Source organism: Nocardioides sp. Z35_8, from assembly GCF_059621125.1.
Genome location: NZ_JCAQIE010000001.1, coordinates 1524048 through 1581386, shown reverse-complemented (window position 1 = coordinate 1581386; position 57339 = coordinate 1524048). Strand labels below are relative to the sequence as shown.

Below are 57339 nucleotides of genomic sequence, written 5' to 3'. Positions count from 1 at the left end.
GCGTGGAGCGCCCGGTGCTGCGACCGCGACCGCGCACGAGGGCGATCGCGCCGATCAGGGCGGCCACGATCCCCCAGAACCCGTCGTACCACGGCGTGCCGGCCGGGCGGAACGCCTCGATGAGCGACAGCGTGAGCAGGCCCGAGGCGAGGCCGACGACGGCGCGCATGGCCACGGCGTCGCTCCTGACCAGCGTGGTGCCGAAGATCGCCGAGGCGATGAGCAGGCAGGCCAGGCCGACGAAGTGGAGGGTGCCCAGGAACGGGTCGTCGCCGCCACCGAGCACCGCGCGCACGACCCAGAGCGTGCCGCCCAGGAGGGCGAGCGAGGCGGAGATCTTGGCGGGAGGCACCGGACGAGTGTGCCACGGCCCACCGGGCTGCCGTCGGTCACGGCGACCCGGTGGGCCGGTGGGGTGTGGTGCGGTGTGGTGCGGAGCGCCGGTCAGCGCCCGCGGACCGCGCGGATCCTCACCCGCTCGCGGGTTCCGTCGCCGTGCGTGATCCGCAGGGTCGCGACCCGGCCCGGCCGGACGCCCGGCGGCACCCGGACGCGCGTGGTCCAGTGGCCCACGCCGTCCGCGCGACCGGCGAAGCGGAAGGTCTGCACGACGAGGCCCTTGCCCCCCGTGACGGTCGGCATGCCGCTGCTGACCAGCTGGATCGTCCGCCGGCTGCCGATCGGCACCGGCCAGGCACCCTTGACCTGGGTGCTGCGCGTCACCCACAGGTCGCGCACGACGTAGGCGATGGTGGTCGTCGTGGTGTTGCCGGCCAGGTCGGTGGCCGTGACCGTGACCGACGCGTCACCGAGGCGCCCGCTGGTGGCGACCGTGCAGCCCGCCAGGCCGGACAGCGCGTCGGCGGCGGCGCACGCCGCCTCCGGGACGGTGCCGTTGTAGACCCGGCCGGCGCGGACCCCGGTCACGCGGGCGCTCGGCGCGGTGCGGTCGATCGACACCGGCGCGCTGGTCACCACGGCGACGCCGCCGTCGGCGGCGACGACGGTGCGCGAGACCGTCTGGCCGGCACCGTCGGCGCCGAGCGTGACCGGAGCCGGGCACGTCACGGCGCCGGAGCCCGGCGTGCAGGTGAAGGTGACGGTGACCGGCGCCGCGTGCCAGCCGTTGCGGGCGCCGCCCCCGACCGTCGCGACGACCTTCGGGTCCCGGCGCGCGGTGGACGCGGCCGACGCGAGGAGGTCGGCGTTGCCGGAGAAGGTCGCAGTGACGACGGAGTCCGGGCCGCCGGTGTGGTCACCGGCCCACATGGCCGTGCCGCCGCTCAGCGCGACGGTGGCGCGCTCGGCGCCGTCCACCGCGAAGGTCACCGAGCCGTCGGGCGTGCCCGCGGCCGACGCCACGGTCGCCGTCAGGATCGCGCCGACCTCGAGGGTCGTCGTCGTCGGGGCCTTGGCCACGACCACCTCCTGCACCGCGGCGGCACCGTCGTACGCGCCGACCGGGACGGCTGCGAAGGTGGCGCCGATCCGGTGCACGCCGGCCCGGACGCCCGCCAGGGCGGGGGCCGAGGCGGTGCCGTCGCCGTCGACCGGGACCGGTGCGCCGACGGGCTCACCGTCGAGGCTGAACTGCACGGTGCCGGTCGGCGTCCCGTCGGGGCTGGCGACGGTGGCCGACAGCGGGACGCCGTCACCGTAGGTCACGTCCGACAGGACCCCGAGCTCGACCGTCACCGACGGCAGCGCCGAGACGAGGGCGGCTGTGGCGGAGACCGACCCGATGGTGGCGGTGACGCGGTGGTTGCCCGTGGCGGACGGGGTGCAGACCGCCGCGGCGCAGGCCACCGCCGCCGCAGAGCCGCGCTGGATGGTGAAGGTGCTCAGGGCCGTACGGTCGCCGAGGGCGTTCCCGTGGGTGTCGGCGCCCGTGGCGGTGTAGGCGACGTCCGTGCCCGGGGTCACGGTGGTGACGTCGGGGGTGACGACGAGGGAGGCCAACGGGCCGGGGGTGACCTCGAGCGAGGCCGTGTCGGTCTCGCCGCCGATCGCGCCCTCGACGGTCCAGGTGCCGGCCGTCGTGGGCGAGCAGACGCCCTGGGGGCAGGTGGTGGTCGCGCTGCCACGGGCGGCCGTCACGGTCGGCGTGCCGTCGCTGCGCACGTTGTCGAAGACGTCGTAGCCCGTGACGGTGAAGACGACCGGGGTGCCCGCGGCGGTCGTGTCGTCGCCCGCCAGCTCGACGCGGTCGAGTGCGGCGGGGGCCACGGTGAGGGTGGTCGCGTCGCCGGCCGGCGCGTCGGCGCCGGTCTGGGCGGCGCTGACCGAGTAGACGCCGGCGACGGTCAGGTCGCACCGGCCTGCCGCGCACGCGACGGGCGCGCCACCACCGACGGGCGTCGCGACGACGTCGCTCGCTGCCGTCTGGTCGGGCATGGCGTTGCCAAACCGGTCGGTGCCGCCGACGGTGAGCTGCAGCGGCGTGCCGGCGGTGGTCGTCGCGCCCTCGGGGCTGATCTGCAGGGCCGCGACGTCGTCGGCGAGGACGGTCAGGGTGGTGCTCGCGGTGACCGGGCCCTCGGCACCGGGCGCCGAGGCGGTCACCGTGTAGGTGCCGGCCTGCGTCGGGACGCAGGCGGCGTCGGCGCAGATGGTGGAGGCGCCGCCGCCGGCCGGGGTGTAGGAGATGGTCGCCTGCTGGTCGGGGACGGGGAGACCGTGGGAGTCGGTCCCCTCCACGCTGTAGGGCACGGGGTCACCGGCGGTGGTGGAGGCGCCCTGCGGGCTGATGGCCAGCGCGGCCAGGTCGGACCTCGCGGCGCGTACGGCGATGGTCTGGGTGGCGCGACCGGGGTCGTGGTCGGCGTCGCCGGGGGCGGTCGCGGCGAGGACGCAGGTGCCGCTGTGCTGGAAGAACAGCGTCTGGTCGTCGTCGGCGAGTCGGCACGCCTCGTTGGTGGTGGCCGGGTCGACGGCGTAGGTGACCGGGAATGCGGCGTCGGACGTCGCCACCGGGGTGTAGGTCTCCCCCACGCGGGCCGGGGCAGGCGCGGTCGTGCTGAAGGTCAGCACCTGCGGGATGCCTGCGTCGATCGTCAGGCTCCACGAGCCGATGCTGCCTGCGCCACCGCCGATGTCGTCATAGACGAACAGCTGCCAGGTGCCGTTGGGGTCGGTCCCACCGAACGCACCGGCAAAGGTCGTCACCCCGGTCCGGGCGGGAGCAGGCGCGGGGAACCTGTTGGCCTCGTTCGCGTCGGTCGGGGCGTAGCGTCCGGACGGCGAGCCGTCGGTGAGGGTGGGGGCGCCGTCGGCGAAGGTGAAGGTGCGTTCGCCATCGAGTGAGTAGATGTCGGACATGACCGTCAGGTTGCGGCCAGACGGGCTGACGAGCATCACGTGCGCGTCGTAGGAGATCTGGTGGGTGAACCGGGTCAGGGTCAGCTCGACGGTCTTCACCCTGCTCGCCATGCCGCCGACGGTCACGGTCGACGGGTAAGGGCTGGCCACTCCAGAGCTGGGGATCGAGATCGCGCCGGAGCTGCTGAACGTGGTCGGGGCGGCAGCGGCCGGGGCCGCCAGGCCGAGGGTGACGAGCACCGGGGACATCAGCGTGGCGGCGAGGAGCCCGCGGCGGACGCTGGAGGAGAGGAATCGCACCGGGACATCCCATCCGAACCCGGGTGGTCCCGTGGTCCCTTGAGGGAGTCTTGAGCGGTTCTTCGAGACGCGTAGCGACCGGATGGCCCATGCGGGCCGTGCCGTCGTAACGACACGGGTGGTTCGGTGGTGACCGAGCGCCCGCTCAGGCCTCCGGCGTGCCCTGGTGGAAGCGCTGCTGCCAGGTGCCGCCGGTGCGCAGCCACAGCGAGCTGCGCAGCCGCCTGCCGTCGTCGCCGGACGCCCGCCAGACGAGGAGGATCGCGTCGGGGGCGACCCGCGAGACGGTGAGGACGTCGAGGCTCACGGGCGAGGCGAGCGGGCCGATCTCGGCCAGCATCTCGGCGCGGTCCCACAGCCGGCCGGAGGAGCCGATCTCCTGCCAGTCGGGGTGGAGCAGCGCCGCGACCGCGGCCCGGTCGGAGCGCACCTCGTCGCCGAGCAGGGCGCGTTCCATCGCCACGACGTGCTCCTCGTCGGAGGGCGCGGCGTCGAGGTCGTCGGCGGCGAGGCCGGAGAACAGGTCGGGCTCGGGCTCGACCTGCCCGACGGCCGCGGCCGGGTGCGCCGTCGAGCTGTCGGGCATGCCGGGACCGGGGTCGGGCACCCGCCCGTCGCGGTAGGCCATCGCGGCGGCGTTGGCCCGCTGGTCGGCGGCCTCGTTGAGCTCGTGGCCGGCGTGGCCCTTGACCCACACGAAGTCGACGTCGCGGCCCTCCATGGCGGCGTCGAGGGCCTTCATCAGCTCGACGTTCATGACGGGCTTGCCGTCGCCCTTCTTCCAGCCCTTGCGCTTCCAGCCCTTCATCCACTTGGTGATCGCGTTGATGACGTAGGTGCTGTCGCAGTAGACCCGCAGCTCCTCGTCGAGGTGCGCGGTCTGCTGGAGCAGGTCGAGCACCGCCATCAGCTCGCCCATGTTGTTGGTGCCGTGCGGCCAGCCGCCGGACGCCCAGCAGCCGTCGTCGACGTACCACGCCCATCCGGCCGGACCGGGGTTGCCGAGTGCCGAACCGTCGGCCGCCGCGATGATCACCGGCACATCTTGGCAGGATGGGCCCATGACCGAGAACAGCACCCAGCCCCGCACCGCCGTCGTCACCGGCGCCTCCAGCGGCATCGGCGCCGCCACCGCGCGCGCCCTGGCCGCCCAGGGCTTCCAGGTGGTCTGCGCCGCGCGCCGCACCGATCGCATCGAGGAGCTCGCCGCGGAGATCGGGGGCAGGGCTGTCACCTGCGACGTCACCGACCAGGCGTCGGTCGACGCGCTCGCCGCGACGGTCCCGACGTGCCACGTGCTGGTCAACAACGCCGGCGGTGCGCTCGGCACCGACCGGGTCGACAGCGCCGACGTCGACGCGTGGGCGTGGATGTACGACGTCAACGTGCTCGGCCTGGTCCGGGTGACCAGGGCGCTGCTCCCGGCCCTGCGCGCCAGCGGTGACGCGGTGATCGTCAACGTCGGCTCGACCGCCGGGCGCTGGGCCTACGAGGGGGGCGGCGGCTACACCGCTGCCAAGCACGGCGTGAAGGTGGTCACCGAGACGCTGCGCCTCGAGCTCAACGGCGAGCCGATCCGGATCAGCGAGGTCGCCCCCGGCATGGTCCGCACCGACGAGTTCTCGCTGGTGCGCTTCGGCGGCGACCGCGAGCGTGCCGACGCGGTCTACGCCGGGGTCGACCAGCCGCTGCTCGCCGAGGACGTCGCCGACGCCATCGCCTGGGTGGCCACCCGGCCGTCCCACGTCGACATCGACGAGCTGGTGATCAAGCCGCGCGCCCAAGCAGCGGCACACAAGGTGCACCGGTCCTGAGGCATGGGAGACTTCCGCGCGTGAAGACCATCGGACTCGTCGGCGGCATGAGCTGGGAGAGCAGCGCGGTCTACTACCGCGACCTCAACCTCGGGATGAGGGAGCGGGTGGGCGGGTTGTCCTCGCCCAGGCTCGCCCTCACGACCGTCGACTTCGCCGAGGTCACCGACCTCGAGGACGACGAGCGCTGGGACCAGGTCGGCACGCTCCTCGCCGACGCCGCGCGTGGCGTCGAGCGCGCGGGCGCCGACTTCCTGCTGCTGTGCACCACGACGTTCCACAAGGTCGCCGACCAGGTGGAGGCGGCCGTGGACATCCCGGTGCTGCACCTCGCCGACGTCGTCGCCGAGGCGGTGCGCGCCGCGGGCATCGACAAGGTCGGCCTGATCGGCACCAAGGTCGCGATGGACGAGACGTTCTTCGTCGACCGGCTCGCCAGCCACGGCCTGTCGGTCGTGGTGCCCGACGCCTCGCACCACGACTTCCTCAACGACGCGATCTACGAGGAGCTCGTGCACGGCGTCGTGCTGCCGCGCACGCGCAGCCGGGTGGTCTCGATCATCGAGGAGCTGTGGGACGCCGGCGCGGGCGGCGTGCTGCTGGGCTGCACCGAGCTCGAGCTGCTGGTCTCGCAGGCCGACGTCGAGCTCCCCGTCTTCCCCTGCACCACGCTGCACGTCCAGGCCGCGCTCGACGCCGCCCTCACCGACACCGAGGCCGACACAGAGGGCTAGAGCGGCAGGGCGTACGCCGTCGCGAGCAGCCGCAGGCCGGTCCACACCGGGGCGTGCAGCTCGACGGCGTCGGCGACCCGCGGCAGCGCGACCGCCAGCACCTCCGAGCCCGCGCCCTCGGTGCTGAGGAGCAGCTCGCGGCCGTCGATCGAGATGCCCTCGCCCTGGTCCTGGACCGGCAGCGGCCATGACGCGACGACCTGCCACGAGGGGTAGGCCATCAGGTGCGCGTGGGTGTAGGTGCGCGCCACCACCCCGCCGCCGCCCGGCAGGAACACCGCGTCGGTGACCAGCCCGGGGGCGTCGGCGACCGCCGTGAGGCGGTGGGACCGGTCGGCCCGCAGGCGGCGCGGCGCGGCGTGGACCGTGCCGGAGAACACGCCCTTGCTGATCACGAACAGCCGGCCCGACAGCGGGTGCCGGACCAGCGCCTCGGCGTCCTGGGCGCCGTCGGCGTAGACCAGGCGGTGGGCCACCGGCTCGGCCTCGACGTCCCCGGGCCCGACCGGCACCCGGAGGATCTCGACGTGGTCGCGGGCGCGGCGGTTGTCGCCGATGTCGGCGACCCAGACGTGCCCGGGCCCGGCCGGCGCGAGGGCCTCGACGTCGGTCGGGTCGCGGTCCCACGACGTGACGCCGACGGTCTCGCCGGTCGCGGGATCGACGGCGAAGACGCGTCCGGAGTCGCCCGAGTCGTTGGTGGTGACCGCGAGCGAGCCGCGGCCGGCGGGCAGGACCACCAGCCCGCTGGACTCGACGACCTCGGGGTCGGCGAAGCGGAAGGCGGCGCGGGAGCGGTCGGTGTCGTCGGTGCCGGCCGCGGCGCCGAGCAGGAAGGGCGCCGCCACCGCGAGCCCGATCGCGAGACGACGCAGGTCATGCATCGACGGGCCGTGGGTCCAGCAGGTCGCCGAGGCGGGGTCGTACGCCCCACGCGGCCAGCAGCTCGTCGTACTCGCGGGCGGCCTCGGTGCCGTCGGCTCCGGTGCGGACCGCGCGCAGCAACGTGTTGCGCGGGGTGTGGGCGCTCTCGACGAACTCGACCACGTCGACGCGGTAGCCCTCGCGGCGCAGCAGCGAGGCGCGCAGGGCGTCGGTGAGGGTGTCGGCGAAGCGCTCGCGGAGGATGCCGTGACGGGTGAGCATGGCGTAGGGCGCCGGCGGCTCCGTCGCCCTCAGCTGGGCGGCGATGTCGTGGTGGCAGCACGGGGCGGCGAGCACCAGCGGCGCCTGCCACTCCACCGCCCGGGCGAGCGCGTCGTCGGTGGCGGTGTCGCAGGCGTGGAGGGCGAGCACCACGTCGGGCGGCCGGGGCAGGCGGGCCTCGGCGATCGACCCGACGACGAAGTCGGCCTCGATGCCCAGCTCGGCGGCGACCCGCGAGTTGTGGTCGGCGGACTGCTGCTTCACGTCGACGCCGGTCATCCGCACCGGGAGCCGGTCGGCGAGGTAGGCGTGCGCGGCGAAGGTGAGGTAGGCGTTGCCGCAGCCGAGGTCGACCACCCGGAGCGGGTCGTCCGGGGTCGGGGTGCGCACGTGTCCCTGGGCGATGGCCTCGGTGAGGCTGGCGTCGAGCAGCCGGACGAGCTCCTCGACCTGGCGGTACTTCGCCTGCCGGGTCGGCTTGATGCGGCCCTGCGAGTCGCTGATCCCCAGCGCGACCAGCACCGGGTGGTCCTCGGGGAGCAGTCGGTCCTTGGGGCGGTCGTGGTCACGTGAGGGCGCCACCGCCTCGGACCGGCTCGCGGTGTGGAGCAGCGGCACGCCCTTCTTGGTGACTCGCAGCTGGTGGGTCGCGGTGGCGGTGTCGACGTGCCAGTGGGCGAACGGCTCCGCCAGCAGCGCGTCCACCGCCGCCTCGGCCGCCTCGCCCACACGGTGGTTGGTGGCGTGCGCCTGGGTGTCGTCGTAGGACGTCACCTGGAGGTGGCGGCCCGCCTTGAGGTCGACCGCACGCACCTCGACCCGACGCACCTCTCGACCGCCCACGACCGGAGCCGGACGACCCTTGCGGCGTCCGCTCGCCAGCGCCCGGACCAGCCCGTCGGCGTCCAGGATCGCCGCGCGGACGGTGGCGAGCTCGTCGCTCACAGGATCGAGGCGAGGACGACGATGAGGATCAGCGCCCCCAGTGCCACCGGGATCACGAGTCGGCGGTGGCGGGGGTTCATGCCCTCATCCTAGTGACGGAGGGGTCAGCCGCTCATTCGCCGCCGCCTGACCCCCAAACGCCGTAGAGGCGGCGTGTCCTGACCCCCAAACACCGTCGAGGCGGCGCGTCCTGACCGTCAGGATGAGCCGACTCGACCCTCGCCTGCGTCAGGATGCGCCGACTCGGGGGTCTGTGACCGTCAGGATGCGCCGACTCGCCCCCGGGCGGGCCGGCGGTCACCAGTGCTCGAGGGAGTCGCGGAACACGGTGGCCAGGTCGTCGGAGGTCACCTCGATCGGGGCGGTGGCCAGCAGGCGCTGCTGCTTGAGCGCTCCCTCGACCAGGTCGTCGACGTCGGCGGCGCCGTAGCCGAGCTCGGCGAGACCACTCGGGAGCCCGACGTCGCGCATCAGCGCCCGCAGCACGTCGGGCAGGGGCTCGCCCTCGCCCCCGAGCAGCTCGGCCGCCCGACGGTGCCGCTCCGGGGCGGCGTCGTGCAGGAGGGCGAAGGCGGCCGGCGCCGTCATCACCACCGCCATGCCGTGGGGCACGATCGGCTCGTCGGCCGGGTAGCCCTCGGGGCGGTAGTCGCGGACCCGACCGGCGATCGGGTAGGCGCACGCGTGCGGCACGTGCACGCCCGCGTTGCCGAAGCCGAGGCCGGCGAACGTGGCGGCGAGCGCCATCTGCTCGCGCGCCTCCCGGTCGGTGCCGTCGCGGACGGCGGTGCGGAACGAGCCGGCGAGGAGCGACAGCGACTTCTCGGCCCACATGTCGGCGATGGGGTTGGCGCCGCAGTAGGGGACGCGCTGCTCGGGCCGCTTGGCCTCGAAGTCGGCGAACCACCGGGCCGTCCAGCTCTCCAGCGCGTGGCACAGGATGTCCATGCCCGCCGAGGCGGTGACCATCGCGGGCTGGGTCATCGTCAGGTCGGGGTCGACGATGGCGAGGGTGGGCCGCAGGCGGGCGTGGGAGATCCCGGTCTTGACCTTGAGGGCGAGCACGTCGAGCACGCAGATGGTGGTCGACTCCGCGCCGGTGCCGGTGGTCGTGGGCACGGCGACGAGCGGGAGGAGCCGGCGCTCGGGGGCGCGGCCGCCGCCGACCGGCGCGTTGACGTAGTCGAGGAGGTCACCCGGGTTGGTCAGCATCAGGTCGACGGCCTTGGCGGTGTCGATCGACGAGCCGCCGCCCACCGCGACCACCGCGTGGAACGGACCCGACGCCAGGGCCGCGGCGACGGCCGCCTCGAGGGAGGCGTCGGTGGGCTCGACGCGCGCGTCGGCGTAGACCACGACCTCGAGCCCGCGCGAGCGCATGCCGTCGGCGATCCGGTCGGGGTGTCCGGTGGCGGCGACCCCGCGGTCGGTGACGAGCAGGACCCGGCGGGTCCCGTCGCCCGGAACGTCGCGGCACAGCTGCTGGACGTCCCAGCCCAGCTCGTCGCTGGCTCCGCGGCCGAACTTCAGCCCGGGCGCGGCGTAGGTGAAGACGCTCTCAGTCACTCTCGGCTCCCAACGCATGGTTGACGACGTCCAGCACCTCGACCTCGCCGGACCTGATGGCGGCCGTGGGCACCCACGCCACGGCGTCGGTGGTGCCGTCGACCTCGACGACCCGCGGGTCACCGTCGGCGACGGTAGCGCGGTAGAGCAGGTGCACGCCGTGGAAGTCCTCGATCCGCCCCGACGGCGCGGTGCCCGAGAAGTGGGTGTCGTGCACCCCCAGCAGCGCACCGACCTCGCACGCGAGCCCGCACTCCTCCTCGACCTCACGGGCCAGCGCGACCGCCGGGTGCTCGCCGTGGTCGACGCCGCCGCCCGGCAGCGTCCACTTCCCGGGGTGCGCGGCGGTGCGGGAGAGGTGGGTCAGGAGCACCTGGTCGTCGCCGTCGCGGCGCCGGGTGACGAGTGCGTACGCCGCGACCCGCTGCATGCGGAACGGCTGGTGGTCGACGAGGGCCTCGGCCACCACCGACGACACCGGGACGGCGCCCGAGGTGACGTCGTCGAGCGGCTTCCAGGCCGCCTCGACAGTGGACCCGTCCACCTCCACGACCCGCGGCACGGGCGAGTCCGGGGGCACCCAGCCCTCATAGACCAGCCGGATGGCGTGGGCGTCGACGAGCGCGCCGTCCCGGGGGGAGCGGGGCATGTGGGCGCTGTAGACCCGGGCCCGGTCGCCGACCGTCGCGGCGAGCCCGGTCTCCTCCTCCACCTCGCGGATCAGGGCGTCCCGGGGGTCCTCCCCGTGGTCGACGCCGCCGCCGGGCAGCGTCCACAGCTCGGAGCGCGACACCCGTGGCGCCAGGCGGCTGAGCAGGATCTCGACCCGCCCACCGCGCACGCGGAGGATGACGGCGTAGGCCGCCACCCGCTGACGCCTCGGCAGAGCTCCCATGGCCCCCAACCTAGTGAAGTACGGTGTGCGCCGTGTCCCACCCGTCTCGCGATCCGTGGCTCGACAACGTGAAGATGGTGCTGGTCACGCTCGTCGTCGTCGGGCACTCGATCGGACTCGTCGAGGCGAGCGCGGGCAGCCACTGGGTCTACGACTTCATCTACCTGTGGCACATCCCGGCCTTCGTGTTCATCAGCGGCTACCTCTCGAAGTCGTTCGAGTGGGACCGGCGCAGGTTGAAGAGCCTCGTCCACACCCTCCTCATCCCCTACCTCCTGTTCGAGCCGGCGCTGTTCTACTACCGCCGCGAGGTCGCCGACGAGGGCGTCGAGGGGCCGCTGTGGCTCATCCCCCACTGGACGATGTGGTACCTCATCGTGCTGCTGATGTGGCGGCTGTGCACCCCGATCCTCAAGCGGCACTGGTTGTTCCTGCCGCTGTCGGTGATCGTCAGCCTGCTGGGCGGGCTCTGGAACGACGACTCGTTGATGATCCCCCGCTTCCTGGGCCTGCTGCCGTTCTTCGTGCTCGGCCTGCACCTCAAGCCGCGCCACCTCGCGCACCTCGACGACGTCTGGGTGCGGGTGGCCGCCGTCCCGATGCTGGTCGGGATCGGCGTGATGGCCCTCTACACCGACTCCTGGGCCGAGACGGCGCTGCTCTGGTACGACACCGGCTACGCGGAGATCCCGATCGACAACGAGATCGTGTTCCAGACCCGGCTCACCGTGATGGTGGTCGGCCTGGTCGGCGCCTTCTCGGCGATGGCGCTGGTGCCGCGTCGCAACCTCGGCTGGCTCACCACGATGGGCACCGCGACCATGGTGGTCTACCTGTTCCACGGCTTCGTCATCAAGACCGTCAAGGCCCTCGGCTGGCCGGAGGTCACCGACTCCTACCCGGTGACCGGGCTCGTCGTGACGGTGATCGGCGCGGTGGGGCTCGCGCTCCTGCTCGCCCTGCCGCCCGTGCGGCGGGTGCTCGAGCCGTTCACCAACCCGCTCGGCTGGCTGGGGTCGCGTCGCCGGTCTCGTGAGTCGGCCCCCACGTCGGCCTGATCGCCGCGCGCGGCACGATGTCGAGGTGGGCCGCCTCGTCCCGCGTCGGGGCGTGACCGCCGAGGTGGGCGGGGTACCACGGCGCGTGCTCGCCCGGGCGCGGACGGTGGTGGGGCAGCCGCTGCAGCTCCTCGAGCTGCTCGGTGAGCACCTCCCCCAGCCGGCAGGTCCACTCGGTGAGGTCCTCGTCGGGGCCGATCGTCAACGGCGGACCGAAGGACACGTCGATGCGGCGGCCGCGGGTGAGGTCGGGACGCGGCTCGCGGCCGCGCTCGTCCGGCACCCCCACGGAGTAGACGCGCTGCGCGCCCCACAGCGCGACCGGCACCACGGGCACGCCGGTCTCCCGGGCCAGGCTGGCCACCCCCCGCATCAGCGAGCGGACCGTGTAGGAGTAGCTGATCCCCGCCTCGGGGAACGCGCAGACCGCCTCGCCCTCGCGGAGCAGCCTGCGCGCCGTGAGGTACGCCCCGGCAGGCGCGGCGCGGTCGACGGGGATGTGCCGCATGGCGCTCATCGCCCGCCCCACCCCCGGCACCTGCCACACGTCGTGGCGGGTCATGAACCGGACGTGGCGCCCCGACGAGTGGACCCCCTCCTGGACGAACACGAAGTCGGGGTAGGACACGTGGGTGGCAGCCAGCAGCACCGGCCCGCGGCGGGGCACGTGCTCCGCCCCGAACCCGGTCACCTGCATCCGCAGGGCGCGCATCCCCACCCTCCCGAGCGCGACGGCGGCCCGGTAGGTGCGCTCGCGGCTCACGCGAACGGCGGTCGCGCGTCGCGCGCCATCGAGCGACGACCGGCCCAGCGCCAGACCCGGGCCGCGCGGTCGCGGTCGGCGTCGTCGACGAGGTTGCCCATCCAGCGCAGCGCGAGCGTCATCAGCCAGTCCGAGCGCATCCCGGCCGGGCCGAGGGTGGAGACGACCTTCGGCTGGGTCGCGATCCCGGCGAGGCGGCGGGCGATCGAGAACGCCTCGCCGTAGTGCTCGACGAGGGTCGATCGCCAGGCCTCACCGAGCCCGGTGCCGCTGGCGAGGTGCTCGGCGACGAGACGGCCCGTCTCCATGCCGTAGTCGATGCCCTCGCCGTTGAGCGGGTTGACGCACGCCGCGGCGTCACCGATCAGCGCCCAGTTGGGCCCGGCGACGTTGCTGACCGCGCCGCCCATCGGCAGCAGCGCCGACGTCGGCATCCGGAGCTCGCCCGAGAGCCCGAAGTCGGCGCCGATCGTGTCGGCGTAGGTCTGCATCAGCGGCTTGATGGCCACCTCGGCGGGACGCCTGCTCGTCGCCAGGGTGCCGGCGCCGAGGTTCACCGTGCCGTCGCCCAGCGGGAAGATCCACCCGTAGCCCGAGACCAGCGCGCCCTCCTCGTCGCGCAGCTCGAGGTGGGAGCTGATCCACGGGTCGTCGGAGAGCTCGGAGTCGACGTAGGCGCGGCCGGCGACGGCGTAGACGGTGTCGCGGTGCCACTCGCGGCCCAGCAGCTTGCCGAGCGGCGAGCGGACGCCGTCGGCGACCACGAGCCACTGGCAGGCGACCTCGTAGGTGCCCTCGGCGTCGCGGAGCTCCACGGCAGCGACCCGGTCGCCCTCGCGGCGTACGCCGACCGCGCGGGCGCCGTCGACGGCGCGGGCGCCGCTCTTGATCGCGACGGTGCGCAGGTGGTCGTCGAGCTCGGTGCGCGCGACCGCAGAGCCCCAGTCGGGCAGCGAGCCGCCCGGCCACGGCAGCAGCAGCGTCTGGCCGAAGCCGTGGGCGCGCAGGCCCTGGTTGACGGTGTGGGCGCGCAGCCAGTCCTCGAGCCCGAGCCGCTGCATCTCCCCGATGGCACGAGGAGTCAGTCCGTCACCGCAGGTCTTGTCGCGGGGGAAGGTGGCGGCGTCGGCCAGCACGACGTCGAGCCCGGCACGGGCGGCCCACGCAGCGGCGGCGGACCCGGCGGGGCCGGCGCCGACGACGAGCACGTCGGCCGAGGTGGGGCGGGAGGAGGGGGGTGTCACGACGGGATTCTCTCAGGCGCACCGAGCGGGGCAGAAATGGGCGCAGGCCCCGGCTCCGTGAGGAGCCGGGGCCTGCGTCGACCCCCTCAGTTCTGGTAGGAACCGAAGTCGAAGTCGTCGAGTGCGACGGCCTGCGACGACGGACCGAAGTCGTAGTCGTAGGAGTCGTAGCCGGTGACCGAGTAGGCCGCGGCGCGGGCCTCCTCGGTCGGCTCCACCCGGATGTTGCGGTAGCGCTCGAGGCCGGTGCCGGCCGGGATGAGCTTGCCGATGATCACGTTCTCCTTCAGCCCTCGCAGGCTGTCGGAGCGGCCGTTGATCGCGGCGTCGGTGAGCACCCGGGTGGTCTCCTGGAAGGAGGCCGCCGAGAGCCACGACTCGGTCGCGAGCGAGGCCTTGGTGATGCCCATGAGCACCGGACGACCCGAGGCCGGCTTGCCGCCCTCGGAGACCACGCGCCGGTTCTCCTCCTCGAACCGAACCCGGTCGACCAGGTCGGACGGGAGCAGGTTGGTGTCACCGGACTCGATGACCGTCACGCGCCGCAGCATCTGCCGCACGATGATCTCGATGTGCTTGTCGTGGATCGCCACGCCCTGCGAGCGGTAGACCTCCTGGACCTCGTCGACCAGGTGCTCCTGGGCCTTGCGGACACCCAGGATGCGCAGGACGTCCTGCGGGTCGGGCGTACCGGAGGTGATGTGGTGACCCACGTCGATGTGGTCGCCGTCCTCGACGTTGAGGCGCGAGCGCTTCGACACCGGGATCTCCTGGACCTCGGAGCCGTCGTCGGGGGTGACCACGACGACGCGGGCCTTGTCGGTCTCCTCGATCTTCACGCGTCCCGCGGACTCCGCGATCGGCGTACGACCCTTGGGCGAGCGGGCCTCGAAGAGCTCGACCACACGGGGCAGACCCTGCGTGATGTCGTCGGCCGAGGCCACACCACCGGTGTGGAAGGTACGCATCGTCAGCTGCGTGCCGGGCTCACCGATCGACTGGGCGGCGATGATGCCGACCGCCTCGCCGATGTCGACGAGCTTGCCGGTGGCCAGCGAGCGGCCGTAGCACTTGGCACAGGTGCCGGTGCGGGCGTCGCAGGTCAGCACGGAGCGGACCTTGACCTCGGTGATGCCGGCGGCCACGAGCTCGCCGATCTTGACGTCGCCGAGGTCCTCACCGGCGGCGGCGAGCACCTCGCCCGTCTCCGGGTGGGTGATCTCGACGGCCGCGGACCGGGCGTAGGCCGAGGTCTCCACGTGCTCGTCGTCGATCCGCTTGGGCAGGCCGCGCTCGGTGCCGCAGTCGTCCTCACGGATGATGACGTCCTGCGAGACGTCCACCAGACGACGGGTCAGGTAGCCCGAGTCGGCGGTGCGGAGCGCGGTGTCGGCGAGGCCCTTGCGGGCACCGTGGGTGGCGATGAAGTACTCGAGCACCGTCAGGCCCTCGCGGAAGTTGGCCTTGATCGGGCGCGGGATGATCTCGCCCTTCGGGTTGGCCACCAGTCCACGCATGGCCGCGACCTGCCGGATCTGGTTCATGTTTCCGGAGGCACCCGAGTCGACCATCATGTAGATCGGGTTGGCGCGGTCGAAGTTGGCCTCCATCGCGCGACCGACCTCGGCCGCAGCCTGGGTCCACAGCTCGATGAGCTCCTGACGACGCTCGTCGTCGGTCATCACACCGCGCTCGTAGTTCTTCTGGACCTTCTCGGCCTGCGCCTCGTAGCGGCCCAGGATCTCGGCCTTGTTGTCGGGAGTGGTGACGTCGTCGATCGAGACGGTCACACCCGAGCGCGTGGCCCAGTGGAAGCCGGCGTCCTTGAGGGCGTCGAGCGAGGCCGCGACCTGCACCTTGGTGTAGCGCTCGGCGAGGTCGTTGACGATCGAGCCGAGGCGCTTCTTGCCGACCTCCTCGTTGACGAAGGGGTAGTCCGCCGGGAGGGTGTCGTTGAAGTAGACCCGGCCCAGGGTGGTCTCGAGCCGGAGCGCGGTGCGCTCCTCCCAGTCCGAGCCGACCTCGAGGTCGAGCGGGGGCACCACGTCGGTGAGGCGGATGCTGATCTTGCTCTGCAGCGAGATCTCACGGCGGTCGAAGGCCATGATCGCCTCGGCCGGCGACGAGAAGACGCGACCCTCGCCGGGCTCGCCCTCGCGGTCCGTGGTCAGCCAGAACAGGCCGATGATCATGTCCTGCGAGGGCATGGTCACCGGACGGCCGTCCGAGGGCTTGAGGATGTTGTTGGTCGAGAGCATCAGGATGCGGGCCTCGGCCTGCGCCTCCGCGGACAGCGGGAGGTGCACGGCCATCTGGTCACCGTCGAAGTCGGCGTTGAACGCGCCGCACACGAGCGGGTGGATCTGGATGGCCTTGCCCTCGATCAGCTGCGGCTCGAAGGCCTGGATGCCGAGGCGGTGCAGGGTGGGCGCACGGTTGAGCAGCACGGGGTGCTCGGTGATGACCTCTTCGAGGACGTCCCACACGACCGGGCGGGCGCGCTCGACCATGCGCTTGGCCGACTTGATGTTCTGCGCGTGCGAGAGGTCGACGAGGCGCTTCATCACGAACGGCTTGAAGAGCTCGAGCGCCATCTGCTTGGGCAGGCCGCACTGGTGGAGCTTGAGCTGCGGGCCCGAGACGATGACCGAACGACCGGAGTAGTCGACGCGCTTGCCGAGCAGGTTCTGGCGGAAGCGACCCTGCTTGCCCTTGAGCATGTCGGACAGCGACTTCAGCGGCCGGTTGCCCGGTCCGGTGACCGGACGACCGCGACGACCGTTGTCGAAGAGGCTGTCGACGGCCTCCTGCAGCATCCGCTTCTCGTTGTTGACGATGATCTCGGGGGCACCGAGGTCGAGCAGCCGCTTGAGGCGGTTGTTGCGGTTGATGACGCGGCGGTAGAGGTCGTTGAGGTCGGAGGTGGCGAAGCGGCCACCGTCGAGCTGGACCATCGGGCGCAGGTCCGGCGGGATCACCGGTACGGCGTCGAGCACCATCCCGATGGGCTGGTTGCCGGTCTTGCGGAAGGCGTCGACGACCTTGAGCCGCTTGAGGGCGCGGACCTTGCGCTGGCCCTTGCCGTTGGCGATGGTGTCGCGCAGCGACTCCACCTCGGCCTCGATGTCGAAGTCCTGGAGGCGCTTCTGGATCGCCGTGGCGCCCATGTGGCCCTCGAAGTACTTGCCGAACCAGGTCTTCATCTCGCGGTAGAGCAGCTCGTCGCCGAGCAGGTCCTGGACCTTGAGGCTCTTGAAGGTGTCCCAGACCTCCTCGAGGCGCGCGATCTCACGGTTGGCGCGGTCGCGGAGCTGGTTCATCTCGCGGTCGGCACCGTCGCGCACCTTGCGCTTGGCGTCGGCCTTGGCACCCTCGGCCTCGAGGGTGGCGAGGTCCTCCTCGAGCTTCTTGGCGCGGTCCTCCACGGAGGCGTCGCGACGCTTCTCGAGGCGCTCGCGCTCCAGGCCCACCTTGTTCTCGAGGGAGTCCATGTCGCGGTGACGCGCGTCCTCGTCGACCGAGGTGATCATGTAGGCGGCGAAGTAGATGACCTTCTCGAGGTCCTTCGGCGCCAGGTCGAGCAGGTAGCCCAGGCGCGAGGGGACGCCCTTGAAGTACCAGATGTGGGTCACGGGAGCGGCGAGCTCGATGTGGCCCATCCGCTCGCGGCGCACCTTGGAACGGGTCACCTCGACGCCGCAGCGCTCGCAGATGATGCCCTTGAAGCGCACGCGCTTGTACTTGCCGCAGTAGCACTCCCAGTCCCGGGTGGGACCGAAGATCTTCTCGCAGAAGAGGCCGTCACGCTCGGGCTTGAGCGTGCGGTAGTTGATGGTCTCCGGCTTCTTGACCTCACCGTGGCTCCACGTGCGGATGTCGTCCGCGGTGGCCAGGCCGATCTGAAGCTGGTCGAAGAAGTTAACGTCGAGCACGATGGCTGCAGTCCTTCGTTAGTACGTGGAAAGTGGAGCGTGGGACTGAGGGCGGTGCGCCGGCCGGGGCCGGCGCACCGGTGACTCAGACTTCTTCGACGGAGCTGGGCTCGCGGCGGGACAGGTCGATGCCGAGCTCCTCGGCAGCCCGGAAGACGTCTTCCTCGGCGTCCTTCATCTCGATGGTGGAGCCGTCCTGCGACAGCACCTCCACGTTGAGGCAGAGCGACTGCATCTCCTTGACGAGCACCTTGAACGACTCGGGGATGCCGGAGTCGGGGATGTTCTCGCCCTTCACGATGGCCTCGTAGACCTTCACGCGGCCCGGCACGTCGTCGGACTTGATCGTCAGCAGCTCCTGCAGGGCGTAGGCGGCGCCGTAGGCCTCCATCGCCCAGACCTCCATCTCGCCGAACCGCTGGCCGCCGAACTGGGCCTTACCGCCCAGGGGCTGCTGCGTGATCATCGAGTAGGGGCCGGTCGAGCGAGCGTGGATCTTGTCGTCGACGAGGTGGTGCAGCTTGAGGATGTACATGTAGCCGACCGCCACCGGCGCCGGGAACGGCTCACCCGAGCGACCGTCGAAGAGGTTGGCCTTGCCGTCCTCCTTGACCATCCGCTCACCGTCGCGGTTGGGGAGCGTGGAGCCGAGCAGACCGGTGATCTCGTCCTCACGGGCACCGTCGAACACCGGGGTCGCGACCTTGGTGTTGGGCGCGGCCTGGTCGGCGCCGATCGAGATGAGGCGCTTCTTCCAGTCGGACTCACCCTTCTCGCCGGAGAGGTTGAGGTCCCAGCCCTGCTTGGCCAGCCAGCCCAGGTGCAGCTCGAGGATCTGGCCGATGTTCATGCGTCGCGGCACACCCAGCGGGTTGAGCACGACGTCGACCGGCGTGCCGTCCTCCATGAACGGCATGTCCTCGATCGGCAGGATCTTGGCGATGACGCCCTTGTTGCCGTGGCGCCCGGCGAGCTTGTCGCCGACCGAGATCTTGCGCTTCTGCGCGACGTAGACGCGCACCAGCTGGTTGACGCCCGGAGGCAGGTCGTCGCCGTCCTCGCGGTCGAAGACGCGCACGCCGATGACCGTGCCGGACTCGCCGTGGGGCACCTTCATCGAGGTGTCGCGCACCTCGCGCGCCTTCTCGCCGAAGATCGCGCGGAGCAGGCGCTCCTCGGGGGTGAGCTCGGTCTCGCCCTTGGGCGTGACCTTGCCGACCAGGATGTCACCGGTGGTGACCTCGGCGCCGATGCGGATGATGCCCCGCTCGTCGAGGTCGGCCAGGCCCTCCTCGGAGACGTTGGGGATGTCGCGCGTGATCTCCTCGGGCCCGAGCTTGGTGTCGCGGGCGTCGACCTCGTGCTCCTCGATGTGGATCGAGGTGAGGACGTCCTCCTGCACCAGGCGCTGGCTGAGGATGATCGCGTCCTCGTAGTTGTGGCCCTGCCACGGCATGAAGGCGACGAGCAGGTTGGTGCCCAGCGCCATCTCGGCGTCGTCGGTGCAGGGACCGTCGGCGATCGGCGTGCCGACCTCGAGGCGGTCACCGGCCTTGACCAGCGGACGCTGGTTGATGCAGGTGCCCTGGTTGGAGCGACGGAACTTGGCCAGACGGTAGGTCTGGTAGGTGCCGTCGTCGTTCATCGTCTCGATGGCGTCGGCGGACACCTCCTTGACCACACCGGCGTTGTCGGCGACGACCACGTCACCGGCGTCGACGGCGGCGCGGTACTCCATGCCGGTGCCGACCAGCGGGCTGTCGCTGGTGATCAGCGGCACGGCCTGGCGCTGCATGTTGGCGCCCATGAGCGCGCGGTTGGCGTCGTCGTGCTCGAGGAAGGGGATCAGGGCCGTCGCGACCGACACCATCTGGCGCGGCGAGACGTCCATGTAGTCGACCTCCTCGGCCAGGATGGCGTCGACCTCGCCGTTCTTCTGGCGGACCAGCACGCGCTCCTCGACGAACTTCATCTTCGCGTCGAGGGGGGCGTTGGCCTGGGCGATGACGTAGCGGTCCTCGTCGTCGGCCGTCAGGTAGTCGATCTCGTCGGTGACGACACCCTTCACCACGCGGCGGTAGGGGGTCTCGACGAAGCCGAACGGGTTGATCCGGCCGTAGGAGGCCAGTGACCCGATCAGGCCGATGTTGGGGCCTTCCGGGGTCTCGATCGGGCACATGCGGCCGTAGTGCGACGGGTGGACGTCACGGACCTCCATGCCGGCGCGGTCACGGGACAGACCACCGGGACCGAGGGCCGAGAGGCGACGCTTGTGCGTCAGGCCGGCGATCGGGTTGGTCTGGTCCATGAACTGCGAGAGCTGCGAGGTGCCGAAGAACTCCTTCAGCGCAGCGACCACGGGACGGATGTTGATCAGGGACTGCGGCGTGATGGCCTCGACGTCCTGGGTCGTCATCCGCTCGCGGACCACGCGCTCCATGCGGGCCAGGCCCGTGCGGAGCTGGTTCTGGATGAGCTCGCCCACGGTGCGCATGCGGCGGTTGCCGAAGTGGTCGATGTCGTCGGCCTGGACCTTGACGGGGGCACCGTCGGGGCCCTCGACGACGTTGCCGGCGGCGTCGAGCAGGTCGGGCGCCTCGGCCTGGACACCCGCGTCGTGCAGCTGCACGACGTAGCGGATGGCGGCCACGACGTCGTCGATGGTCAGCGTCTGCTGGTCGAACGCCTCCTGGAGGCCGAGCTTCTTGTTGATCTTGTAGCGCCCGACCTTCGCCAGGTCGTAGCGCTTGGGGTTGAAGTAGTAGTTGTTGAGCAGCGTCTGCGCGGCCTCGGCCGTCGGCGGCTCGCCCGGGCGGAGCTTGCGGTAGATGTCGAGCAGCGCGAGGCGGGTGACCTCGTCGTTGACCTGCTCGGCGGTGGGGGCCTCGCCCCGCGCCTTCTTCTGCAGCTCGTCGTAGACGGTCTCGTAGCGGACGCTGTCCTTCTCGAGCGTCAGCATCATCGACTCGTACTGGCCGAACTCCTCGCGGATCTGCTCGGTGGTCCAGCCGAGGGCCTTGAGCAGCACGGTGACGTTCTGCTTGCGCTTGCGGTCGAGGCGGACGCCGACCAGGTCGCGCTTGTCGATCTCGAACTCCAGCCAGGCACCGCGGCTCGGGATGAGCTTGGCGGTGAAGATGTCCTTGTCGGACGTCTTGTCGGGGCTGGACTCGAAGTAGACGCCCGGCGAGCGGACCAGCTGCGAGACCACGACGCGCTCGGTGCCGTTGATGATGAAGGTGCCCTTGCGGGTCATCATGGGGAAGTCGCCCATGAAGACCGTCTGGCCCTTGATCTCGCCGGTCTCGTGGTTCATGAACTCGGCCGAGACGTAGAGCGGGCGGGAGTAGGTGAAGTCCTTCTCCTTGCACTCCTCCTCGGTGTACTTCTCGTCGAGGAAGACGGGATTGTCGAAGGAGAGCATCATCGTCTCGGAGAAGTCCTCGATCGGGGAGATCTCCTCGAAGATCTCCTGCAGACCGGTCTTCTCGGAGACGTCCTCACCGGCAGCCCGACGGGCGGCCACCTCCGCCTCCCAGCGCTCGCCGCCGACCAGCCAGTCGAAGCTGCTCGTCTGGAGCGAGATGAGGGGGGGAACCTCGAGAGGTTCGGTGATCTTTGCGAAAGAGGTGCGACGGTGGTTACCAGCAGAGCTGCGCGCGGCCAAGAGGTGTCCTCACAGATGAGCAAGTGATCGGCGCTTGCCGACCACCACGACGGCCGTCCGGAAGGCGTCGGGCATCTGAGGGCAGGCGCAACAACACACGATAGCGCAACTGTGGGCATGCCACAAACGCGGGGACGATTTCCCATCGGGTCATGCCACGCGTTGGCCATGACTATGAACGCCGGAGGGCCCGTGGTCAAGCAGAACGCGCCGATCCGGTCCGTTCGGATGGGACCGGGAGCGGCGAGGCGGACCGGTCGTGGACCTGGTCGTGGAGGAGGACGCCTGCGGGGGATGACGAAGGGCGGCCACCCCGGACCCGGGGTGACCGCCCTTCGACGGTTGCTGCGGAGCAGCGAGGTGTCAGACGCGGATCGTCACTTGACGGTGACGGTGGCGCCGGCGGCCTCGAGGGCCTCCTTGGCCTTGTCCGCGGCGGCCTTGTCGACGTTCTCGAGGATCGTCTTGGGGGCGGCCTCGACGAGGTCCTTGGCCTCCTTCAGACCGAGGGAGGTCAGGGCGCGCACCTCCTTGATGACGTTGATCTTCTTGTCGCCGGCGGCCTCGAGGACGACCTCGAAGTCGGTCTTCTCCTCGGCGGCGGCGTCGCCACCGGCAGCGCCACCGGCGGCCGGGGCGGGGGCCACGGCGACGGGGGCGGCGGCGGTCACGCCGAAGGTGTCCTCGAACTGCTTCACGAACTCGGAGAGCTCGATCAGGGTCATCTCCTTGAAGGCGTCAAGGAGCTCGTCGGTGCTGAGCTTCGCCATGATGGCAAACCTTTCGTCTGTGGTGCGGTCGCGGTGTGCGGCCGTTCCGGGGTTTCAGGTGGTGTACGTCGGCCTGGTCAGGCGTCGGTGGACTCGGCGGCCGCGTCGGCCGACTCGTCGCTCGCCTCGGCGTCGGCGGCACCCTCGGACGAGGGGGCCTCCTGGGCCGGAGCGTCCTCGGCAGCGGGAGCAGCCGGCGTGCCGGCACCACCTGCGAGGATCGAGGGGTCCTGCTCGGCCTTGGCCTGCAGCGCACCCGCGAGACGGGCGGCCTGGGCGATCGGCGCGTTGAGCAGGTAGACGGCCTGGGACAGCGAGGCGAGCATCGCGCCCGCCAGCTTGCCCATCAGCACCTCACGCGACTCGAGGTCGGCCAGCTTGGCGATCTCGGAGGCGTCGAGGGGCTTGCCGTCGAGGACTCCGCCCTTGATGACGAGGGCGGGGTTTGCCTTGGCAAAGTCACGCAGACCCTTGGCGGCCTCGACCACGTCTCCATTGATGAAGGCGATGGCGGTGGGGCCGGTCAGCAGGTCGTCGAAGCCGTCGATGCCCACCTCGGTGGCGGCGATCTTGGCCAGCGTGTTCTTGACCACGGCGTAGTTGGCGTTCTCGCCGAGGGCTCGCCGCAGGTCCTGCAGCTGCTTCACGGTGAGCCCGCGGTACTCGGTCAGCACAGCGCCGGCGGAGTCGTTGAAGGACTCAACGATCTCTGCGACGGCGGCAGTCTTTTCTGGCCGCGCCATGGGTCTCCTTCCGGGGTTGACCACCGGCGTCGGTCCCACAGACGACGAACGCCCTGAGCACAGGCTCAGGGCGTGGGCGGCATGACTGCCGCTGCTCTGTCACCTGCGCCGGCCGCCCGCTGCTGCGGACCTTCAGTCGTGGGCGAGGAGCCCATGACAACCTGCGGTCTCTGGTTTCGAGTGCCACAGTACGCGCCGGGCACGGGGGCGACAAATCGGCGGGCAGCCGGAGCCAAAGCGCCCAATCCTCCCACGAGGGGGCGCCAACACTGCTTCCATTGCCGCGTGGACCACCAGCTCATGACCGTCGGGGCCTCACTGGCCCGGAGCGACGAACGCATGCTCACCGGGCGCAACGCGGCCGGCCGCCTCTGGAAGACCGGCTTCGGCGGTCTCGACCCCCTGATCGGCGGCGGGATGCGCGCCGGCTCACTGGTGCTGCTCGCCGGCCCGCAGGGTCTCGGCAAGTCCACCTTCGCCCTCCAGATCGCCCGCAACACCGCCGCGAGCGGCCGACCGGTCCTCTACTTCTCCTTCGAGCACGACGCCGAGGACCTGACGCAGAAGCTCCTCGCGATGGAGGCGGGCGAGCTCGACGACTCCGACCAGGTGCGGGTCAACAGCATTCGCTCGATCTTCGACGACCTGTGGGTGAGCTCGCTCGAGCACCGCCTCGAGTCGGTGCCGTCGGGCGTCGAGGCGCTGGCGCGGGTGGCGCACTACTCCGAGCTGCTCTTCGTGCACCGCTCCACCGGCACCCGCACCGACCTCGACGCGATCCAGGCCGCCATCGAGGCGGTGCGCGAGCTGTCGGGCACCACCCCGCTCGTCGTCGTGGACTACCTGCAGAAGGTGCTGTCCGGCCACGCCGACGAGGAGAACAGCACGACCGAGGTGGTCGAGGGCCTCAAGGACCTCGCCATCGACATCTCCGCCCCGGTGCTGGCCATCTCGGCGGCCGAGAAGAACGCGCTGCGCTCCGGCAGGCGGATGCGCGCCAACGACCTGCGCGGGTCGAGCGCCCTGGCCTACGAGGCGGACGTCGTGCTGGTGCTCAACAACAAGTTCGACATCGTCGCGCGCCACCACCTGACCTACGACCTCGGCAACGCCGATCGGTTCCGCGAGTACGCCGTGCTGACGGTGGAGAAGAACCGGTTCGGCCGCGACGGGGCCGTGCTGCAGTTCCGCACCCGCTTCGACCAGGGCCGCTACGAGCCCGAGGGCACCGAGGTCAAGGAGCAGCTGATCGACGAGCGGGTCTTCCGGGACTGATCCCGGGCGGACCCGCCCGTCGCCGGACTCACACTCCGGGCTGCTCGGTGACCTCGCTCGACGGGGGCTCCTCGATCTCCACGTCGGTGCCGAAGTCGGCGTAGGTGCCCTCGCTGGTCGAGGTCGTCGGCTTGCCGCCACCGACGGCCGGGATCTCGATCGTCTGGTTGAACTTGCGCGGCAGGTTGTCGGCGTCGACCCACATCTCGGTCACCAGCTCGTCGGGGAGCATGTCGGCCATCGCGGGCGGGAACTCCATCGCCTCGAGGTACTGGGTGGGGTCGAGGGTGATGCGGTAGTGGTTGGCCTCGACGCCGTCGACGTCCTCGGTGCCGATGAGCTCCAGCTTCTTCGGCGCCTCCATCGACTTGAACATCACCTCGGGGTCGGTGGCCTTGCCGAGCATGCCGAACAGCGAGTTGGGGTCGCTCAGGTCGATCTTGAGCCACTTGTCGCCGGTGCCGAGATCCTTCGACTTCATGTACATCGCCTTGCCGATGAGGATCATCTCCATCGCCTGCGCGCCCGTGCTCGACGCCTTCATCTCCATGCCGTCGTCGCCGAAGCGGGCCTCGCCGGCCATGGTCTGCGTCTGGCCGGCGGTCCCCGAGGTGGTCTCGAAGGTGAACGTCTCGGCCTCGCGCATCGCCTCCATCACCGACGGGTAGAACTCCTCGGCCGACAGCTCGGTGAGGGACGCCTCGCCGGCACCCTCGTCCGTGCTCTCGTCGGTGCTCTCATCCGTGCTCTCGTCGGTGCTCTCGTCGGTCGCCGAGCTCGGGGAGTCGGAGGAGCCCGCGTCGTCGCTGCACGCGGCGAGCCCGGTCCCCAGGGTCAGGACCAGGGCGGCGGAGCCGAGTCGGCGGGCAAGGGGCGTGACGCGCATGTGTGTCTCCTGGGACGGGGTTGGACGATGATCCGGTGGCGGGTGCCGTGGGGCTTCTACCCAAGGGTCGCACGGGCAAACGAACATCCCGCCCCAGCACCGAGACACGGCCGAAGACACGGCCGAAGACGCAGCACGGCCCGGTCACCCCGTGAGGGGTGACCGGGCCGGGCTGTCGGACCGGGGTCAGGCCTGGGCGGCCTCGTCCTCGGACGCGACGTTCTTGACGCGGTTGGGGTCGACCTGGATGCCGGGACCCATCGTGGTGGAGACGGTGATCTTCTTGATGTAGCGGCCCTTGGAGCTGGCCGGCTTGAGACGCAGCACCTCCTCGAGCGCGGCGGCGTAGTTCTCCGCGAGCGCGACCTCGGAGAAGGAGGCCTTGCCGATGATGAAGTGCAGGTTGGAGTGGCGGTCGACGCGGAACTCGATCTTGCCGCCCTTGATGTCCGTGACGGCCTTGGCGACGTCGGGGGTCACCGTGCCGGTCTTCGGGTTGGGCATGAGCGAGCGGGGGCCGAGCACGCGACCGAGGCGGCCGACCTTGCCCATCATGTCGGGGGTGGCGACCACGGCGTCGAAGTCGAGCCAGCCGCCGGCGACCTTCTCGATCAGCTCGTCGCCACCGACGAACTCGGCGCCGGCCTCACGGGCGGCCTCGGCCTTGTCGGCGTTGGCGAACACGAGGACGCGGGCGGTCTTGCCGGTGCCGTGCGGGAGGTTGACGGTGCCGCGGACCATCTGGTCGGCCTTGCGCGGGTCGACGCCCAGGCGCATGACGACGTCAATCGTCTCGTCGAACTTCTTCTTGGAGCCGCCCTTGGCGATCTTGATGGCGGCCAGCGGCGCGTAGAGCTCGTCCTTGTCGAACGTCTCTGCGGCCGCGCGGTAGGTCTTGCTGCGCTGCATGGTCTTCTCGTTTCTGTGGTGCGAAGGATGTGGTTTAGGCGAGCCAGCGCGGCTCTCCCACGGTCGGAGCTGGAGTGCTGCCCGCGACCTCGATCAGTCGGTCGTGACGCCCATCGAGCGCGCGGTGCCCTCGACGATCTTCATGGCCGCGTCGATGTCGTTGGCGTTGAGGTCGGGCAGCTTGGTCGCGGCGATCTCGCGGACCTGGTCCTTGGTGAGCTTGCCGACCTTGTCCTTGTGCGGGACGCCGGAGCCCTTCGAGAGGCCGGCGGCCTTCTTGATGAGCTCGGCGGCCGGCGGGGTCTTGGTGATGAAGTCGAACGAGCGGTCCTCGTAGATGGTGATCTCGACGGGGATCACGTTGCCGCGCATGGACTCGGTCTGGGCGTTGTAGGCCTTGCAGAAGTCCATGATGTTGACGCCGTGCGGGCCGAGCGCCGTACCGACCGGCGGAGCCGGGGTGGCCGAGCCGGCCTGCAGCTGCACCTTGACCAGTGCGGCGATCTTCTTCTTGGGAGGCATTGCCTTCTTCTTTCTCTCTTGTGGTCCTGACGAGGGCCGATGCCCCCTGCCACGGGTTGTCGCTACTTCAGTGTCGGGCCCGCACGGCGGACCGACGAAATCGTCAGACCTTCTGGATCTGCGAGAACGAGAGCTCGACCGGGGTCTCGCGGCCGAAGATCTCGACGAGCGCCTTCACGCGCTGCGACTCGGCGTTGATCTCGGTGATCGTCGCGTGGAGCGTGGCGAACGGACCGTCGACGACCATCACGGAGTCGGAGACGTCGAAGTCGGCCACCTCGACCGGCTTGCGCGGGGTGGTGGACGCGCCCTTCTCGCCCGCCGCGGCGGCCTCGGCCTCGGCGACGGCCACGACGGCCGGCGCGAGCATGTCCTCGACCTCGCTCATGCTCAGCGGCACGGGCTGGTGGCTGTGGCCCACGAAGCCGGTGACCGACGGCGTGTGACGCACGGCCGACCAGGACTCGTCGGTGAGGTCCATGCGGACCAGGACGTAGCCGGGGAGCACGGTGCGGGTGACCATCTTGCGCTGGCCGTTCTTGATCTCCGCGACCTCCTCGGTGGGGACCACGATCTCGTGGATGTAGTCCTCCATGTTGAGGGAGATGATGCGGTTCTCGAGGTTGTGCTTGACCCGCTTCTCCATGCCGGAGTAGGTGTGCACCACGAACCAGTCGCCGGGCTTGGCCCACAGCTCACGGCGGAACGCCTCGAGCGGGTCGTCGGCGGACTCCTCGGCGGACTCCTCGGCGGACTCCTCGGCGGACTCCTCGGCGGGCTCCGCCTCGGTCTCGTCGGTCTCGTCGGCGTCGGTCGCCTCGGCGGCGGCCTCGGCGGCCACGTCGTCGTTCACCTCGTCGTTCACCTGGTCGCTCACCTGGTCGCTCACCTCGCCGGTCTCGGTGTCCGCGACGGAGTCCGTGACGGCGTCCTCCGGGGTCGCCTCGTCGACGGACTCGACCTGGTCGTCGACCTGGTCCACGTCATTGTTCTCAGACACGTCTCACTCCGTAGGTCGTTGCTGGCCCCGGTCGGGACCGGGGGCCGGGATCACCCGGCGGGATTGCGAGCGGTGGTCACTGCCCACCTCGTCACTGGGCGCTGTTGCCCGTGAAGACCTCGAAGACCAGCTTTCCGAAAGCCAGGTCGAGGACGGTCACGAGCGCCATCACCACGATGACGAAGACCAGCACCACGAAGAAGTAGGTGACGAGCTGCTGCTGGGTGGGCCAGACCACCTTGCGGAGCTCGGCCACCACCTGGCGCAGGAACGTGACGGGGCTGGTGCGCCCACGGTCGTCGCCGCGCGAGTCGCGCCGGTCCTGAACCGCGTTGCCGTCGGCCACGTTCTCCACCTTCTCGTTGTTGCTGTGCAGTGTTCCTCGCAGGGCACGAGGGACTTGAACCCCCAACCTTCGGTTTTGGAGACCGATGCTCTGCCAGTTGAGCTAGTGCCCTCCGGTGGTCTCGTCCCCATCGCTGGGGGCATGCCGAAGCATGTGGCGAAACCACCAGTCCGGAAGCATACGGGGCGGGCCCAGTCCCAGTCGAACCGAGGCGCCGCACCGGGCGCGGAGCGGGCACCGGGTCCGCCTACGATGCTGGGATGGCGGGTGCTGCGGGGGCGGGGCGTAGGGAGACCCGGCGCGACGTCTCGCAGCTGCCCAAGGCCCACCTGCACCTCCACTTCACCGGCTCGATGCGGCACGCCACGCTGCTCGAGCTCGCCGAGCGGGACCAGATCGTGCTCCCCGACTCGCTGGTGGAGGACTGGCCACCGCAGCTGAGCGCGGCGGACGAGAAGGGCTGGTTCCGGTTCCAGCGCCTCTACGACGTGGCGCGCTCGGTGCTGCGCACGCCCGACGACGTGCGCCGCCTGGTGCGCGAGGCCGCCGAGGACGACGTGCGCGACGGGGGCCGCTGGCTGGAGATCCAGGTCGACCCCAGCGGCTACGCCGCGCGGTTCGGTGGCATCACCGCGTTCACCGAGCTCGTCCTCGACTGCGTGCGCGACGCCGCCGAGCGCACCGGGCTGGGCATGGCCGTGGTCATCGCCGCCAACCGCACCCGGCACCCGCTCGACGCCCGCACCCTGGCCCGGCTGGCCGCGCAGTACGCCGGGCGGGGCGTGGTCGGCTTCGGGCTGTCCAACGACGAGCGCCGCGGGCGCACCGAGGAGTTCGAGGGCGCCTTCCGCATCGCCGAGCGCGCCGGGCTCCTGCTCGTTCCGCACGGCGGCGAGCTGCGCGGGCCGGCCCACGTGCGTACGTGCCTCGACAGCCTGGGCGCCCAGCGGCTCGGCCACGGCGTGCGCACCGTCGAGGACCCGGCGCTGCTCGACCGGGTGGTCGAGTCGGGGGTGGCGCTGGAGGTGTGCCCGGTCTCCAACGTGTCGCTGGGGGTCTACTCCGACCTGACGTCGGTGCCCCTGCCCCAGCTGCTGGCGGCGGGCGCGACGGTCGCCCTCGGTGCCGACGACCCGCTCCTGTTCGGCTCCCGGCTCGCCGGGCAGTACGCCACCATGCGGGCCGCGCACGAGCTCGACGACGCGACGCTGGCGCGGCTGGCGGAGATGTCGTTCGAGGCCTCGCGGGCGCCGTCCGACGTGGTGGCCGCCGCGCGCCGCGACATCGCGGCCTGGCTGGCGTGAGGAGACCCGCGGCCCCGGGTGCGGGTCAGAGGGAGCAGCCGACCGTCACGGGTTCGTTGACCAGGGTGATGCCGAACCGCTCGCGCACCCCGTCGCGCACCTCGCGGGCCAGGGTGAGCAGCTCCTCGGTCGTGGCGCCGCCGCGGTTGGTGAGGGCGAGGGTGTGCTTGGTCGACAGTCGTACGCGCTCCCCCGCCGCCGCGCTGGTGTAGCCCTTGGTGAAGCCGGCGTGCTCGATCAGCCACGCGGCGCTCGACTTGACGGTCCCATCGGGCTGCTCCCACCGGGGGGCGTCGGCCGGCAGGGCGGCGGCCTGCTCGGGGGCCAGGACCGGGTTGGTGAAGAACGACCCCGCGCTCCAGGTGTCGTGGTCGGCCGGGTCGAGCACCATCCCCTTGCCGCCGCGCAGCGCCAGCACGGCGTCGCGCACGGCCGCCAGGGCGGCCCGCTCCCCCTGCTGGACGCCGAGGGTGCGGGCGAGCTCGGCGTAGCCGATCGGCTCGGACAGCTCGCCCTGGCGCAGCTGGAAGGTCACCTCGAGGACGACGTAGCGCCCCGGCTCGGCCTTGAACCGGCTGTGGCGGTAGCCGAAGCCGCAGTCGGCGGCGGCGAAGGTGCGCTGGGTGCGGTCGACGCGGTCCCAGGTGCGGACCCGGGAGATGGTCTGGGAGACGTCCTGGCCGTAGGCGCCGACGTTCTGGATCGGCGTGGAGCCGACCGCGCCGGGGATCCCGGAGAGGGCCTCGACACCCGCCCACCCCTGCGCGACGGCATGGCCCACGAGCGCGTCCCAGTCCTCACCGGCCGCCACGGTGAGCACGACGCCGCCGCACTGGGCGAGCGCGTCGACGTCGCAGGTGTCGGTGTCGGCCGTGACCCCGGTCGTGGCGACCTGCACGACCCGCCCGTCGAAGCCGGCGTCGGCCACGACGAGGTTGGACCCGCCCGCCAGCAGCAGCACCGGGGTGCCGGCGGCGTCGGCGTCGGCCACGGCCGCGACGAGCTCGGCCTCGGTGGCGGCACGCACCCACTCCCGGGCGGGGCCGCCCAGCCGCAGGGTGGTGTGGTCGCGCAGGTCAGTCACCGGCGCCGGCCCCGCGCACCACGGCCTTGGGCATGCCGAGCACCTTGGTGCCCTCGCAGGTCACCTCGAGCGCGAGGGTGACGAGGCCGTCGGCCACCGACTTCACGGTGCCGCCCACCACGACCTCGGCCCCGCCCTCAGCGGGGAGGACGACCGGGCTGGTGAACTTCGCGCCGAGGTCGACGACCTCGGCGCCGTCGGTCCACTCCGCGACCGCCCGCCCGACGAGGGCCAGGGTGTACATCCCGTGGGCGATCACGCCGGGCAGGCCGACGCTGCGCGCGACCGCCTCGTCCTGGTGGATCGGGTTGTGGTCGCCGCTGGCGTCGGCGTAGGCGACGAGGTCGGCCCGGGTGATCGTGTAGGTCCGGGGCTCGAGGGAGGCGCCGGCCTCCAGCCGGGCGGTCACTGCGCCGCCTCCGCGCCGGCGGAGTGGACGAGGGTGGCCTTGCCGGTGCACACGACCGCGCCGGTGGCGTCGGTGATCTCGCTGGCGGTGGCGATGATGTCGGCGCCGCCGATCTGGCGCAGCCCGGTCACCCTCAGCGTCGCGCTGAGCTCGTCGCCGACCGCGAGGGGGCGTACGTAGGCGAAGCGCTGCTCGCCGTGGACGATGCGGTGCAGGTCGATGCGCTCGGCGTCGAGGAAGGCCTGCATGGCGTCGAAGGCGAGCACGATCGGGAACGTGGGCGGCACCTGCTCACCGGCCCCGCCCGGGTGGCCGACTGCGGCGGCGAACGCGCCGACCCTCTCGGAGGTCACGGTCAGGGGCGCCGGCGCGGGGAACTCGCGCCCCACCAGCGAGGGGTCGACAGGCATGGCCCGAGCCTAGGACACCCTGCCGGCGCGGCGACCGGGCCCGGACGCACAGCGACCCGTCCGAGTGCTCGGACGGGTCGGGGTGCGACGAAGGACGGTCGTCGGCGAACGGCCTCAGCGGGTCTCGCGGTGAGCGGTGTGCTGCCGGCAGCGCGGGCAGAACTTCTTCAGCTCGATGCGGTCGGGGTCGTTGCGACGGTTCTTCTTCGTGATGTAGTTGCGCTCCTTGCACTCGGTGCACGCGAGCGTGATCTTGGGGCGAACGTCAGAAGACTTGCTGGCCATGGGAGATCCTTGGGTTGCGGGTGGTGCGGTGCGGAGCTGCTGGACACTGGTGGTAGCGGGGGCGGGACTCGAACCCGCGACACCACGATTATGAGCCGTGTGCTCTAACCACCTGAGCTACCCCGCCGCGGAGGCCGGGCTCCCGGAGGAGATCCGACCCAGAGCCCCTTTACGGAATCGAACCGTAGACCTTCTCCTTACCATGGAGACGCTCTGCCGACTGAGCTAAAGGGGCAACGACGGAGAACGATACACACGCCCCGCCACGATGAGAAATCGGCTCCCGCGGAGCCTTCCCGGGCCAGTCCGGACCCCGTTCAGGCGGCGTGGATCCGCGGCCATCCGACGGCCTCCTCGAGCTCGAGGGCCAGCCCGAGCAGGCGTGCCTCGCGCCCGGCTCCGGCGCCCAGCATCATCCCCTGGGGGAGCCCGGCGGCGGTCGTGGCGAGCGGGAGGGAGACGGCCGGCTCGCCGGTGGCGTTCTGCAGCGGCGTGAAGGCCACCCAGTCCATCAGGCGGGCCATGATCTCGTCGTAGTCCTGGTCGGGTCGCAGGTGACCGACCCGGGGCGTCTCGGTCGCCAGGGTCGGCGTCAGGGTGATGTCGTACGACGCCCGGTGCCGGGCGGCGACGCGCTGCGAGCCGCGCAGCACCGCGATCGAGAACGGCTGCTTGTGCAGGTTGCGAGCGGCGTGGCGGGCCAGGCCGAGGGTGAGGTTGTCGAGCCGGGACGGGTCCCAGGTGGGCCCGAAGTCCTTCTTGCCCCGTCGGGCGATGACCAGCGCCAGCATCGCCCAGAAGCGCACGAAGTGGTCGGGGAAGCTCGCCGGCACCGGGTTGTCGACCTCCTCGACGTGGTGACCCAGCTGCTCGAGCAGGGCGGCCGTGCGGAGGGTCAGCTCGCGCACCTCGGGGCTGCACGAACGGCCGATGCCCTCGGTGACGACCGCGACCCGCAGCCGGGCGCGGCTGGGGCGGGTGACGTCGCCCACGGGCGGCAGGAGCGGGTTGCGCCAGATCTTCTCGGCCTCGCGGTAGAACGCCGCGGTGTCGCGGACGCTGCGGGTGAGCACGCCGTCGGAGACGATCTGCACCGGCATCTCGCGCATCATCCGGTCCTGGGCCAGGCGGCCGCGGGTGGGCTTGAGGCCGACCAGCCCGTTGACCGCGGCCGGGATCCGGATCGACCCGCCCCCGTCGTTGGCGTGGGCGATCGGCACCGCCCCGGCCGCGACGAGGGCGGCGGAGCCGGCGGACGAGGCGCCTGCGTAGTGGTCGGTGCTCCACGGCGAGCGCACCGGGCCGAGCCGCACGTGGTCGGCGGCCCCGGAGAAGCCGAACTCCGAGAGCTGGGTCTTGCCGAGCGGGATCAGCCCGGTCGCGAGGTACATCCGGGCGAAGTCGCCGTCGGCGGCCTGCGGCTCGGCGGTGAACGCGTCGGACCCGTGCTGGGTCGGCATCCCGGCCACGTCGGCGTTGTCCTTGACGAAGGTGGGCACCCCGGCGAACCAGCCGCCGCGGGGGTGGCGCGCCTCCTCGCGAGCCCGGTCGTAGGCGGCGTACGCCACGGCACCGAGCGCGGCGTCGACCCGCTCGGTGCGGGCGATGGCGGCCTCGACCACCTCGGGCACCGAGACCGAGCCGGAGCGCAGCGCCTCGACCAGGCCGGTCGCGTCGAGGTCGGCGAGGGCGTCGTCGGGGGTGAACGCGTGGACGCGCCCGGCTGCTGTCATGCGCGTGAGACTAGCCAGCGCGTCGTGCCGGCGACAGGCTCTCCGGTGCCAGGTCAGCCGGCGCACCCCCGCCGGTGGCACCCGGCGAGGTGGTCGTCGACGAGCCCGATCGCCTCCATCAGGGCGTACATCGTCGTCGGCCCGACGAAGGCGAAGCCGGCCTTCTTCAGCGCCGCCGACAGCGCGACCGACTCGGGCGAGGTGGTGGGGACGTCGGCGGTGGTGCGGGGCGCCGGGCCGGGCTCGGGCCGGAAGGACCAGATGAACGCCTCCAGCCCGCCGTGCTCGCGCAGGGCGACGGTGGCGCGGGCGTTGGTGACGGCCGCTTCGACCTTGCGGCGGTTGCGCACGATGCCGGCGTCGGCCATCAGCCGCTCGACGTCGCGCTCGTCGAAGGCCGCGACGGTGTCGGCGTCGAAGCCGGCGAACGCGGCGCGGAAGCGCTCGCGCTTGTCGAGGATGGTGCGCCACGACAGCCCCGACTGGAACGCCTCGAGGGTGAGCCGCTCGAGGTGCGCGGCCTCGCCGTCGACGCGCAGGCCCCACTCGGTGTCGTGGTAGTCGCGGTTGACCGGGTCGCCGGCACCCCAGGGGCAGCGCGCCACCCCGTCGGCGCCGACCACGGGACCGACTCCGCTCTCCATGCGGGCATCCTCGCGCACGCCGGGGACAACCGGGCCCAGCCGGGCTCAGCCGCGTTGCTTGAGCCGGACGTTGGGCAGCGGCGGCGCGGGGATGGGCTGCAGGTCGAGGTCGACCACGCCGAACCGGCCCGGGGCCACGTCGCGACCGTCGGCCACCACGCCGTCCCCGACGACGACCTGGTCCTGCCACGCCTGGCGGTAGCCGGCGACCTCGTCGTGGCTGCGGCCGATGAAGTTCCACCACATGACGATCGACTCCCCGAAGGGCGGGCCGCCGAGGAGGAGCACGCGCGCCTCCTCGGCCGCGGTGAGGGTGATGGTGGAGCGCCCCGCGGGGACGTGCCCGAGGTCGCTCGGCGCGAGCTCCTGGCCGTCGACGTCGACCGAGCCCACGTCGAGCAGCACGCCGTGCTCGAAGGTGGGGTCGACCTCGACCTCGAAGGACCTGCCCGGGGCGAGCATGATCTCGGCGCCGAGGAGCGGGGTGTGCACCTCGACGGGCGAGCTCGCGCCGAGGAGCGAGCCGATGAACACCCGGGCCTCCCAGCCGGGCCCGCGGACGGGCACGGGAGCGAAGTGCTCGAAGCGGGGCTCGACGTGGCGGCTGCCGTCGGGCAGGGCGATCCAGAGCTGGGCGCCGTGGAGCATGGTCGTGCCGGGGGTCGAGACCTCCGTGTGGCTGATCCCGCGGCCGGCGGTCATCAGGTTGAGCTCGCCGGGTCGAACGGTGGCCAGGCTGCCGACGGAGTCGCGGTGCTCGAGCTCGCCGCCGAAGAGCCAACTCGCCGTCTGCAGGCCGGTGTGCGGGTGGGCGGGGAGCACCATCCCGCCGGTCTCGTCGACGTCGTCGGGGCCGTAGTGGTCGACGAAGCACCAGGCGCCGATCAGCGAGCGCTGGCGCTGCGGCAGCGTGCGACGTACGCGCATGGCCCGGGGACCTCCCAGCGGGACCTCACGCGGTGCCAGCACCTCGACATCGGTCATCGTGCGCCACGGTACCCGTAGGGGTGGACCCGGCGCAGGTGGTCTTCGGACTCGGCCCGCCTCGGGACGCGAGCGGCGCACGGGGCCGGTCCGCGTGGGCACCGTCACGGTTTAAGGGTTCGTCGCCGGGCACTCCCGGCGCCTAGTGTCAGACACGACATGCAGGACTACCCACCCCGGATCGCGACGTTCTACACCGGCTCCGACGACGCACCCACGCCGGACCCCGACACCCGGTCGCCGCTGGCGTTCCTGCGATGGGTCCTGGGGCAGCAGAAGGCGCTGATCGCGCTCTCGGCGCTCTGCTACGCGCTGTGGTTCCTCCCGATGACGCTCGGGCCGTGGATCTTCGGTCGCGCGGTCGACCAGGGCATCGTCGGCGGCTCGGAGTCGGCGCTCCTCGGCTGGGCGGGCCTCCTGCTCGCCGTCGTCGTCGTGGGCGGCGTGTTCGGCATCGTGTCCCACACGCTGGTCGTGCGCAGCTGGCTCGTCGCGCTCTACGGGACCCTCGAGATGGTCACCCGCAAGGTGGCCCAGATGGGGCACGTGCTGCCCCGGCGGGCACCGACCGGCGAGGTGCTGAGCGTCGCGTCGAGCGACTCCGACGAGTTCGGCGCGCTGACCGAGATCGTGGCGCGCACCCTGGGCCAGGTCGCGTCCTACCTCACCGTCGCGTTCATCGTGCTCACGATGTCGTGGCAGCTCGGCCTGCTCACCCTGGTCGCGGCACCGCTCCTCGTCGGCGCCGCCCTCCCCCTGCTGCGACCACTCCACCGCCGCCAGCAGCTCGAGCGCTCGCGCACCTCCGACCTGACCTCGCTGGCCACCGACATCGTGGCCGGCCTGCGGATCCTCCGCGGCATCGGCGGGGAGCAGACGTTCGGGGCCAACTACGACCGCCAGTCCCAGTCGGCCCGGCAGGCCGGCGTGGCCGCCGGCATCTGGCAGGCCGTGGTCGAGGCGGTCGGCGTGCTGCTCTCCGGCATCTTCCTGGTCGCCCTGGTGTGGCTCGGCACCCGGCAGGTCCGGGCCGGCGAGCTGAGCGTGGGCGAGCTGATCACCTTCCTCGGCTACGGCCTCTTCATGGTCGGGCCGATCCGCACCTTCTTCGAGTTCGCCCAGAAGGGCGTGCGCTCCCTGGTCAGCGCCCGCAAGGCCACCGCGATCTTCGACCAGCGCCCGCCGTGGCGCGAGCCGTCCAAGCCGGTCGCGCTCGACGGCACCGCCGCGCTCCACGACACCGCGAGCGGGCTGACGGTGGAGCCGGGCGTGCTGACCGTCGTCGTGAGCGCGGTGCCCGAGCAGAGCGCTGCCCTCGCCGACCGCCTCGGCCGCTACCTGCCCGCCGACACCGAGCCCGTCCCGGCCGTGGAGGAGGAGGGCACCAAGGGCCGCGCCGCGCGTCGCTCGCGGGCCGAGCGGGCAGCCGAGCGGGCCCGCATCGCGGCGCGCGACGAGGAGCGGGCGACCCGCGAGTGGGGCGTCACCCTCGGCGGCGTCGACCTCTCGCGGGCCACGCTCGACGACGTACGCCGCCAGGTGCTGGTCAGCGACACCACCAGCCAGCTCTTCGCCGGGACCCTCCAGGACGCCGTCGACCCCCACGGCCGGCTCACCCGTGAGCAGGCCGAGCACGCGCTGCGCGTCGCCAACGCCGAGGACGTCTACGACGCGCTCCCCGAGGGCTGGCAGGGCCAGCTCGACGAGCGCGGCCGCGGCCTGTCCGGCGGGCAGCGCCAGCGGGTGGTGCTGGCGCGCGCGCTGGCCACGGACGCGCCGATCCTGGTGCTGGTGGAGCCGACCTCCGCCGTCGACGCCCACACCGAGGCGCGCATCGCCGAGCGCGTCGCGGAGACCCGGCGCGGCCGTACGACGGTGGTCACCACGGTCTCGCCGCTGTGGCTGCACCACGCCGACCGCGTCGTGCTCCTGCACGACGGCACCGTCGTCGCCGAGGGCACCCACGCCGACCTGCTGGCCGGCCACGACGGCTACCGGCGCGTGGTCGCGCGAGAGATGGACGACGAGCTGGACGACCAGATGGACCACCAGCTGGACCCCCAGATGGACGAGGAGGAGCCGGTCCGATGAGCACCGACCTGCTCGCCACCTCGGCCGAGACCTGGCGCGACCGGGCCGCCGACCCGCCCGCGATCCCCGACGAGCTGCTGCCGCCCGAGCACGCCGGCCTGCGCGAGCGCAACCGCGCCCTGTGGCAGCGCCACGAGCTGCGGCGCCAGCGCGCCGAGGACGTCTACGACGCCTCGCGCAACCCGGTGCGCGGCTGGCCGGTGTCGGGCAACCGCGCGGTGCTGGCGTTCCTCGTCGACCTGGTGCGCAGCCGCAAGCGCACCTTCGTGCTGCTGGTCGTGCTCAACGCCCTGGCCGCGGGCTCCGCCCTCGTGGTGCCGCGCCTGCTCGGCTCGCTCGTCAACCGGGTGGACACCCAGGGCGTGGGCGCCGGCGGCCTCGACACCATCGCCCTGGCGGTCGTCGGTGTGGTCGTCCTCCAGGCGCTGCTCACCTTCGGCGCGCAGCGCACGTCGACCTACTTCGGCCAGGACCTGCTCGCCTCGGCCCGCGAGCACGTCGTCCGCACGATCCTGCGCCTGCCCGTGGGCCGCGTCGAGGGAGCCAGCACCGGCGACCTCGTCACCCGGGTCACCCGCGACGTCGGCACGATGGCCCGCTCGGTGCAGTGGGGCGTGCCGCGCCTGCTGATCTCGCTGATGACGGTCGTGCTCTCGATCGTGGCGATGTTGCTCAACTCGCTGCTGCTGGCGGTGCCCGCGCTCGTGGTCTTCGCGCTCTGCGCCCCCGCCGTGCGCACCTACCTGCGCCGCGCGCCCAAGGCCTACATCACCGAGGGCGCCACCTACTCGCGCATCAACACCACGCTCACCGAGACCGTCGAGGGGTCGCGGACCGTCGAGGCACTGGGGCTCTCGCGGGCTCGCGTGGCGGCGGGCTCCGACGACATCGCGGTGTCGGGGCAGGCCGAGCGCTACGGCATGACGCTGCGCAACGTGCTGTTCGCGGCCCTCAACGCGGCGTTCCAGGTGCCGCAGGTCGTCACGCTGGTCGTCGGCGCCTACGGCTACAGCCGCGGATGGGTCGACCTCGGGCAGATCACCGCCGCGCTGCTCTACGTCGTCGCGCTGGCCGAGCCGCTCGACGCGGTCATCGGCGAGGTCGACCGCCTCCAGGTGGGCGCGGCGTCGACGAGCCGGCTGCTCGGCATCGCCGAGGTGCCGCCCGACCGCGAGCCCGGCGACAAGCTGCCCGAGGGCGCCGAGCTCGTCGGGTCGGACCTCCGCTTCGCCTACCGCGAGGGCCACGACGTGCTCCACGGCGTCGACCTGCACCTGCGCACCGGAGAGCGGCTGGCGGTCGTCGGCCCGAGCGGCTCCGGCAAATCGACTCTCGGGCGGCTGCTGTCGGGGATCAACCGCCCGCGCACCGGCTCGGCCCGGGTGGGTGGGGTGGACCTGGTCGACCTGCCGCTCGAGGTGCTGCGCACCGAGGTCGCGCTCGTCACCCAGGAGCACCACGTCTTCATCGGCTCCGTGCGCGACAACGTCGTGCTGGCGCGCGAGGACTCCTCCGACGACGCCGTGCGCCGGGCGCTGGCCGCCGTCGGTGGCCTGTCGTGGGTCGAGCGCCTGCCCGACGGGCTCGACACGATGATCGGCTCGGGGCGCTTCGCGCTCACCCCGGCCCAGGCGCAGCAGGTCGCCCTGGCGCGGCTGATCATCGCCGACCCGCACACGCTCGTGCTCGACGAGGCGACCTCGCTGATCGACCCGCGCACCGCGCGCACCCTCGAGGGCTCGATGAACAGCCTCCTCGAGGGCCGCACGGTCGTGGCGATCGCGCACCGCCTGCACACCGCCCACGACGCCGACCGCATCGCAGTGGTCCTCGAGGGTCGCATCGTCGAGCTCGGCAGCCACGACGAGCTCATCGAGCTCGACGGGGAGTACGCCGCCCTCTGGCGCGCCTGGACCTCCTGAGCCCGCTCGCATCAGGACCGCACCCGACCTGATTCCTGCCTAGCGTGGTGCCGAGCGCACCAGACGAGCGAGGAGGAGGGCGGACGATGGAGCACGACGCGACGACGCCGGCCGGCTACACGGCGGTGGCCCCGTGGGTGGTCACCGAGGACACCGGGGCGTTCCTGGACTTCACCACCACGGTCCTCGGGGGCGAGGAGCTCGCCCGCGTGGCCGTCGAGGACGGGTCCATCGGCCACGGCGAGGTGCGGGTCGGGGACACGGTCGTCCTGGCCTTCGACCGCCGGCCGGAGTGGCCGCCGATGCCCAGCCTGCTCCGGGTCTTCGTGCCGGACGCGGACGCCACGTTCGAGCGCGCAGTGGCGGCGGGCGCGGTGGTCGTGACCGAGCTCGCCGACAGCGCGTTCGGTCAGCGCGGCGGCCGGATCCGTGACCCGTTCGGCAACATCTGGTGGGTGGTCAGCCAGGTCGAGGACGTGCCGGAGGACGTGATGTGGCAGCGCCTGCGCGAGCCGGCGTACGCGGAGAGCATGCGGATCGCCCAGGAGACGCTGGACGCAGAGCTCGCCGGTCGCGCGCAGGGCCGCAGCAGCACTCCGGTGCGCGGCGACCGCGGATGACCGGCCGGTGGCTCAGCCGTCGAGGCTGCGGTCGAGGTTGATCACGGCGCTGATCAGGCTGAGGTGGGTGAAGCCCTGCGGGAAGTTGCCGAGCTGCTCGCCGTTGAGCGCGACCTGCTCGGCGTACTGGCCGAGGTGGTTGGCATAGGTGAACATCTTCTCCAGCGCCAGGCGGGCCTCGGCGAGGCGACCGGCGCGGGTCAGCGCCTCGACGTACCAGAAGGAGCACAGCGAGAACGTGCCCTCCGCGTCGACGGTGCCGTCGGTGCCCGGGACGCCGTCACCGAAGGCCTCGGGCTCGTAGCGCAGCACCAGGCTGTCGGAGACCAGCCGCTCCTCGATCGCCGCTAGCGTGGAGAGGAAGCGCGGGTCGTCCGGCGCCAGCATCTTCACCATCGGCATCAGCAGCGCACCCGCGTCGAGCACGTCGCCGCCGGCGACGGCGGTGAAGGCGCCGATGTCGTCGTTCCAGCACTCGGTCATCACCCGCTCGTAGATCTCGTCGCGGGTCGCGGCCAGGCGGGTGAGGTCGCCGGGCAGGCCGCGGCGCCGGGCCACGCGCATCATCCGCTCGACGGCCACCCAGCTCATCACGAGCGAGGTCGTGTGGGTGCGCGGCTCCGAGCGGATCTCCCACATCCCCGCGTCGGGACGCTCCCAGTTGTCCATCAGCCACGAGACGATCCGGCGCAGGTCGCCCCAGGCGTCGTGGCTGATCCCGCGGCCGTGCTTGTCGAAGAGGTAGACCGAGTCGATCAGCTCGCCGTAGACGTCGAGCTGGAGCTGGTCGACCGCAGCGTTGCCGATGCGCACCGGGCGGGAGTCGCGGTAGCCGGCGAGGTGGTCGAGCTCGCTCTCGTGGGGCAGGGCGCCGTCGAGGTCGTACACCACCCGGAGCGGGCCCAGGTCCTCGTCGGCGCCGTCGCCGGCGGCCTCGCCGAGCCGCTCGGAAAGGAAGCGCACGAACGCGCCCGCCTCCTCGGTGAAGCCCAGGCGCAGCAGGGCGTAGACGCTGAACGCGGCGTCGCGCACCCACACGTAGCGGTAGTCCCAGTTGCGCGACCCGCCGATGCTCTCGGGGAGGCTGGTCGTCGGCGCGGCGATGATCCCGCCCGTGGGCTCGTGGCACAGCAGCTTGAGGGTGAGCGCCGAGCGGTCCACCCACTCGCGCCACCGCCCGGTGTAGGTCGACTGCGAGAGCCAGCCGCGCCAGTAGGCCGCCGTGGCGTCGAAGAGCTCGGACACGTCCGACGGGGCACAGCCGCGGGCGGGCTCGCCGGGCGTCAGCACCTCGAGCACGAACAGGGCGGACTCGCCGGTCGCGAGCGTCACCCGGGCCGACGCGGTGCTCGCTCCGACGTCGAGGTCGAGGGTGCTCGACAGCGCCAGGTCGACCTCGCCGTCGGCGAAGCGCACGACGCCGTCCTCGACATCCAGGTCGGGCTCCGTGCGCGCGTAGTCGGGACGGGGCGTCATCTCCATGGTGAGCTCGACCGAGCCCCGCAGCCCGACCACGCGGCGCACCAGGCGCTGCCGGTGGTCGGGGTCGTGGGCGCGCAGCACCGGCATGAAGTCCTGGACCTCCACGACCCCGCGCTCGGTGAGGAAGCGGGTGACGAGGATGTTGGTCTCGGGGTGGTAGTACTGCTGGCTGCGCGCGTCGGGGTCGTCGGGTGCCAGCCGCCACGACCCGCCGTCGGGGTCGAGCAGCGAGGCGAAGACGCTCGGCGCGTCGAACCGGCCAGGGCAGAACCAGTCGATCGTGCCGTCGGTCGCGACGAGGGCTGCGGTGCGGAGGTCGCCGATCAGACCGTGGTCCGCGATGGGCGCGGCGGGTCCGCCGGGGGCCCGGGCGTCACTCGCCATCGGCGTCGCGGCCCAGGCGCCAGCCGTGCTCGGGGAGGGCGAGCGCCGCGTCCGGCCCCCAGGAGCCCTGCTCGTAGGGCAGCGGCGCCGGCCGGTCGTCGAGCACGGGCTGGCACACCTGCCACAGCCGCCGCGTCTCGTCGGCGTGCGCGAAGAGGGTGTGGTCGCCGTGGAGCACGTCGAGGAGCAGCCGCTCGTAGGCCTCGAGCGGCTCGTCGTGCGGGAGCTCCTCCCCCAGGTCGAGGCGCATGGCCGCCGGGGCGAGATCCATCTCCGGGCCGGGGCGCTTGCCGAGCAGGTCGACGTGGATCTGCGCCTCGTCGGTGAGCTCGAGGACGAGCTCGTCGGGGGCCAGGCCGTCGCCGAACACCGTCGAGTCCGGCTCCCGGAAGCGGAGCGTCACCGTGCGGCGCGTCTCGGCCATCGCCTTGCCGGTGCGCAGGAGGAACGGGACGCCGCGCCAGCGGTCGTTGTCGACCCACGCCTCCAGCGCGACGAAGGTCTCGACGTCGGAGTCGTCGTCGACGTCGTCCTCGTCGCGGTAGCCGTCGTACTGCCCGAGCACGACCCGGGCCGGGTCGAGCGGGCGTACGTCGGCGAGCACCGCGGCGCGCGCACGTCGTACGGCCGCGGCCGACCACTCCCCCGGGTCCTCCAGGGCGACCGCGCCGAGGATCTGGAACAGGTGCGTGGAGACCATGTCGCGCAGCGCGCCGGTGGACTCGTAGAACGACCCGCGACCCTCCATCGCCAGCGTCTCGGGCACATCGACCTGCACCGAGGCGATGCTCTCGCGGCTCCACGCCGGCTCGAAGAGGGCGTTGGCGAAGCGCAGCGCGAGCAGGTTCTGCACGGCCTCCTTGCCGAGGAAGTGGTCGATGCGGAAGACCTGGTCCTCCTCGAAGACCTCGTGGACGTCGCGGTCGAGCTCCTCGAACGACGCCAGGTCCAGGCCGAAGGGCTTCTCGATCACCAGCCGGGCGCCGTCGGCCAGGCCCTCGCGTCCCAGCATCGCGACCATGCCGGGCATCGCCGCGGGCGGGACCGAGAGGTACACCAGGCGCAGCACGTCGTCGCCGAGGCCCTCCTCCACCTCGCGCACCCGCGCGGCGAGGTCGGCGCCGTCGTCGGCGTCGGAGGCCCGAAACGAGAAGCGGTCGAGGAGGTCGCGCGCGAGGTCGTCGTCGAGGTCGTCGACCGAGTCGCGGAGCCCGTCGAGCACCTCGTCGCGGAAGTCGTCGTCCGAGTCGGGCGCGTGGCGCCCGCTGCCGATGACGGCGAAGTCCCGGGGCAGCCGGCCCGCCGCGGCGAGGCGGTAGAGACCCGGGAACAGCTTGCGCGACGCGAGGTCGCCGCTGGCGCCGAAGAGGACGAGGACGCAGGGCGGCAGGTCGGCGGTCGTCATGCTCGCCACGCTAACGATCACCCGAAGGAGTGGGCGTCCGCCCGGAGCGTCACGTGTTGCTGTAGACCGCCGGTCCGCCGTCCTCGCCGGAAGCGTCGGGGCCGCGGCCCGCCCAGGTCCAGGCGTAGGCCGGGTCCTCCACCGCGACGCCGCCCTCGCCGAGCTCGAGCGGGGCGAAGGTGTCGACCATGACGGCCGACTCCTCGAAGTACTGCACGCCCAGCGAGGCCTCGATCGCGCTGGGCTGCGGGCCGTGTGCGTGGCCGCCGGGGTGCAGGCTGATCGAGCCGATGCCGATGCCCGAGCCCTTGCGGGCCTCGTAGTCGCCGCCGACGTAGAACATCACCTCGTCGGAGTCGACGTTGGAGTGGTAGTAGGGCACCGGGATCGCGAGCTCGTGGTAGTCGACCTTGCGGGGCAGGAAGTTGCAGATCACGAAGTTCCAGCCCTCGAAGACCTGGTGCACCGGCGGCGGCTGGTGGACCTTGCCGGTGATCGGCATGTAGTCCTCGACGTTGAACGTGTAGGGGTAGAGGCACCCGTCCCAGCCCACCACGTCGAAGGGGTGCGTGGCGTAGGTCAGGCGGGTGCCGACGATCCCGGCGCTGGTGCGGTGCTTGACCAGCACCTCGACGTCGGTGCCCTCGACCTCGAAGGTCTCCGCCGGGCCGTGGAGGTCGCGCTCGCAGTAGGGGGCGTGCTCGAGCAGCTGGCCGAACCGCGACAGGTAGCGCTTGGGCGGGTGGATGTGGCTGTTGGCCTCGACGGCGTAGAGCCGCGACGGCTCGGCGGGCACCCACCGGTGGTCGGTCGCGCGCGGGATGACGACGTAGTCGCCGGTGCGGTAGGGCACGACCCCGAAGACGGTCTCGACCGTGCCGCTGCCGGACTCGACGTAGACGCACTCGTCGCCGATGGCGTTGCGGTAGAGCGGGGACGGGTCGGTGCCCGTGAGCACGTAGGCGATCCGCACGTCGTTGTTGCCCAGCACCAGGCGCCGGCCCTCGACCGGGCAGGTGCCGGTCTGCAGGTCGTGCAGCCGGAGGTGCCGCGGCTTGAGCGGGTGGTTGGGGATCCGCGACTGGTCGGGGAGGTCCCACACCCGACTGTCGGTGATCGCGCTCGGCACGCCCCGGCGGTAGAGCAGCGAGGAGTCGGAGGAGAATCCCTCCTCGCCCATCAGCTCCTCGCGGAAGAGGTGGCCGTCGTCGTCGCGCAGCTGGGTGTGCCGCTGGCGGGGCAGCCGTCCGAGTGCTCGGTAGTGGGCCATCAGTGCGCTCCGTTCATCCGATTACCGGACGTCAGCGTCCGTTATCTGGTGGCTAGAGTAGCCCCGTGTCCCCCAGCCCTGCACCCTCCGAACCCACCCGGCGAGCGTCCGTCTGGCCCGAGGAGTGGCGCGGCCTCGTCGACGACGCCGCGATCTTCCCTCCCGGCGACGCGCCCCTCCACGAGGCGACCGCGGCCCACACCGCGCGCCGCGAGGAGTGGTGGGCCGACCTGGTCGGCAGCTTCGTGCTCCGCGACACCGACCTGCCGCTCGTCCGGGGCTTCGGCGGCCCGCTGTCGGTCGTGGTGACCGGCGGCGCCGGCCAGCTCGCCGGTCCGCTGGGCGCGGCCGGCCGCCTCGGGCTGCACGTCGCTGCCGTGGAGATCGCCGTCCGCGACGTCGACGACCCGGTGGGCAACGTGCGCCGCATCGACGCCGCACTGCGCGCCGCCGGGGCCGACGACGTCCCCCTCTACGTCGAGCTGCCCGGGCCGGTGACCCCGACCTGGCTGGCCGCCGCCGACGAGGTCGCCGCGTGCGGGCACCGCCTCAAGCTCCGACTCGGCCACGTCGACCACGACCTCGTCCCCGGCTCCGCGACCGTCGCCGGGTGGGTCGACGCGGCGCTCGACCGCGAGACGCCGTTCAAGGCCACCGCCGGGCTGCACCGGGCGGTGCGCCACGAGCCGCAGGGCGGCGGCGCGCACGGCTTCCTCAACCTGCTGGCGGCCACGAGTGCGCTGTGGGACGGCGGCACCGTGGACGACGCGACGGCCGCCCTGGAGGTGCGCGACGGCGCCGCGCTCACGGCGGCGCTGGCCGGTGGCGGCGTGGCGTCGGCCCGCCGCTGGTTCACCTCCTTCGGCTCCTGCTCGGTCACCGAGCCGCTCGACGACCTGATCGCCCTCGGACTGGTGGAGGACAACGCATGAGCCGCAGCAGCTGGGTCGAGGGAGCCGCGGGCTCCGGGTTCGACGTCGACCACCTCCCCTACGGCGTCTTCGCCCGCTCCGGCGAGCGCCCGCGGGTCGCGGTGCGCATCGGCGACCAGGTGCTCGACCTCAGCGTCGTCGCGGCCGCCGACATGGTCGACACCCACGAGCTGTTCGACCAGCCGACGCTCAACCCGTTCATGGCGGCCGGGCCCGCCGTCTGGGAGTCGACCCGCGCGTGGGTGACGGGGCTGCTGACCGACCAGACCGAGCGCGACCTCGTCGAGCCGGCCCTGGCGCCGGTCGACTCGGTGACGATGCTCCTGCCGTTCACGGTCGGCGACTACGTCGACTTCTACGCCTCCGAGCACCACGCCTCCAACGTCGGCCGGATCTTCCGCCCCGACCAGGAGCCGCTGCTGCCCAACTGGAAGCACCTCCCCGTCGGCTACCACGGCCGCTCGGGCACGGTCGTGGTCTCCGGCACCGACGTCGTACGACCCTGCGGGCAGCGCAAGGCGCCGACGGAGGAGCGCCCGACGTTCGGCCCGTCCCGGCGTCTCGACATCGAGGCCGAGCTGGGCTTCGTGGTCGGGGTGCCGTCCGCGCTGGGCGAGCGGGTCGCCACCGCCGACTTCGCGCGGCACACCTTCGGCGTCGTCGGCCTCAACGACTGGTCGGCGCGCGACATCCAGGCGTGGGAGTACGTGCCCCTCGGCCCGTTCCTCGGCAAGTCGTTCGCGACCTCGATCAGCGCGTGGGTGACCCCGCTCGCGGCGCTCGACGCCGCCTGGACCGACCTGCCCGGACAGGACCCGGAGGTGCTCGACCACCTCCGAGTCGAGGGCCCTGCCGGGCTCGACATCGAGGTGGAGGTGGTGCTCGACGGCGAGGTGGTCTCGCGTCCGCCCTACCGCACCATGTACTGGTCGCCGGCCCAGATGCTCGCCCACACCACCGTCAACGGCGCCTCCGTGCGCACCGGCGACCTGTGGGGGTCGGGCACCGTGTCGGGCGCCGAGCCCGGCCAGCGCGGCTCCCTGCTCGAGCTGAGCTGGGGCGGCACCGAGCCGTTCACCGCCGGCGGGCGCGAGCGCACGTTCCTCGAGGACGGCGACGAGGTGACCCTGCGCTACACCGCGCCGGGCACCGCGGGCGGCCGGATCACCCTCGGCGAGGTGACCGGGCGCATCCTCCCGGCGCGGCCCTAGGCTGCTCGGTGTGAAGCAGCTCGGTCAGTACGCCGCCCCGCGGCACGTCGTCGCGCACCTGAGCGACCCGCACCTGATCGGCGGCGGAGCGCTGCACTACGGCGTCATCGACAACGTCGCCAACCTGCGCCGCGCGCTCGAGCGGCTCGCGGCGGTGCGCCCCGCGCCCCGGGCGCTGGTCTTCACCGGCGACCTGGCCGACCGCGCCGAGCCCGACGCCTACGCCACCCTCCGCTCGATCGTGGAGCCGTTCGCCGCCGGGATCGGCGCGACGGTGGTGTGGACGATGGGCAACCACGACGAGCGGGCGCCGTTCGCCAGGGGCATGTTCGACTCCGACGACGCCGGGTGCCAGGACCGGGTGCACGACGTCGACGGGCTGCGCATCGTCGCCCTCGACACGAGCGTGCCCGGCCACCACCACGGCGAGCTGCTGCCCGAGCAGCTGGCGTGGCTCGCCGACGTGCTCGCCACCCCCGCCGAGCACGGGACGCTGCTGGCGATGCACCACCCGCCGCTGCCCCTGCCGATGGTGCGCGCCGCCGAGCTGATCGAGCTGCACGACCAGCAGGCGCTGGCCGACGTGATCGCCGGCACCGACGTGCGCGGCATCCTCGCCGGTCACCTGCACCTGCCGACGTGGTCGACGTTCGGCGGCGTGCCGGTCTCGGTGACGGCGGCCAGCTGCTACACCCTCGACCCCGCACCGGTCGACCGCTTCGTCTCGGGTGTCGACGCCGGCCAGGGCTTCACGATGGTCCACGCCTACGACGACCGCCTCGTGCACACCCAGGTGCTGATCGAGCGGGGCGCCGAGGTGAGCCACATCGGCTCCGACATCGAGGCCGCGCTCGAGGACGTGCCCCTGGAGCAGGCGCGCGAGCTCGCCTCCAGCAAGACGTCCCCGTTCAACTCCTAGCCTCCCGAGGATCCCCCCCTTGCGACTCCTGCTCATGCGCCACGGCCAGACGCACGCCAACGTCTCCGGCGAGCTCGACACCGCCCACCCCGGGCTCGACCTCACCGACCTCGGCCGCGCCCAGGCCGTGGCGGCCGCGAAGGCCCTCGCCGACGAACGGATCGACGCGATCTACGTCTCCAGCCGGGTGCGCACCCACCAGACCGCCGCCCCCACCGCGCAGGCGCGCGGCCTCGAGCCGGTGCAGCTCGACGGCCTGCAGGAGATCGCCGCGGGCGACTTCGAGATGCGCAACGACCACGACGCCGTCGCCGGCTACATCGGAGCCGTCGCGGCGTGGCTCGACGGCGACCTCGACCACCGGATGCCCGGCGGCGAGACGGGCGAGGAGTTCCTCGCCCGCTACGACGCGGCCGTACGCACCATCGCCGAGGCGGGCCACGAGGCCGTGCTCGTCGTCAGCCACGGGGCCGCGCTGCGCACCTGGGCCTCGACCCGGACGGCGCCCAGCCCGCAGGCCCCGCCGGCCCACCAGCCGCTGCACAACACCGCGCTGATCGTGCTCGACGGCGACCCCCGCACCGGCTGGGAGCTGGTGTCGTGGCAGGGCCACCCCGTGGGCGGCGACTTCCTCGAGGACCCGACGGCCGAGGACCCGACCGGCGACCTCGACTCCGACGGGGACGGCGAGATCGGCTGAGCGCACGTCGGGCTCGCTAGACGCCCTCGGTGCCGATGCCGGGATGCACGAAGGGCTTGCCGGCCCGCAGCTGCTCGACCGAGCCGGGGTGCACCCGCGCGAGGTGGTCGAGCCCGCGGCGGCGGTAGCGCAGCGTCTGCACGATGCCGAGGGTCCAGAACGCGTACTGCACGGCCATCGCCAGCTTGAAGTCGCCGAGCGTGTAGGACCCCATGCCGCCGGACGCCGACAGGTCGAGCACCAGGCCGATGAGGGCCATCGTCAGCAGCGAGGCGGTGAAGCCGCCGATGTTGACCAGCCCGTTGGCGCGCCCGGTCTCATGCGCCGGGCTGAACGAGCGGGCGAGGTCGAAGGCCACCATCGCGGCCGGACCACCGCTCGCGGTGGCGAAGGCCATCACGACCACGAGCCACGTCGGCGCCACTCCCGGCCACAGCAGGACGGCGGTCCACGGGACCACCATCGCCAGGACGACGGAGACCACGATCCACGAGCGGTAGTAGGGCAGCCGGCCCACCAGCCGGGCGAGCACCAGGCCGCTGACGACCGTCCAGGCCGTCATCGCCATCAGCAGCGTGCTGGCCGCGCGCGAGGTCCAGCCGAGTCCCTGCACCAGGAACGGGAAGCCCCACAGCAGCGTGAAGACCGTGGCGGAGAACTGCGAGGCGAAGTGCGACCACATCCCCAGCCGCGTGCCGGGGTTGCCCCACACCGTGCGGACCGACTGCGCCAGAGCCCGCAGCTTGATCACGACGACCTCGCTGCGGCGGTAGGGCGAGTCCTTGACGAGCGCGAGCACCGCGACGAGCAGCACGAGGCCGACGCTGGAGGTGATCGCGAACGTGCGGGTCCAGCCGAGCTCGTCGAGCAGGAAGGACAGCGGGCCGGCCGCGGCGATCGCGCCCAGCTGCCCGGCCAGGCCGGTGACCTGGGTGACCATCGGCGCCTGCCGCACCAGGAACCAGATCGTGACGAGGCGGATCACGCTCACGAAGACCATCGCGTCGCCCGCCCCCACCACCGCGCGCGCCGCCACCGCCCCGGCGAACGAGGTGGAGAACGCGAAGGCGAGCTGGCCGGCCGTCATCAGCGCGAGCCCGACCAGCAGCATCGTGCGTGAGCCGTAGCGGTCGAGGAAGACCCCCACCGGCACCTGCATCCCGGCGTAGACCACGAGCTGCAGCACGGTGAACGCGGCCAGGCCGGTGGCGGTGATGTCGAACCGGTCGGACGCGATGATCCCCGCGACCCCGAGCGAGCTGCGGTGGAACACCGCCAGCACGTAGACGGCGAGCGCCACCAGCCAGATCACCCAGGCCCGTCGTCTCCCGATCTCGTGGATCTGCTCCGCGCTCACTCCCGCCCGGCTTCGCGGTCGGTGCCCAACGCGGCGGAGAGCTCCGCCCGCGTCGGCGGGTCGGCACCGGGCCGGGAGACGTTGATGGCCGCACCGACGGCCGCTGTCGTGACGACGTCGAGGAGGTCGCGGTCGGTGAGGGCGCGCAGCGCGTCGCTGGCTCCGGGCCCGTGCGCCCCGAGGGCGACCAGCGCGTCGAGCAGCACGCCGCTGAAGGTGTCGCCGGCTCCGACGGTGTCGGCCACGGCGACGGGCACGCCGGGCACCTCGAGCGTCGTCCCGTCGGGGCGTACGGCGATCGCGCCGGCGCCGCCGCGGGTGACCACGACGAGGCCCGGTCCGGCCGCCGCCCAGCGCGCGGCGGTCGCGACCGGGCCCTCGCCGGGCTGGAGCCACGCGAGGTCCTCGTCGCTCACCTTGACCACGTCGGCGAGGGCGACGAGCTCCTCGACCCGGGCCGCGGGCCCGGCGCGGTCGGGGGTGATCGCGGGGCGGGCGTTGGGGTCGAGGGAGAGCAGGGCCCGGCCGCGGTGCGCGCGGAACGTCGCGAGCACGGTGTCGGCACCCGGCTCGAGGACGGTCGCGATCGACCCGACGTGCACCACGTCGCACGGCACGTCGGGCACCGCGCGAAGGTCCCAGTCGAGGTCGAAGTCGTAGGTGGCGGCGCCGGAGTCGTCGAGGGTGACCGCCGCGCTCGACGTGCGGCCCGAGCCGGTGGGCGAGGCGAGGACCTCGACGCCGCCGGCCTCCAGCCAGGCCCGCACGGCCGCGCCGCGCGCGTCGTCGCCCAGCAGGGTCACCAGCCGTACGTCGCGCCCGAGCCGGCCGAGGGCGAGCGCCACGTTGGCGGGGCTGCCGCCGGGATGGTCGCGGGGCGCCCCGTCGGGCCCGGGCACCACGTCGACGAGCGCCTCGCCGACGACCAGGATGCGGGGCTGGACGTCGCTCATGCACCCATCATGCCCGCGGGCTGGCCGGTCGCTCATCCCCGGTGCGGACCCACGGTCGCGAGGGCGCTGGCGAGGCTGGGGGCGAGCGGGAGCCGCGGCAGGAGCGTCGCCTGGACGGCGTGGTAGAGGTCGGGCTTGCCCGGCCAGACGCTGGCCTGCGGTCGGTTGGCGGCGTCGAGCTCGTGGTGCCACGAGCCCCGACCGGCGTCGCGCACGTGCGCGACGACGAAGTCCCACCACTCGGCGTACCGCTGGGCGTAGGCGTCCTCACCCGTGCGCCGGTGCAGCGCCGCGGCGGCCGCGATCGCCTCGGCCGCGACCCAGTGCATCCGCTCGCGCACGACCGGCCGCCCGTCCCAGTCGGTGGTGTAGACGAAGCCGGGCTCGCCGTCGGCGTGCCAGCCGTCGGCGACGGCCCGGTCGAAGAGCAGCCGCGAGGTGTCGAGGAGACCGGCCGGCGCGACGTCTCCCAGGGTCGCCTCGAGGTGGAGCAGCAGCCGCGACCACTCGAGTCCGTGGCCGACGGTCGCGCCGTAGGGCTTGAACGGGTCGCCGGGCCGGTCGCGGTTGAGCTCGAGGTCCACCGACCAGTCGGCGCCGAAGTGCTCCGGGAGCCGGCCGTCGTGCGCCGGCGCCAGGTCGAGCACCAGGCCGGCCAGCCGGGCCGCGCGCCGGTGCCACACGTCGTCGCCGGTGACGTCGCCGACCGCGAGCATCGCCTCCACCGCGTGCATCGTGGAGTTGAGCCCGCGGTAGGGCGCGACCGTGGTCCAGGCGCGGTCCCACTCGTCGACCACGCGGCCCAGGTCGTCGTCGAAGAAGCGCTCCTCGAAGACGCCGGTCGCCTCGTCGAGCAACCGATCCGCCCCGGGCAGCCCAGCGACGACGGCGGTCGACGCGGCGAGCATCACGAAGGCGTGCGCATAGCAGGACTTGCCGGTGCCGTCGGGCCTGCCGTCGGGACCGACGGCGGCGTGCCAGCCACCGTGGTCGGCGTCGCGCAGCACGCCGTTCAGCCCGGCGAGCGCACCGGCCGCCACGGCGTCCGCGCCCTCGACGCCGAGCAGCGTGCCGAGGCACTGGACGTGGACGGTGCGGGCGGTGATCCAGGTGTGCACGGGCCGCGCGAGGTCGGGCGCCCCGGCATCGTCGAGCCACGCGGCTCCCCCGCCGGGGTGCACGGCGCGGCGGCCGAAGTCGATCAGGCGGCGACACTCGGCGTCGAGCCAGGCGTCGTCGGGCGGGGTGCTCACCCGGGCAGTCAAGCAGCGCCCGCCCACGAACGCACGAGACCCCCGCACGCGGTGCGGGGGTCTCGCGACCGGAACGGAGTCCGTCCGGTGGCAGGTAGAGGATTCGAACCTCTGTAGGCAATGCCGGCTGATTTACAGTCAGCTCCCTTTGGCCGCTCGGGCAACCTGCCGGGGCGTGCGGAACAATAGCAAGGCACGGACATGACAACGAATCGCCGGGGCACCCGGCGCGAGCCCCCCAAGGAGGCACTCAATGGCCGACTCGAGCTTCGACATCGTGAGCAAGCTGGACCGCCAGGAGGTCGACAACGCGCTCAGCCAGGCGGCCCGCGAGATCGCCACCCGGTTCGACTTCAAGGGCACCGGCGCCTCCATCGAGTGGAAGGGCGAGAAGGCCATCGAGATCACCGCCTCCGCCGACGACCGGGCCAGTGCGGTGCTCAGCGTCTTCCAGGACAAGCTGATCAAGCGCAACCAGAGCCTGAAGATCCTCGACGCCTCCGAGCCGCGCCAGTCGGGCCAGGTCTCCAAGATCGACATCGCGCTCAAGGAGGGCATCACCTCCGAGGACGCGAAGAAGATCTCCAAGCTGATCCGCGACGAGGGCCCCAAGGGCGTCAAGGCGCAGGTGCAGGGCGAGGAGCTGCGCGTGTCGTCGAAGAAGCGCGACGACCTCCAGGCCGTGCAGCAGCTGGTGAAGGCGCAGGACTACGACTTCGCGGTGCAGTTCACCAACTACCGCTGAGCTCGGACAGCTCGCCGACGAGCACCACGACCGCGCGCACCGGGTCGGCGGGCAGGGGTCGCGCGCCGATCTCCTCGAGGGTCTGCGCGTCGGCCCCGCGCCCGGCGGCGTAGACCGGGTGGTCGGCGGCGAGCCTGCGCAGCGCGGACGCGTGGGCGGTGAACGTCGTCGGGCGCCGCGCCGCGAGGACGACCGCGTCGGCGCCCGCGGCACGCGCCGCCGTGCGGATGGCAGGCACGGGCGTGTCCGCCCCGAGGAACCTGGCGCGTACGCCCCGCTCGCGCAGCATCAGCGCGACGCACAGCAGCACCATGTCGTGCCGCTCGCCCGGCGGGCAGGCGAGCAGGACGACCGGCGCGGCCGCGGAGGCGTCCTGGAGCACCGGCGTCGGGGGCACCGCGGTGAGCGCGGTGAGCTTGCGTCGCAGCATGTCGCTGACGAAGTGCTCGTGGGCGACCGAGAGGGTGCCCGCCTCCCACCGGTCGCCGACCTCCTCGAGGAACGGGAGGACGACACCGGTCACCGCGGCCGAGAGCGGCACGTCCCAGAGCAGCCGGGCGATCGCGAGCTCCGCGGCCTCGGCGTCGAAGGTCTCGACGGCGGACCACAGCTCGTCCGAGGTCGTCGTGGGGTCCACCCGGGCACGCTAACCCGCCGAGCGGGCGCGCGCGGCTTCGCCGGCACCGCCGCGCCGCACGCTCAGACGGCCGCCGCCATCCGCGGCACCACGGTCGCGCCCGCCGCAGGGGTGAGCCAGACGGTGCTCCCCTCCTCGAGGCCGTGGGCGCGGGCGTGGGCGCGGGTCACGACGACCGACACCTCGTCGCCGTCGACGGTGAGCACGGTCAGCCGGACCTCGAAGCCGATGCGCACCAGGCGGTGGATCGTCCCCTCCACGCTGCCGGCCAGGGACGGGGTGCGCTCCAGCTCGATGTCGTGGGGCCGGAGCGAGAGTCCGCCGAGGTGGGTGACCTCGCCGAGGAACGACATCACGAAGTCGTTGGCCGGCTCGTCGTAGAGCTGGTCGGGGGTGCCGACCTGCTCGACGCGTCCCTCGTTGATCACCACGATCTCGTCGGCGACCTCGAGCGCCTCCTCCTGGTCGTGGGTGACGAAGACGGTCGTGACGTGCACGTCGTCGTGGAGACGGCGCAGCCAGTCGCGCAGCTCCTTGCGGACCTTGGCGTCGAGCGCGCCGAACGGCTCGTCGAGCAGCAGCACCGACGGCTCCACCGCGAGGGCGCGGGCCAGGGCCATGCGCTGGCGCTGGCCGCCGGAGAGCTGCGAGGGGAGGCGGTGCGAGAACTGCGAGAGGTGCACCAGCTCGAGGAGCTCGCGCACCCGGTGCTCGACCTCGTCCTTCGGGCGCTTGCGGATCTCGAGACCGAAGGCGACGTTCTTGGCCACGGTCATGTGCTTGAAGACCGCGTAGTGCTGGAAGACGAAGCCCACGTTGCGCTTCTGGGCGGGCAGGTGGGTCGCCTCGACGCCCGCGATGCTCACCGTGCCGGCGTCGGCCTTCTCCAGGCCGGCGATGATGCGCAGCAGGGTCGACTTGCCTCCGCCGCTGGGGCCGAGGAGCGCCGTGAGCTGGCCGGTCGGGATGGTGACGCTGACGTCGTCGAGCGCGACGAAGTCGCCGAACTTCTTGTTCAGCCCTGACACTTCGATGCTCATGGGGTGATGCCTTTCTGGTGGCTCGGGGGTGGCCGGGACGTGGTCGCCGGGTCGGCTCAGTGGCGGTTCTTGGGACGGATGATCGCGACGACGACGATGCAGGCCACCGACACCATCGCGAGCAGGAAGGCGGTCGCGTAGGCGCCCTGCTGGTCGAAGTTGAGGTACTTCTCCTCCACCGCGAGGGTGGCCGTGCGGGTCTGCCCGAGGACGTTGCCCGAGACGACCTTGACCGCACCGAACTCGCCGAGCGAGCGGGCCAGGGTCAGCACGACGCCGTAGACGATGCCCCACTTGATGGACGGCAGGGTGATCCGCCAGAACCGCTGGAGGGCGTTGGCCCCCAGGCTCTCGGCGGCCTGCTCCTGGTCGGTGCCGATCTCCTCGAGCACGGGGACGAGCTCGCGGATCATCAGCGGCAGCGCCACGAAGGTCGTCGCCATGATGATGCCGGGCGTCGAGAAGATGACCTGGAACCCCCAGTCGGCGAGGGTCGGCCCGAGCCACCCGTTGCGGCCGCCGTAGACCAGCACGAGGGCGAGGCCGACGACGATCGGGGACACCGAGAGCGGGATGTCGAGCAGCGAGTTGAGCAGTCGCTTGCCGGGGAACTCCTGGCGCACGAGCAGCAGCGAGATCCCCACGCCGAAGAGCGTGTTGATCACGACCGACCACACGGCGACGTAGGCGCTCAGCTGGAGCGCCACCACCATGTCGGGGTCGGACAGCAGCGAGGCGATCGACTCCCACCCGTTCGCGAAGGTGTGGGTCACGACCAGCGACACCGGCCAGGCGACCAGGAGGAACAGGTAGGCGGTGACGATGAGCCGCAGCACGTAGGTCGTCGGGGTCTTGCGCACGCGCGGGGGGCGGCGGCGCTCCTCGACGGGCGGCACGACCGCCTCGACGTCGTGGACGAGGGTGTCAGCCACGTGCGGCCACCCGCCTCTGGATCAGGTCCAGGAGCACGATCACCGCGAGCGAGATCGCCAGCAGCACCGTGGCGACGGCCGCGGCCGCCGGGACGTTGTCGTTCTCGATGCTGCTGAGGATGCGCACGGAGGTGACCTCGGTCTTGAACGGGAGGTTGCCCGACAGCAGCACCAGCGAGCCGTACTCGCTGACGCCGCGGGCGAAGGACAGGGCGGCGCCGGCGGTGATGGCCGGCGTCAGGCTGGGCAGGATGATGCGGCGGAACGTGGTGAACCGGCTCGCGCCGAGGGACGCGGCGGCCTCCTCGACGTCGAGGTCGAGCTCCTCGAGCACCGGCTGCACCATCCGCACGACGAACGGCAGCGTGACGAACAAGAACGCGAGGAAGACGGCCGGGCGCTGGTTGGCGATGTCGATGCCGAGCGGGCTGTCGGTGCCGTAGAGCGAGAGCAGCACCAGGCCGGCGACGATGGTCGGCAGCGCGAAGGGGATGTCGATCATCACCTCGAGCACCGACTTGCCCCAGAACCGGTCGCGCACGAGCACCCAGGCGATGAGCGGGCCCATCACGACGTTGACGGCCGTGACGCCGAGGGCGGTGAAGACGGTGAGCTTGATGGCGGCGGCGGTCTGGCCGTTGGTGATGGTCGCCCAGAAGACGTCCCAGCCGCCGTCGACGGCGGTGACGACGACCGCCGCCAGGGGGATCAGGACCAGCGCGCTGAACCAGATCATGGCGATGCCGAGCCCGAGACCCGACGACCGCGTGAGCGTGGAGCGCGGACCCGACCGGCGAGGAGCCCTCGCCGGTCGGACCGCTGCGATCTCAGGAGAGGTCATGGTGGAGGTGATGGGGTGACCGGGGTGTCACTCGAGGGAGAGACCGGCGTTGAGGATGGCCTCGAAGATGATGCCGTTCTCCTCGTCGAAGAACTTCGTCGACACCTCGTCCCAGCCACCGAAGTCCTCGTCGACCGTCAGCAGGGTGGGCACCTCGGGGAACGGGTTGGACGGGTCCGTCGCACCCTCGACGGTGCCGCCGTAGTCGACGTCGTCGCGGAGCGGGCGGAACCCGGTCAGGGCGAACTGCCTCTGCCCCTCGTCGGAGAGGACGAAGTCCAGCCACGCCTGCGACGGCTCGGAGGCGTCCTTCAGGATCGCGCCGGCGTTCTCGATCTTCAGCGTGGTCTCCGGGATGATGTACTCGAAGGCCTCGTCGTTCTGCGCGGCGAGGATGGCCTCGTTCTCGTAGGCCATGAGCACGTCACCGGTGCCGCCGAGGAACGCCGTGGTGGCGTCGCGGCCGCTGCCCGGGAGCGAGACGACGTTCTTGAAGAACTTGTCGACGTAGGCGGTGGCCTCCTCGTCGGTGCCGCCGTCGCTGATGACCTGGCCGTAGGCGGCGAGGGCGTTCCAGCGCGCGGCGCCCGACGAGGCGGGGTTGGCGGTCACGATCTCGACGCCGGGCTTGACCAGGTCGGCCCACGTCTTGATGTTCTTGGGGTTGCCGTCGCGCACGCCGAACGCGACGACCGAGGTGGACACGACGCCCTTGTTGTCGCCCGCGTCCCAGTCGTCGGCCACGAGGCCCTCGTCGACCAGGCGGGTGACGTCGGTGGGCACCGACATGTGGACGTAGTCGGCCTTGAGACCGGCGGCGACCGCGCGGCTCTGGTCCCCCGAAGGACCGTAGGAGGTCTGGAACTCCACGCCCTCGCCGTCGGGCGTCTTGGCGAACTCCTCGGCGATGGCCTTGTTGGCGGCCTCGGGGACCGCGAACCCGACGATGTGGATGGTCTCAGCGGCATCCTCGTCGGAGCTGCTGGCGCCACCGGGGGCGCAGGCGGACAGGGCCAGTGCGGACAACGTGGCCCCGACTGCGGCCGCGAGAGCGGTACGTGAACGGATCTGCATGGGGGATGCTCGACTTTCTCGATCGGTGTGCAATGTCGAGAAACATACATGACTTTATTGACCTGCCTCACATTGCCCACGGATCGGGCGAGTCGCCGCGCTCGTCCACCCCCGTCGGAGGGGAGGGCGACGAGGCGTCCATCACGTGGGGAGCGGCGGGAAAACGCCCGATCCGCGACTACTGTGGGCAGTTGGGCGAGGACTCCCCGACACGTAGGAAGCAGGGCAAGAGGTGACCCACACCGACAAGCAGGTCAAGCAGCTGGATCGCGTCATCATCCGGTTCGCGGGCGACTCCGGTGACGGCATGCAGCTGACCGGTGACCGGTTCACCCAGGAGACCGCCGCATTCGGCAACGACCTGGTCACGCTGCCCAACTTCCCGGCCGAGATCCGGGCGCCCCAGGGCACCCTGCCGGGGGTCTCGTCGTTCCAGGTGCACTTCGCCGACCACGACATCCTCACCGCGGGCGACGCACCCGACGTGCTGGTCGCGATGAACCCGGCGGCGCTGCGCGCCAACCTCGGCGACCTCCACAAGGGCGCGACGATCATCGTCGACACGCACGACTTCACCGCGCGCAACCTCACCAAGGCCGGCTACACCGCCAACCCGCTCGACGGCGACAGCCTCGACGCCTACGCGGTGCACCCCGTCGACCTCACCGGGATGACGGTCGAGGCGGTCAAGGACTTCGGCCTCTCGCGCAAGGACGCCTCGCGCGCCAAGAACATGTTCGCCCTCGGCCTGCTGTCGTGGATGTACGGACGCCCCACCGAGCCGACGACGGCGTTCCTGACCAAGCGCTTCGCCAAGGTGCCCGCCATCCGCGACGCCAACCTCGCGGCGTTCAAGGCCGGGTGGAACTTCGGCGAGACCACCGA

Annotated in this window: 50 protein-coding genes and 4 tRNA genes (2 of these 54 running past the window's edge); 14 read left to right on the top strand and 40 right to left on the bottom strand. The window is 72.2% G+C overall.

What is annotated here, in order from left to right:
• The 3 genes from AC54T2_RS07595 to AC54T2_RS07585 form a co-directional block, all read right to left on the bottom strand.
• Positions 1–352 carry the 5' portion of a hypothetical protein gene (locus AC54T2_RS07595; RefSeq protein WP_186340231.1) on the bottom strand. 20 nt of this gene lie to the left of the window's left edge, so only the first 352 of its 372 coding nucleotides appear in the window; it begins with the start codon at positions 350–352; its stop codon lies off the left edge, out of view.
• Positions 353–444: 92 nt separating this feature from the next.
• Positions 445–3618 carry an Ig-like domain repeat protein gene (locus AC54T2_RS07590; protein WP_496665886.1) on the bottom strand — a complete coding sequence of 1058 codons (3174 nt, stop codon included), beginning with the start codon at positions 3616–3618 and terminating at the stop codon, positions 445–447.
• Between the two features lie 145 nt (positions 3619–3763).
• Positions 3764–4654 (bottom strand): RNase H family protein, encoded by an 891-nt coding sequence (locus AC54T2_RS07585; protein WP_206054500.1) that lies wholly within the window; start codon positions 4652–4654, stop codon positions 3764–3766.
• 25 nt (positions 4655–4679) lie between these two features.
• On the opposite strand from AC54T2_RS07585, the gene AC54T2_RS07580 reads away from it, so the two are divergent.
• Both AC54T2_RS07580 and AC54T2_RS07575 read left to right on the top strand, forming a co-directional pair.
• Positions 4680–5432, top strand: coding sequence for an SDR family NAD(P)-dependent oxidoreductase (locus AC54T2_RS07580; RefSeq protein ID WP_186340229.1), 753 nt, complete (start codon positions 4680–4682; stop codon positions 5430–5432).
• Between the two features lie 20 nt (positions 5433–5452).
• A complete protein-coding gene (locus AC54T2_RS07575) occupies positions 5453–6166 on the top strand; it encodes an aspartate/glutamate racemase family protein (protein WP_186340228.1) in 714 nt (237 codons plus the stop codon).
• Here AC54T2_RS07575 and AC54T2_RS07570 read toward each other — a convergent pair.
• From AC54T2_RS07570 to AC54T2_RS07555, 4 genes are all read right to left on the bottom strand, one after another.
• On the bottom strand, positions 6163–7050 hold the full coding sequence (locus tag AC54T2_RS07570) for a hypothetical protein (RefSeq protein WP_496665885.1): 888 nt from the start codon (positions 7048–7050) through the stop codon (positions 6163–6165). The genes AC54T2_RS07575 and AC54T2_RS07570 overlap by 4 nt on opposite strands.
• A complete protein-coding gene (locus AC54T2_RS07565; protein WP_186340226.1) occupies positions 7043–8257 on the bottom strand; it encodes a class I SAM-dependent methyltransferase in 1215 nt (404 codons plus the stop codon). Before AC54T2_RS07565 ends, AC54T2_RS07570 begins: the two co-directional genes overlap by 8 nt.
• A 297-nt stretch (positions 8258–8554) precedes the next feature.
• On the bottom strand, positions 8555–9823 hold the full coding sequence (locus AC54T2_RS07560) for a hydroxyacid-oxoacid transhydrogenase (protein ID WP_241005313.1): 1269 nt from the start codon (positions 9821–9823) through the stop codon (positions 8555–8557).
• A complete protein-coding gene (locus AC54T2_RS07555; protein WP_186340224.1) occupies positions 9816–10718 on the bottom strand; it encodes an NUDIX domain-containing protein in 903 nt (300 codons plus the stop codon). Before AC54T2_RS07555 ends, AC54T2_RS07560 begins: the two co-directional genes overlap by 8 nt.
• Positions 10719–10750: 32 nt before the next feature.
• Between AC54T2_RS07555 and AC54T2_RS07550 the strand changes: the two genes are divergently transcribed.
• Entirely contained in the window at positions 10751–11776 is a 1026-nt protein-coding gene (locus AC54T2_RS07550) for an acyltransferase family protein (RefSeq protein ID WP_496665884.1), read from the top strand.
• Here AC54T2_RS07550 and AC54T2_RS07545 read toward each other — a convergent pair.
• From AC54T2_RS07545 to rplJ, 6 genes are all read right to left on the bottom strand, one after another.
• A complete protein-coding gene (locus AC54T2_RS07545; protein WP_186340222.1) occupies positions 11709–12539 on the bottom strand; it encodes a lysophospholipid acyltransferase family protein in 831 nt (276 codons plus the stop codon). The two genes, AC54T2_RS07550 and AC54T2_RS07545, sit on opposite strands and share 68 nt — an antisense overlap.
• Positions 12536–13783 (bottom strand): geranylgeranyl reductase family protein, encoded by a 1248-nt coding sequence (locus AC54T2_RS07540; protein ID WP_186340221.1) that lies wholly within the window; start codon positions 13781–13783, stop codon positions 12536–12538. Before AC54T2_RS07540 ends, AC54T2_RS07545 begins: the two co-directional genes overlap by 4 nt.
• Before the next feature lie 86 nt (positions 13784–13869).
• The gene (locus AC54T2_RS07535; RefSeq protein WP_186340220.1) at positions 13870–17715 is read right to left on the bottom strand and encodes a DNA-directed RNA polymerase subunit beta'; all 3846 of its coding nucleotides are present in this window, start codon (positions 17713–17715) and stop codon (positions 13870–13872) included.
• A gap of 85 nt (positions 17716–17800) precedes the next feature.
• On the bottom strand, positions 17801–21382 hold the full coding sequence (rpoB, locus tag AC54T2_RS07530; protein WP_186340219.1) for a DNA-directed RNA polymerase subunit beta: 3582 nt from the start codon (positions 21380–21382) through the stop codon (positions 17801–17803).
• A 377-nt stretch (positions 21383–21759) separates the two neighbouring features.
• Positions 21760–22152 carry a 50S ribosomal protein L7/L12 gene (gene rplL / locus AC54T2_RS07525; protein ID WP_186340218.1) on the bottom strand — a complete coding sequence of 131 codons (393 nt, stop codon included), beginning with the start codon at positions 22150–22152 and terminating at the stop codon, positions 21760–21762.
• 77 nt (positions 22153–22229) lie between these two features.
• Positions 22230–22895 (bottom strand): 50S ribosomal protein L10, encoded by a 666-nt coding sequence (gene rplJ / locus AC54T2_RS07520; RefSeq protein ID WP_186340217.1) that lies wholly within the window; start codon positions 22893–22895, stop codon positions 22230–22232.
• A 285-nt stretch (positions 22896–23180) separates the two neighbouring features.
• Here rplJ and AC54T2_RS07515 point away from each other — a divergent pair, with 285 nt between their 5' ends.
• Positions 23181–24170 carry a DnaB-like helicase C-terminal domain-containing protein gene (locus tag AC54T2_RS07515; RefSeq protein ID WP_186340216.1) on the top strand — a complete coding sequence of 330 codons (990 nt, stop codon included), beginning with the start codon at positions 23181–23183 and terminating at the stop codon, positions 24168–24170.
• A gap of 28 nt (positions 24171–24198) precedes the next feature.
• On the opposite strand, the gene AC54T2_RS07510 is transcribed toward AC54T2_RS07515, so the two are convergent.
• The 6 genes from AC54T2_RS07510 to AC54T2_RS07485 form a co-directional block, all read right to left on the bottom strand.
• Positions 24199–25056, bottom strand: coding sequence for an SCO4651 family lipoprotein (locus tag AC54T2_RS07510; protein WP_186340215.1), 858 nt, complete (start codon positions 25054–25056; stop codon positions 24199–24201).
• Between the two features lie 186 nt (positions 25057–25242).
• Positions 25243–25965, bottom strand: a complete 723-nt coding sequence (gene rplA / locus AC54T2_RS07505) for a 50S ribosomal protein L1 (RefSeq protein ID WP_186340214.1) — start codon at positions 25963–25965, stop codon at positions 25243–25245.
• A gap of 93 nt (positions 25966–26058) precedes the next feature.
• Positions 26059–26487, bottom strand: a complete 429-nt coding sequence (rplK, locus tag AC54T2_RS07500; protein ID WP_186340213.1) for a 50S ribosomal protein L11 — start codon at positions 26485–26487, stop codon at positions 26059–26061.
• Positions 26488–26590: 103 nt separating this feature from the next.
• Positions 26591–27487 (bottom strand): transcription termination/antitermination protein NusG, encoded by an 897-nt coding sequence (nusG, locus tag AC54T2_RS07495; protein ID WP_496665883.1) that lies wholly within the window; start codon positions 27485–27487, stop codon positions 26591–26593.
• Between the two features lie 91 nt (positions 27488–27578).
• Positions 27579–27833 carry a preprotein translocase subunit SecE gene (gene secE, locus AC54T2_RS07490; RefSeq protein WP_186340212.1) on the bottom strand — a complete coding sequence of 85 codons (255 nt, stop codon included), beginning with the start codon at positions 27831–27833 and terminating at the stop codon, positions 27579–27581.
• A gap of 39 nt (positions 27834–27872) precedes the next feature.
• Positions 27873–27945, bottom strand: a tRNA-Trp gene (locus AC54T2_RS07485).
• A gap of 148 nt (positions 27946–28093) precedes the next feature.
• Between AC54T2_RS07485 and AC54T2_RS07480 the strand changes: the two genes are divergently transcribed.
• Complete coding sequence (locus AC54T2_RS07480; RefSeq protein ID WP_489975734.1) at positions 28094–29137, top strand: adenosine deaminase; 1044 nt, start codon at positions 28094–28096, stop codon at positions 29135–29137.
• A gap of 25 nt (positions 29138–29162) precedes the next feature.
• On the opposite strand, the gene AC54T2_RS07475 is transcribed toward AC54T2_RS07480, so the two are convergent.
• The 9 genes from AC54T2_RS07475 to AC54T2_RS07435 all read right to left on the bottom strand — a co-directional run bounded on the left by AC54T2_RS07475 (position 29163) and on the right by AC54T2_RS07435 (position 34686).
• The gene (locus tag AC54T2_RS07475) at positions 29163–30221 is read right to left on the bottom strand and encodes a UDP-N-acetylmuramate dehydrogenase (protein ID WP_489975733.1); all 1059 of its coding nucleotides are present in this window, start codon (positions 30219–30221) and stop codon (positions 29163–29165) included.
• Positions 30214–30630 carry a MaoC/PaaZ C-terminal domain-containing protein gene (locus AC54T2_RS07470; protein WP_496665882.1) on the bottom strand — a complete coding sequence of 139 codons (417 nt, stop codon included), beginning with the start codon at positions 30628–30630 and terminating at the stop codon, positions 30214–30216. Before AC54T2_RS07470 ends, AC54T2_RS07475 begins: the two co-directional genes overlap by 8 nt.
• Complete coding sequence (locus AC54T2_RS07465; RefSeq protein WP_186340209.1) at positions 30627–31040, bottom strand: FAS1-like dehydratase domain-containing protein; 414 nt, start codon at positions 31038–31040, stop codon at positions 30627–30629. Before AC54T2_RS07465 ends, AC54T2_RS07470 begins: the two co-directional genes overlap by 4 nt.
• Before the next feature lie 114 nt (positions 31041–31154).
• Entirely contained in the window at positions 31155–31325 is a 171-nt protein-coding gene (rpmG, locus tag AC54T2_RS07460; RefSeq protein ID WP_186340208.1) for a 50S ribosomal protein L33, read from the bottom strand.
• 50 nt (positions 31326–31375) lie between these two features.
• Positions 31376–31452, bottom strand: a tRNA-Met gene (locus AC54T2_RS07455).
• A gap of 35 nt (positions 31453–31487) precedes the next feature.
• A tRNA-Thr gene (locus tag AC54T2_RS07450) sits at positions 31488–31560 on the bottom strand.
• A gap of 82 nt (positions 31561–31642) precedes the next feature.
• Positions 31643–33058 (bottom strand): amidase, encoded by a 1416-nt coding sequence (locus AC54T2_RS07445; protein WP_496665881.1) that lies wholly within the window; start codon positions 33056–33058, stop codon positions 31643–31645.
• A gap of 53 nt (positions 33059–33111) precedes the next feature.
• On the bottom strand, positions 33112–33702 hold the full coding sequence (locus AC54T2_RS07440; protein WP_186340206.1) for a DNA-3-methyladenine glycosylase I: 591 nt from the start codon (positions 33700–33702) through the stop codon (positions 33112–33114).
• A gap of 45 nt (positions 33703–33747) precedes the next feature.
• On the bottom strand, positions 33748–34686 hold the full coding sequence (locus AC54T2_RS07435) for a pirin family protein (protein ID WP_186340205.1): 939 nt from the start codon (positions 34684–34686) through the stop codon (positions 33748–33750).
• A 159-nt stretch (positions 34687–34845) separates the two neighbouring features.
• Between AC54T2_RS07435 and AC54T2_RS07430 the strand changes: the two genes are divergently transcribed.
• From AC54T2_RS07430 to AC54T2_RS07420, 3 genes are all read left to right on the top strand, one after another.
• Positions 34846–36777, top strand: a complete 1932-nt coding sequence (locus tag AC54T2_RS07430; RefSeq protein ID WP_496665880.1) for an ABC transporter ATP-binding protein — start codon at positions 34846–34848, stop codon at positions 36775–36777.
• A complete protein-coding gene (locus tag AC54T2_RS07425) occupies positions 36774–38699 on the top strand; it encodes an ABC transporter ATP-binding protein (protein WP_496665879.1) in 1926 nt (641 codons plus the stop codon). Before AC54T2_RS07430 ends, AC54T2_RS07425 begins: the two co-directional genes overlap by 4 nt.
• A gap of 86 nt (positions 38700–38785) precedes the next feature.
• Positions 38786–39319 (top strand): VOC family protein, encoded by a 534-nt coding sequence (locus AC54T2_RS07420; RefSeq protein WP_496665878.1) that lies wholly within the window; start codon positions 38786–38788, stop codon positions 39317–39319.
• A 12-nt stretch (positions 39320–39331) separates the two neighbouring features.
• Here AC54T2_RS07420 and AC54T2_RS07415 read toward each other — a convergent pair whose 3' ends face one another.
• The 3 genes from AC54T2_RS07415 to AC54T2_RS07405 are packed head-to-tail and all read right to left on the bottom strand — an operon-like array spanning position 39332 to position 43860.
• Complete coding sequence (locus AC54T2_RS07415; RefSeq protein ID WP_496665877.1) at positions 39332–41185, bottom strand: glycoside hydrolase family 15 protein; 1854 nt, start codon at positions 41183–41185, stop codon at positions 39332–39334.
• Positions 41175–42590, bottom strand: coding sequence for a glucose-6-phosphate dehydrogenase (gene zwf / locus AC54T2_RS07410; protein ID WP_186340200.1), 1416 nt, complete (start codon positions 42588–42590; stop codon positions 41175–41177). Before zwf ends, AC54T2_RS07415 begins: the two co-directional genes overlap by 11 nt.
• Before the next feature lie 49 nt (positions 42591–42639).
• Positions 42640–43860: a homogentisate 1,2-dioxygenase gene (locus tag AC54T2_RS07405; protein WP_186340199.1), complete on the bottom strand. Its 1221-nt coding sequence runs from the start codon at positions 43858–43860 to the stop codon at positions 42640–42642.
• Positions 43861–43925: 65 nt separating this feature from the next.
• On the opposite strand from AC54T2_RS07405, the gene AC54T2_RS07400 reads away from it, so the two are divergent.
• From AC54T2_RS07400 to AC54T2_RS07385, 4 genes are read left to right on the top strand one after another with little or no spacing between them, the layout of a single operon-like run.
• Positions 43926–44792, top strand: a complete 867-nt coding sequence (locus AC54T2_RS07400; protein ID WP_496665876.1) for a hypothetical protein — start codon at positions 43926–43928, stop codon at positions 44790–44792.
• Positions 44789–46003 (top strand): fumarylacetoacetase, encoded by a 1215-nt coding sequence (fahA, locus tag AC54T2_RS07395; RefSeq protein ID WP_496665875.1) that lies wholly within the window; start codon positions 44789–44791, stop codon positions 46001–46003. Before AC54T2_RS07400 ends, fahA begins: the two co-directional genes overlap by 4 nt.
• A 10-nt stretch (positions 46004–46013) precedes the next feature.
• Positions 46014–46922 (top strand): metallophosphoesterase, encoded by a 909-nt coding sequence (locus AC54T2_RS07390; protein WP_489975723.1) that lies wholly within the window; start codon positions 46014–46016, stop codon positions 46920–46922.
• Positions 46923–46941: 19 nt separating this feature from the next.
• Positions 46942–47622 carry a histidine phosphatase family protein gene (locus AC54T2_RS07385; RefSeq protein ID WP_186340195.1) on the top strand — a complete coding sequence of 227 codons (681 nt, stop codon included), beginning with the start codon at positions 46942–46944 and terminating at the stop codon, positions 47620–47622.
• A 16-nt stretch (positions 47623–47638) separates the two neighbouring features.
• Here AC54T2_RS07385 and AC54T2_RS07380 read toward each other — a convergent pair whose 3' ends face one another.
• The 4 genes from AC54T2_RS07380 to AC54T2_RS07365 form a co-directional block, all read right to left on the bottom strand.
• Complete coding sequence (locus AC54T2_RS07380; protein ID WP_186340194.1) at positions 47639–48979, bottom strand: MFS transporter; 1341 nt, start codon at positions 48977–48979, stop codon at positions 47639–47641.
• Positions 48976–49932 (bottom strand): carbohydrate kinase family protein, encoded by a 957-nt coding sequence (locus AC54T2_RS07375; protein ID WP_496665874.1) that lies wholly within the window; start codon positions 49930–49932, stop codon positions 48976–48978. Before AC54T2_RS07375 ends, AC54T2_RS07380 begins: the two co-directional genes overlap by 4 nt.
• Positions 49933–49964: 32 nt before the next feature.
• Entirely contained in the window at positions 49965–51185 is a 1221-nt protein-coding gene (locus tag AC54T2_RS07370) for an AGE family epimerase/isomerase (protein WP_496665873.1), read from the bottom strand.
• Between the two features lie 88 nt (positions 51186–51273).
• Positions 51274–51355 (bottom strand) — tRNA-Tyr (locus AC54T2_RS07365).
• A gap of 83 nt (positions 51356–51438) precedes the next feature.
• Between AC54T2_RS07365 and AC54T2_RS07360 the strand changes: the two genes are divergently transcribed.
• A complete protein-coding gene (locus AC54T2_RS07360; protein ID WP_186340191.1) occupies positions 51439–51930 on the top strand; it encodes a YajQ family cyclic di-GMP-binding protein in 492 nt (163 codons plus the stop codon).
• Here the strand turns inward: AC54T2_RS07360 and AC54T2_RS07355 are convergent.
• From AC54T2_RS07355 to AC54T2_RS07335, 5 genes are all read right to left on the bottom strand, one after another.
• Positions 51914–52567: a B12-binding domain-containing protein gene (locus AC54T2_RS07355; RefSeq protein ID WP_489975720.1), complete on the bottom strand. Its 654-nt coding sequence runs from the start codon at positions 52565–52567 to the stop codon at positions 51914–51916. The two genes, AC54T2_RS07360 and AC54T2_RS07355, sit on opposite strands and share 17 nt — an antisense overlap.
• Before the next feature lie 62 nt (positions 52568–52629).
• Positions 52630–53607 carry a sulfate/molybdate ABC transporter ATP-binding protein gene (locus tag AC54T2_RS07350; protein WP_496665872.1) on the bottom strand — a complete coding sequence of 326 codons (978 nt, stop codon included), beginning with the start codon at positions 53605–53607 and terminating at the stop codon, positions 52630–52632.
• 56 nt (positions 53608–53663) lie between these two features.
• Complete coding sequence (locus tag AC54T2_RS07345; protein ID WP_186340188.1) at positions 53664–54539, bottom strand: sulfate ABC transporter permease; 876 nt, start codon at positions 54537–54539, stop codon at positions 53664–53666.
• Positions 54532–55380 (bottom strand): sulfate ABC transporter permease subunit CysT, encoded by an 849-nt coding sequence (gene cysT, locus AC54T2_RS07340; protein ID WP_186340187.1) that lies wholly within the window; start codon positions 55378–55380, stop codon positions 54532–54534. The genes AC54T2_RS07345 and cysT overlap by 8 nt, the downstream gene beginning before the upstream one ends.
• A 27-nt stretch (positions 55381–55407) precedes the next feature.
• Positions 55408–56454, bottom strand: a complete 1047-nt coding sequence (locus AC54T2_RS07335) for a sulfate ABC transporter substrate-binding protein (RefSeq protein WP_186340186.1) — start codon at positions 56452–56454, stop codon at positions 55408–55410.
• A gap of 232 nt (positions 56455–56686) precedes the next feature.
• Between AC54T2_RS07335 and AC54T2_RS07330 the strand changes: the two genes are divergently transcribed.
• Positions 56687–57339, top strand: partial view of a 2-oxoacid:acceptor oxidoreductase subunit alpha gene (locus tag AC54T2_RS07330; RefSeq protein ID WP_206054496.1) — the beginning only. It continues 1291 nt past the right edge of the window; 653 of the gene's 1944 nt are visible here — the first part of the coding sequence; it begins with the start codon at positions 56687–56689; the stop codon falls past the right edge of the window.

Bases quoted from the DNA above. Each gene is read 5' to 3' on its own strand.
- AC54T2_RS07580 (WP_186340229.1), top strand. From the start codon at position 4,680: ATGACCGAGAACAGCACCCAGCCCCGCACCGCCGTCGTCACCGGCGCC.
- AC54T2_RS07570 (WP_496665885.1), bottom strand. From the start codon at position 7,050: ATGCATGACCTGCGTCGTCTCGCGATCGGGCTCGCGGTGGCGGCGCCC.
- AC54T2_RS07555 (WP_186340224.1), bottom strand. From the start codon at position 10,718: ATGGGAGCTCTGCCGAGGCGTCAGCGGGTGGCGGCCTACGCCGTCATC.
- rplL (WP_186340218.1), bottom strand. From the start codon at position 22,152: ATGGCGAAGCTCAGCACCGACGAGCTCCTTGACGCCTTCAAGGAGATG.
- rplJ (WP_186340217.1), bottom strand. From the start codon at position 22,895: ATGGCGCGGCCAGAAAAGACTGCCGCCGTCGCAGAGATCGTTGAGTCC.
- AC54T2_RS07510 (WP_186340215.1), bottom strand. From the start codon at position 25,056: ATGCGCGTCACGCCCCTTGCCCGCCGACTCGGCTCCGCCGCCCTGGTC.
- rplA (WP_186340214.1), bottom strand. From the start codon at position 25,965: ATGCAGCGCAGCAAGACCTACCGCGCGGCCGCAGAGACGTTCGACAAG.
- rplK (WP_186340213.1), bottom strand. From the start codon at position 26,487: ATGCCTCCCAAGAAGAAGATCGCCGCACTGGTCAAGGTGCAGCTGCAG.
- AC54T2_RS07480 (WP_489975734.1), top strand. From the start codon at position 28,094: ATGGCGGGTGCTGCGGGGGCGGGGCGTAGGGAGACCCGGCGCGACGTC.
- AC54T2_RS07465 (WP_186340209.1), bottom strand. From the start codon at position 31,040: ATGCCTGTCGACCCCTCGCTGGTGGGGCGCGAGTTCCCCGCGCCGGCG.
- rpmG (WP_186340208.1), bottom strand. From the start codon at position 31,325: ATGGCCAGCAAGTCTTCTGACGTTCGCCCCAAGATCACGCTCGCGTGC.
- AC54T2_RS07445 (WP_496665881.1), bottom strand. From the start codon at position 33,058: ATGACAGCAGCCGGGCGCGTCCACGCGTTCACCCCCGACGACGCCCTC.
- AC54T2_RS07440 (WP_186340206.1), bottom strand. From the start codon at position 33,702: ATGGAGAGCGGAGTCGGTCCCGTGGTCGGCGCCGACGGGGTGGCGCGC.
- AC54T2_RS07435 (WP_186340205.1), bottom strand. From the start codon at position 34,686: ATGACCGATGTCGAGGTGCTGGCACCGCGTGAGGTCCCGCTGGGAGGT.
- AC54T2_RS07430 (WP_496665880.1), top strand. From the start codon at position 34,846: ATGCAGGACTACCCACCCCGGATCGCGACGTTCTACACCGGCTCCGAC.
- AC54T2_RS07425 (WP_496665879.1), top strand. From the start codon at position 36,774: ATGAGCACCGACCTGCTCGCCACCTCGGCCGAGACCTGGCGCGACCGG.
- AC54T2_RS07420 (WP_496665878.1), top strand. From the start codon at position 38,786: ATGGAGCACGACGCGACGACGCCGGCCGGCTACACGGCGGTGGCCCCG.
- AC54T2_RS07415 (WP_496665877.1), bottom strand. From the start codon at position 41,185: ATGGCGAGTGACGCCCGGGCCCCCGGCGGACCCGCCGCGCCCATCGCG.
- zwf (WP_186340200.1), bottom strand. From the start codon at position 42,590: ATGACGACCGCCGACCTGCCGCCCTGCGTCCTCGTCCTCTTCGGCGCC.
- AC54T2_RS07405 (WP_186340199.1), bottom strand. From the start codon at position 43,860: ATGGCCCACTACCGAGCACTCGGACGGCTGCCCCGCCAGCGGCACACC.
- fahA (WP_496665875.1), top strand. From the start codon at position 44,789: ATGAGCCGCAGCAGCTGGGTCGAGGGAGCCGCGGGCTCCGGGTTCGAC.
- AC54T2_RS07375 (WP_496665874.1), bottom strand. From the start codon at position 49,932: ATGAGCGACGTCCAGCCCCGCATCCTGGTCGTCGGCGAGGCGCTCGTC.
- AC54T2_RS07360 (WP_186340191.1), top strand. From the start codon at position 51,439: ATGGCCGACTCGAGCTTCGACATCGTGAGCAAGCTGGACCGCCAGGAG.
- AC54T2_RS07350 (WP_496665872.1), bottom strand. From the start codon at position 53,607: ATGAGCATCGAAGTGTCAGGGCTGAACAAGAAGTTCGGCGACTTCGTC.
- cysT (WP_186340187.1), bottom strand. From the start codon at position 55,380: ATGACCTCTCCTGAGATCGCAGCGGTCCGACCGGCGAGGGCTCCTCGC.
- AC54T2_RS07335 (WP_186340186.1), bottom strand. From the start codon at position 56,454: ATGCAGATCCGTTCACGTACCGCTCTCGCGGCCGCAGTCGGGGCCACG.